Source organism: uncultured Fibrobacter sp. (assembly GCF_900316465.1).
In the GTDB taxonomy this organism is placed as follows: Bacteria; Fibrobacterota; Fibrobacteria; order Fibrobacterales; family Fibrobacteraceae; genus Fibrobacter.
This window is the reverse complement of the sequence record NZ_ONDD01000039.1, coordinates 1-41,970: the sequence shown is the minus strand read 5'-3', so window position 1 is coordinate 41,970 and position 41,970 is coordinate 1. Positions and strand designations below refer to the sequence as shown.

The window sequence follows — 41,970 nt, the reverse complement described above, 5'->3', positions numbered from 1 at the left end:
GCCACCAGCGTTCGTTCTGAGCCAGGATCAAACTCTTCATTAATTTTTTAAAGTCTTGGTCCCGTTAATCACGTTCGTATAATTGACTATTCCAAGAAATCTCTTGGACCCGTCACTAAGCACATCTCCGATTCCTTCAATCTTCCCGGTGGCCTCGCGGGCCTCCGTCTCGCGTTCGTTTGGGCTTGAACCCTCTCGTTCGCGGGTGAGGCCAATTATAGAACTTTACGCCGTGTCCGTCAAGGGGTTAAGGCGAAAAAATTCACTTTTTTTTTCGATTTTTTTGAAATAACGATATTCCGCCCATGCGCGACACAATCTATCAACACACTATAAACATAATTATGGAAGCGCCGCAAGCAAAAACCCGTTTTGCCCAGCAAAAAAGGCCTAAAGCCCCTAAATCTCTATAGACATACCGCAGCGCATTTGTTCGGCGCGGTCGCCCAGGACTTCGTGCAGGATTTCAAAAGCGCGGTTTCCGGTGCAATGCCCGGTATAAATCTTCTGGACATCGAGCTCGCGCAGGCGCTCCGCAAAGGCGCGTACCACTTCGTCTTTATAGCGGAACAAATGGAATCCGCCGAGAATCGCATAAATCTTTTTGCCGGGGAACGTAGCCTCAATCTCTTTTACGATATTATCTGCGCCGCCATGGCTGCAACTATTCATAACAAACAGGCCCTTAGGCGTATCGAACACGAGACTTTGTTCGTGATCGAAACTATCGTAGCGGTACTTGCCGTTTTCCTTGACCGAAAGATGGGCACGCTCGCCAATCGCAGAAAGGCCCGGCGTCTTGTGCGGCACCAGGTACACATTCGGCGCTATCTGCATGTCGCCTTCGGCAAAGCGGATACGGTCTGCAAAGCGCTTTAAAAAGCCCTTATGGATTCCAATGTATTCATGGTAAGTAAAGTGGCCAAGCAATTTATGCGTATGATAGCAGTTTTCGCCCGCACCCTTGCGCAAATAAAAGGGAGCAGTCTTGTTCAGCGCAAAGAACCTGGCCATGCCATCGCTGTGGTCAAAATGCGCGTGACTCAAAACGCCCATGTCAATCTTCGAAAGGTCCACGCCCATCACGCCAGCGTTTTTCGCGAACAGGTGCGACGCTCCCGTATCGAGCAAGTAACGCTTGCCTTCGAATTCCACGTACACCGACAGGCCCCACTCGCCAAAGAGCTTGCGGGAGCCACAGCAACTAGCGATGTTATCAATAAGGACCAGAATCTTCATATTACAAAAGCCGGATTATTCGCAGTCAAGGCAAGTCCATTCAATTACGCCATCGCAGCCGTCCTTGGTGCCGGAAAGGCGCTCGCAGGTATAGCTTTCGATGTCAATCAAGAACCCGAGTTCGCCCGCGTTCTGGGTACAACACCCGTCGCAATCGCTGTCGGCGCACTTGTCGTAAACGGTAGCGTCTATGGTGCGGCCATTCTGACGCAGCCTGAAAGTTTTCAGTTTGTACTTGCCCCAATCCTTTTCGTGGATGGAGATGATGTTATGTTCGCTGACCCACTCTTCGGTCTGCTGGTCCGGTAGGCCAGCAAAGTAGCCCGCCCATTCGCAGCCGTTGTACACCACGCATTCTTCGCTGCTCGGATCCGGCCAAGAAATATACCACGTAAGGTTCGCCTTGTTCCATACCGTGTCGGCAGCGGGCTCAGTGGCCGTAGACTCAATGGCTGAACTTGACTCCGGAGCAACCGCTTCGGAGCTGCTGGATTCCACTATTTCTACAGAGCTGCTGGATTCTACAGGTTCGTGCGATGTGCTAGAGGTACCACCGCAAGCGCCCAGCAAGGCAACCACCGCAACACACAAAACATAATGAAGACTCTTCATACTCCCCCTCAAACTAACCCAATAACTTTCCGTCGCTAAAGGCGTTACCTACACGGCGTTCCATCACGTAGTAGCCGTGGCCCGCAGAATCGTAGCACACCGGAGCGAGCTTTTCGACCGAGAGCTTTCCGGATTCATCTAGCGCAGAATCATCGACAGACACATTCACGATTTCGCCGAGCAAAAGTTCCGAATCTTCGTCGTAGCTGACGAGCTTGCATTCCAGCGCGAGCGGGAGTTCCGCAATCAGCGGGGCGTCCACATGAGCGCTCTTGACAGAGGTCAAGCCGGAATGAGCAAACTTGTCGGCAACCTTGTTACCCGAAGTCACGCCCAGGTAATCAATCGCCTTGATGTTCTTGGCCGTCGCCATGCTGACGGTAAAAGCCTTGCGCGCAAGAATGTTCGGCATGGTCTTATGGCTGTGAGCCACGTAAATGGCGACCTGGTTCGTGTCGCTAATGGAGCCCCAAGCGGCCACCATGGCATTCGTAGAACCATCTTCGTTATACGTCGCAATCACCAATGTAGGCTGCGGGTACAAGTAAGCTTTAACACCGAGATCTTTGCGCATTATTTGCTCCTTTTAAGTTCTTGATTTACAAGATATAAAAATTTTCCAATTTAGCATAATAAAAATATTGACTAATTCAAGTGTAAAATCTAGTTTAGAGATATAAAGTCAAAGGAGTAGGTCATGCTTAGCCTTAAACAGAATTTCTACTACACAGCGAGCACAATTGCCCTTATTGCACTGGCAGCCTGCTCCTCGGACAGCCCTACCACGGCTGGCTCCACGACCATTCCGAATGCGACCGACGAAATTAGCAGTTCTTCGGAAAATACGATTTCCAGTTCCGCAGACAATATAATTGAAAACCTCCTCGCCCCCTTTACAGCCAACAACGAAAAGGTTCTCCAATTTGACAATCACGTAATCGCGTATAATACCGCACTTTCTCCCAGTTGCGAAAACGCCATGGTTTCATACGACGAAAACGAAATGATTGTACCCTTGAAGCCAATCTCCGGCGAAGCCATTGCCAAATGTTTCCCCAAAACGGCTCCGATTTTAGAAGAGAGTCATCTGGCTGAAGACGGAAAGACAAAATTTTACGCCGTAATCATCTATATGGCAGAATCTCCACAAGTTCTAGTTTTGAACAAATTTACAGGCGAAGAAATAAACATCTATGCGGTGTACCCCGGAAACAACTGTTTACTTGACGCAACCGGCCCCATTGTCATGTTCCTAGTCGCCGACACCGAAAATATTGCCATAAACGAAAACATAACTATAACCGGCAACGTACTCCATAGCGAATCATGGAATTGCGACGAAAAGGGAAATTTCCCCGACAATGTCAAGCCTTACGGCGAATGGTACCGAACGGATTTAGCCATTTACAGCAGTTCCACTAGCAACGACTCCACAATCAACACAGGCAGAAAATTCATCATTGCACCCAACACCGAAAACCTAGAGGTCTCCGATGAAGAGCGAGCAATCTTGGACAGCCTTGCAAAAGCTTTTCCGCAAAAATCTACGACAGACCAAATTGATGGAATGACGCGTTTCATCAATTACGACGCGCAGTATCATTTTACGACACAAAAAGAACGATACACTATCCCCGAAGAAGACAATCCGTATTTCTGCATAGTTGATGTGTATCAAGAAGAATCAGGATTGATTCGTTCATTCACTCCCAATTCACGTGGAACGCTTCAAGCAACGATTCTTCTTACCCCAAACAATTCTATCGCTTACTTGGCCTATGGCGAAGTCTATTCTTCAGTAGGACCAGCCAAGAGCCTATTCAAGGAAGAATGCGAAGCGACTAACGGATCTTTCTATGACTACTACCCCAACGACGGTAAAGTAGCCGTAGCATGCGCGGTAAAGAATTTTACAGGCTTTCCTTTCGAGACGATTGTCAGCGAACAGCAAAGCCTGTGCGATAATGATTACAAAAGCTTTTAAAGCAAAAAATCCTTTAACTACCTAGAGCCTTCACGCAGTCTGAACGCCACGCAGGCGATGTCGACGACACGCGGGAGGCTCATTTCGCGGCTCATGCCCTGCGGCAAGTTGCGGAAGCCCACGTTCTGAATTTTTTCGAGAAGTTTCTGGATGGTCGCGGCGACAGAATCGCCGGCGCAAGCATCCGATTCCGAATTGCTGGCAGCGTTCTGCAGCAGGTTCAAAAGTACAAAGCCCGCACCTAAGCGCTGCTGCTTGTCGACAAGCGTGTTGAGGCGCGAGGTGTCGGACACCAGGAACCCGATTTGCAACAAAGTATCGCCTGAAAGTTTTACCTTGACTTGGCGCTCGACCGCAGAGGTGGGGCGCACCGATTTTTGCAAGGGTTGCATGTAGCCTACAAACGGGCGCGCGCTCGAGACCGCGGCTGTAGACTGTTGCGATTCCGGCGACTGCGAAGACTTTGCACATTCAGCCTTGTAGTTTGCCATGATGACGATGTTGTCGGCAAGGTCGAGGTAGTCGCCGCAAGCACCTGCCACCAGAATAAAGCTGTAGCCCTGTGCCGAAATTTCACGAATGCGATCCGTCAGCGGAATCAGCGGTTCGCGGTCATCGCCCAAGAGCTTGCGCACGCGAATGTCGCGAATCAAGAAGTTCACCGCCGAAGAATCCTCGTCGATCAAGAAGGTGCTGGCCCCCGCTTCCATGGCTTCGAGCAAGTTTGCGGCTTCGCTGGTAGAACCCGACGCCGAAAGCGTATTGAAATTCTTGGTCGAAACGCCGCCCGGCAAGTCGCGCACGAACTGCGACAAGTCTGTGCCGCGCACGCTGCGGCCGTCTTCGACGCCCACGCGGAGTGCAGATTCGTCAATCACGATTCCTTCACGACCGTCGCCCGGAATATGCGGGTAGACCGCGCGGGTCAAGGCCTGCAGCAAAGTCGACTTTCCATGGAAGGCGCCCCCCGTAATCACGGTGATTCCCTTCGGGATTCCCATGCCGCGAATTTCGCGACCGCACACATTCAAAGTCACCGCCATCTGTTCGGGAGCGGTAAACGGCACCGCGCCTTCCAGCGGCAATTCGCTCAAGCCCGATGCTCGCGGAAGCACTGCACCGTCAGGCACGAATGCACACAGCCCGCGACTTTCAAACTCAGCCAAAATCTCCTTGCGTTCGGCGAGCACGCGGAAATGTTCCTGCAAGGCGGCCTCGTCGGACTTGCTGTAATAAAGCCCTGCCGACACCAAGTCCGGCAAAACCTCAATCCACAGGGAATTTCGCACCAGCATCTCGGGTCCAGCCGTATCGAATACGATGGCGGCGTCCTTATCAGGGTACTTTTCCTTAACCAGTCGCGAAAGCTTGCGGTGCAAGAAATCGCTCAGCGCCAAGCGACGCTCAAAAGAGCCGCCCCATTCGCCCGAATAACCGAGCATCGAAAGATTCGCCTTGATCACGACCCTGGAGGCCGGCGCATACGGGTCGCCCTGCACATGCAGGAATTCCAGCGCGAAATCGCCAAAATCCCATGGTTTGTCTGCCAAGGACTTGTAGAGACCGTAATTTTTGCCATTTAAAGTGCGAATTTTCTGGTAAAGGGCTTTCATGTAGTGAAAAGTAGTTTTTTAGGGGCGCTTTTTTAGCACGCGTTTCTAAACTTTTGCACAAAAAAAAATTAAATTCCATAAAAACTTTATATTTTTAGAACAAACAAACAGGAGAAATCCATGAAAAAGCTTTACATTTTTGCGCTTTTGGTCGCATTCCTCTTTACCGCCGCCGTCGCTGACGACGATCCACCTCCGCGCGGTAAGGCCGCAACCATCACCATCATCACCAACCCGCCTAACAGCGACGTGTTCCTCGGTGGCGAACCCTTGGGCAAGAGCCCGATTGAAAACGTCAGCGTCAAGTCTGGCCGTCAGACCCTCGTGGTGATCGACCAGGGTTACGAACTGGTGAACCAGCGCGTGAACATTTGGCCGGGTAACGACAAGCGTAACGTGTTTGACTTCGGCACCAAGATTCCTAAGGGTGCTATCAAGGTGACCACCATTCCGGGCAAGTGCCTCATCTACATCGACGGCGACAATGCCGACAAGACCGACGGTGCCGCACTCACCATCAACAACCTCGACGCCGGTGACCACGTGATTCGCGCAGAATGCTCCAACCGCAAGTCTGCCGAAGCTCTCGTGACCGTGAAGGGCGAAGAAACTGTCGAAGTGACCCTCGACGCTTCCGGCAAGAAGAAGAAGTAATTTCTCTCTCAGTGGTTTATGCCATTAGGCCTCCGACTCTAAGTCGGAGGCTATTTTATTTATATTTAACGTAAATTCATTACCGGAGTTTTCATGAAACGCCTTTTATTGCTCGCAATATCTGCACTGTTTTTGTGTTCTTGCGCAAACAAGTCCATGACTCGTTATGAAACGTTGGCCCCCGTACTCAAGAAAGAAGGTTTCGAGGGCACTATCGAAAAAATCGAAAAGAAGAAAGACGACCTTTACGGCGAAAAGAGCGCCTTCCTTTACCACTTCGACGAAGGCATGCTCTACCATTACGCCGGCAAAAACAAGGAAAGCATCAAGCACTTTGCACAGGCCGAACAGATTTACGAAGACCTGTACACCAAGTCGGTGACCAACGAAGCCGCAGCCCTTGTTACCAACGACAATATTCGTCCTTACCGAGCACGCCCCTTTGAAGTGCTGATGATGTACCAGTACCAGATTCTGAACTACCTCGCCATCGGTGATTTAGACGGGGCACTGGTCGAAGTCCGCAGGGCGCAAATCGCCTCCGAAGCGCTTTACCAGAAAGACAAGGAAAAGGTGAACGACAACGGCTGGCTACGTTACCTGAGCGCCATCGTTTACGACATGGCCGGCGAAGAAGACGATGCCGCCATCGCCTACCTGAAGGCAGCCAAGGCGTTCGAAGAGGGCAACGTGAAGATGCCCAAAGAAGTCTGGGAATACATCAACGAAAGCCTCACCAAAATGGACCGCGCAGACGACCTGAAGGGACTCAAGACCGAAGCACTCACGAGCACGCCCAAGGCAACGGCCGCCCGCACCAAGGGCCAAGAAATCATCGTGGTGGGTTACGCTGGCCACAGCCCAATCCTTGGCGAAATGTACCTGTCAGGCACCTACGTGAGCGGCACCGCCATGAACCTCACCTACAAAGACGGCAAGACCGGAAAAATCAACTCGTTTACCGTTTTCGCGCCCCCTGTTGCAGGCGCGGGTAGCAATACATTCCATGTCGGATTCGCTCTTCCCGAAAAGAAGGAATTGCCCCAGCGCACAAGCATGTTCAGCGTAAATCTGGACGGAACCATGCGCGTCTCGCCCGAAAAAGTGGCCAATATTGATTCCGAACTCGAGCAGAACATGAAAGACGAGAACGCGACCACCGCGGTCCGTACCATTACCCGTGTAGTGCTCCGCACAATCGCCGCCCAAAAGGCCAAGAAGGCGACCAACACGGGCAACGGGATCTTCGACCTCGTGAAAAACATCGCCGTAGACGTGGGCCAGAGCCAGTTGGAACAGGCAGACCTACGTATCGGTCTATTCATGCCCAACACCATCAACGTGACCCGCATTCCGGTCGATGCCGGGGACCACGACGTGACCATTTCTGCTCTGGACGGTCAGGGAAGAGTCATCGGGGACTACAAGTTGGGCAAAATTAAGGTCGGTAAAGGGCAGAAAAAAATTGTCGTCGTTCCCTCGATTGACTGATTTTAGTATTTTATGAAAAAATAACATCCGCTTTTTGAAATAATAATGTAGTTTCAAAGGCAAAGTTTAAGGAGCAAATATGAACTTAAAAGCTTTAGTCGCTGCTGGCGCTTTGCTCGCCACCCAGTCCTTCGCCATTGTGGGCGTCGGCTTCCACTATGCCCCTGGTTTTGGCACCAAGATGAAGTCTGCCGAACCGGCTCCTATCGCCAACAACATTAATCTGAGCCACGACGGCTTCGACGGCATGATGCAGGGCTTCGGCTTCAAGGCATGGATTGACCTCCTCCCGGTGATCGACATCGAAGCTACCTTGAATATCCAGTTCGGCTCCTACGACGCATCTCTTTGGGTCGATAATCCGGCAGACGGAACCGTCAACGAAATCCCTCTTGAAATTGAACTGGGCGGCACCCCGTTCGGCAAGGCAAACCCGAAGTTTGTCGCCATGACCGGTGACCTCTCCATCACCTACCCCATTACAACTTTGCCGATCATTCGCCCCTACATCGGTGGCGGTCTTTCTTACCACCTGAACAGCTTTGTCTTGAACCAGAAGTTCGCTTCTAGCTTTATTCAGCCGAGCACCTTCGACGAAGTCGCAGCAATTGTGCTTGACCAGACTATGGACAACGACGCCAAGTCCCAGGCTCTCCAGGCCAAGGGTCAGGAAATGAAAGCCCAAATCCAGGACAAGGCTCTTGACGAAGGCCTGAACACCAGCATCGGTGGCCACATCTTGGTGGGCCTCCGTGCCAAGCTCCCGATTATCCCGATTGCCGCTTACGGCAACTTCAAGTACTACATCGGCGGTGACTATCCGAGTGAAGTGGATCCCGGTAACATGACCGTTGAATTGGGTGTCGGACTCGCAATTTAATCATAATCCCAGGTAAAATAAATGACGACTGAAAACACAAGCACGACCAAGATTCTTATCATCGAAGACGAAATCGCCATTGCCGAAGGCCTGATCGACCTTTGCAAGCTGAATGGCTACAACGTTAAGCACTGCGCCGACGGCGAAAGCGGCCTTGCCGAAGCCCTCACCAAGCAGTACAACCTGGTTCTTCTGGACTTGATGCTCCCTGGCATGGACGGCTTTACCGTTTGTGACAAGATCCGCGAACAGGACAAGAGCCTCCCGATTATCATTCTTTCTGCAAAGAACGCCGACGACGATATCATCAACGGCCTCAAGTACGGTGCAGACGACTACATTCCGAAGCCGTTCTCCGTTCCGATGCTCCTGGCCCGTATTGACGCCGTGCTCCGTCGCAGCCGTCAGACCATGGAAAACGAAGGCAAGCTCGTCGCTGGCAGCCTGCGCGTGAACTTCCGCGAATACACCGGCACCCGCGGTACCGAAGAGCTCGCCTTCACCCGTAAGGAAATCGAAATCCTCGAATACCTGTGGCGCAACCGTGACCACGCCGTTCCGCGTTCCGAACTGCTCCGCAAGGTCTGGGGTTACGAAAACGCTGATTCTGTGGACACCCGTACCGTGGACATCCACATTACCAAGCTCCGCAAGAAAATCGAAGACGATCCTTCGCATCCGAAACTCTTGGTCACCTTCCGTGGAGAAGGCTACCAGATGCGTTCTGCACCTGAATGCGACAAGTAAAAGCTAAAGTAGCTGCGGCTCTAACGTATCTTAAGAAACACCAGGCAATCATCATGGAACGCCTGGTGTTTATTTCCATTTTCCTGGTCATCGCAATTCCTCTGACCATCTTGTTCATCAAGACTTACGAGCAGTCCACGGCGCTCGAAGAAAAGAAAGTCGAGGAACGCATTGACTCTGCATACGAGAGCCTCCGCCTTAGACTGTCTTCGGACTTCAACCTGGAAAACAGCCGCTCCTACAAGGACTACGGCATTCTGAACTCGATTACCGTGATTGGCGGCAACAGCCGACTCTTCTCGGAATTCTTCTCGTTCCCGGATTCCAGCGGTCCGTACTGCGACTTCGACTCCTTGTACCGCCAGTGCCGCAAGGGCTTGCTCGGGCATTTCCAGATTTCGCATAGCGGCGAACTCTTGACGCCCTTCTACCCCGACACCAGCACCGGTATCGGAAAGTCCATGTGGGACAACTTCTCGTTCGACGACCAGGAGCAGCGCAAAAAGACCCGCGACCTGATCCAGTACTTGCTCATCAAGCTCGACATTCGAAACGGGCTCCCCAAGCGCACCGTGCAGACGGTTGACTCCACCGAAGCGATCGACCAACTTTACGACGAGATTCCGGACTTGCAGATTCCCACCCGCGTGGAACTCACCTCCGAAGAAGAAGCTCTGACTTACATGGCCGAAACCGCCAAGAACGACACGACTGTCGCACCCGACATTCCGATTTTCACCGGTAACAACACGAACGTCAACATCAGCGATTTGAAGATTCGCATGACGACAGACTACATCGTGTTCTTCCGTACGATTTATATCGGCATGCTCCCGATTGTGCAGGGCTTTGTCGTCGACAAGAATATCTACCTGAACTACATGACTCAGGAAGAACAGATTGCGTACGCCAAGTTGCCTTACGCGATCGAGCTTGTTTACGAAGACAACGTGCTCTTGACCATTGGCAAGAAGAACGCCGAATACGAGCTGAGAACCAAGCGCCCGCTGCCGCCGCCCTACGACAAGATCATCTTCAAGATGTATTCTGCCGAAGTCAGCGGATCGGCCGACCTGACCATTCTCTTTAGCGGACTCATTCTCTTGATCGTGATTGCGGTGTGTCTGATTACCATTTACCGTTTTACGCAAAGCAAGGTGGCTCTTGCCGCCAAGCGTCAGGATTTTGTATCTGCCATTACGCACGAACTCAAGACTCCGCTGACCGCTATCAAGATGTATGCCGAACTGTTGCAGAATTCCTGGGTGGCAAGCGAAGAAAAGAAGCAGCGTTACTACGGCCAGATTGCAAGCGAAGCGGACAGACTTTCGCGTTTGATTCAGAACGTGCTTAATTTGTCTAAACTCGATGGCAACCGCTGGAACGTGCAGCTCCGCAAGGAACGCCCGAAGGCCGTGCTCGACGACTTTGTGGCAACGTACAGCAGGAACATCGAAAAGCAGGGATTCGAGCTCACCGTATCGACCGACACCGATGCCGACAACGTGGCTCTGCTGATCGACCGCGACGCCGTGATGCAGATTCTGATGAACCTGGTCGACAACTCGCTCAAGTTCTCGAAGAACGCAAGCTACAAGATGATCAGCATCGAGCTGCGCGTGAACAACGGCGACATGTACCTTGCCGTGCGTGACTACGGTCCGGGCATTCCGGCTTCTGAAATGAAGAAGGTGTTCCAGGAATTCTACCGTGTCGAAAACGAAATGACTCGTTCTACAAGCGGAACGGGTATCGGTCTTTCGATGGTGAAGAAGCTTTGCACGCTCACCAACATGAAGATCGAAATCGAAAATGCAGGCCCTGGTCTGAGAACCAAGATTCACTTCCCGCCGCTCGACATTTACTAATTACGGAATTTGACAAATCCAAATAATATTTAACAAGCTTTGTAAAATTCGCCCCGGATTTAAGTCCGAGGCGTTTTAAGTAATATTTATCTAAAGAAAATATTTCATCGCGGTGGTCCAATTTTTAGTATTTTTAGGACGCCAAAATGTATTATAATGGCAATACGAGGAGCATGTCATGACTCAAGAAGACATTCTAAATAATCCGGAAAAGTATGACCTTTCCATCGAAACCGTTGGCAAGGGAACTTTGAAATCGCCCATGAAGGGTGTGCCGTTTGTTTCGGAGTCTGACCGAGTAAGCCTTACGGCAGACATTGGCCGAATCCAGAAATTCTGCGAAAGCGGAAAAGCGATTCCCTCGCTCGAAGCGGCCGGCCCTCGCGAAACGATTTTCCACGACCCCGCCTGGACTCGCGCAGGCATTGTGACTTGCGGCGGACTCTGCCCCGGTCTTAACAACGTGATCAAGGGTCTTGTTCAGGTGCTGTGGTTCGACTACGGCGTGCGCAACATTTTCGGTATTCCGTACGGCTACCGCGGTTTGAACCCGGCCTACGGTTATTCCCCGATGATCCTGAACCCCGACGTGGTGGACGCCATCCAGGAAGACGGCGGTACCATTCTCGGAAGCTCCCGCGGAAACCAGGACGCCAAGGTGATGGTCGATACCCTGATGCGCCTGAACATTAATGTGCTGTTCTGCATTGGCGGTGACGGTACGCTCCGCGGCGCCCACGATATTGCCGAAGAAATCAAGAAGCGTCACCAGCCCATTTCGGTGATCGGCATTCCGAAGACTATCGACAACGACTTGAATTTGATTGACCGAACCTTCGGTTTCGAAACCGCCGTGCTCAGCGCCACCGACGTGATTACCAGCGCCCACAACGAAGCGAACGGCGCCTTTAACGGTCTTGGCCTTGTAAAGCTCATGGGTCGCGATTCCGGCTTTATTGCAGCTTACGCAGCACTCGCTACAACGGTCGTAAACATTTGCCTGGTACCCGAAGTACCCTTTACGCTCGACGGACTCTTCAAGGCCCTGGAAAGCCGCTACAGCAGCGGCAAGACGCATGCCGTGATCGTTGTCGCCGAAGGTGCCGGCCAGGAACTCTTCAAGGACCAGCCCGAACGCAAGGACGCCAGCGGAAACATCTTGAAAAACGATATTGGTGAATTCCTGACGCGCAAAATCAAGGAACATTTCGACAAGGTCGGCAAGGAAATCAACATCAAGTACTTTGACCCGAGCTACATGGTTCGTAGCATTCCGGCCCAAGGTACCGACGCCATTTTCTGCTTCCAACTCGCCGAAGCCGCCGTGCACGCAGGCATGGCCGGCAAGACCGACATGGTCGTGGGCAGCATGAACAATGCATTCTCGCACGTGCCTATCGAATACGCCGTCAGCGAACGCAAGAAGATTAACCCGAACGGAGCCTTGTGGCACGCCGTTCTCGGCATCACGCGTCAGCAGGACTACTTCTCCGGTAAGGGGAAGGGGAAGTAACCCTTCGCGCATTCCTGACTCCGGCGCCATACGCCGAAACCATGGAATTAGATGTTTGGACAAAAAAGAGGAAACAAAAAGCAATGCTAAAACAAGAAGATAAGGTGTTAATTCGCACTGCACTCATGGAATATCGCTATCTTTTATTCAAGACTTACCACGGCACCGACGACGAAAAGGTACGTATCGCACAGCTGAATAAAGTCTTGCAGAACTGGAAAGTGTAGTTTGGCAAAAAGGGGAAAATGAATCGATTCTTGGCAACATTGTTTGCGTTTACGCTGTGTGGGGCAAGCCTCGCAAATGAAGACTTGCGCATTGCAGATTCCTGCTACACCGCACGTGCAGAACACGCCGTTGGCGACAAGGCGAACGCCAAGAATGCCAAGCTCATGATCGACAGCTACCACAAGGCCATGAAGGACCCCTCTGTCGAAGAGAAGGCCACCGAAGGCTACGTGAAGAGCTTGTTCTTTTCTTTCCGCTTTGTGCACTTTGAAAAGCACCAGCGCAAGGCCAAGCTAGACAGCTTAAAGACCATTAGCGAAGCCGCCTACCAGAAGTTCCCGAAGAACCGGGAAATTGCGCATGTGTACGCAAGCGCCCTTTCGATGTGGGGTAACGAGCGTGGAGCCCTAGCCTCGGTCAAGGATGGCGTTGCCACCACCGTGCGCGACGTGGCGATTATGGCCGAAGACTACCAGGTGCTTGGCCGCGCCCACTTTGTGCTGCCCTACGTGCCACTGGTACTTTCGTGGCCCGACAAAAAACTTGCCGACAAGTACTTGAGTCTTGCGCTCGAAAAGAACCCGCGCGACCTTTACAACTATTACTTTTTGGCAGAACTGCGCTTCGACCAGAAACGTTACGCAGACGCCCTGAACCTCATTGACCGCGGCCTTTCGCGCGGCATTCGCACGAACAACTTCCTCGAAGACAAGCGTGGCCGCTGGCACCTGAAAGAGCTTCAAAAACAAATCAACGCCAAGCTCGACAAAAAGAAATAACCTTCCCTAAAAAATTTTGGGATATAAAAAAGCACCGCGGTTAAGCGGTGCCTTTCATTAGAAGGTTTTGTGGGTTGATGGATTAGCCTTCATAATCCGGATCAACCGCATCATCATTAACTTCGCAACCACTGCAATCCAAAAGGCTTGTACAGTAATCCATTTCGACTACTTCCATCAGGGGCTTGCTGTATACTTTCTTTTCGCTGTTCATTTTAAATTCCTGCTGCATCATTTTGCAATCCCCTTCTTGTTAAAGAATGCTCCCTTGGTGGTGGGCTTGTGGTTTGTGCTGCGGCCCTTGAGGTCGAACCAACGATCGATCTTGATTGCACCCGTGACGGTGTTCATACGGCCAATGGCTGTTGTCTTTTCTTCTTCGTCAATGAATTCGACATCAATCGATTCGGGCAAGTTCTCAATGGAGCTTACTTCGCCCTTGGCAAGCGGACGACCAAGACGTACATCCGCATTTTTCTTGCACATATAGGCACGCATCGGAATGGCATAGGTGCCTTCACCTACCTTGCCATACTGACCTGCTACGTATTTGCCATCGGGGTCATTTGCAGCAGCAAGGGCATAAGCAAGTCCAAATTCCGGATCAGTTGAGCTCCATGTCTTGTATTCATAAGTACCCTTGAAAATCCACTTGTTAGTATTATCATATTGTTCCGCAATATCATCAGTCAAGAAAGTAGCCTGACCGCCATTCAGATTGAACTGGAGTTTCGTTGCATTAGGAACGATAACTGCATACGGAGTATTTGCAGCCGGAAGTGCATTTGCATTATCCAATGCAATATTCCTGAAAGAAGCCTTCCATTTGCAATCAACCGAAGCAACTTCCCTAAGGTAATAGAACTTGGCATTTGTCGTGGCACCAGCAGGCAAGCTAAACGGCAACACAATAGTACCAGCCGTCCCTGCTGTAAAAGTACGATTGTACACAATAGAGTCTACATTAATAGCAGTTGAAATGCTCACCTCATCACTTCCATTATAGTCACCGTTAATCTTGGCAATTCCATAGCCATCGTTATCTTGTTTGTAAATGTCAATTGCAGCGGTAGAAGTCTTCTTTAAAACCTGTATAGTCATATCTAAGCCATCTGAGGCCAAGGAACCGGAAATAGGTCCCGACCAAAATCTCATATACAAACTATTACCTGAACTCAACTTTGTCGGCAAAGCCAAAACAACATCAGATGAAATATCGTATTCCTGTACTTTTGCATTAATTATTACAGTCGTATTAGAGGAACTAGCTCCATCCCATACTTCAATATTAGGCTGAGCCCCATACGAAGAACCGCTTTTGGCCGAGCGAGTTATTGTTCCAGATACTCGAAGAAAAGAGCCTTCTGGAGCATTCAATACGACAAAACCGGAGCAACCTTGTTCAAATTTTCCTGTCGCTCCACCATAATCATACACTTTAAAAGCAGTTACTCCATCTGCAATAGTTACAATATCCGTCCCTGTTTGCGGAATATTGACAAAGCCGCCATCTGTTGAAAGCGTGACTTCAGCAGCCCACGCGGTTGTTGTTGCCACCATGCCTAACGCGAGCACGGCGGAAAGGCTCAAAAATTGGTTTTTGAGTTTCATAGTATTTTCCCTTCTAATTATAAGGTTACTTTAACCATATAGTAAACTTACAATTTACATTTATTTTTGTCAAGTAAACAGGAATATACTTTAGAAGGATTTTTATGCCATTTTAGGGGCCAAACCGACGGGTTTGGTCCGTCAAACAGGATTTTGCTATTTGACAAGCACTTTTTTATTAAAGAAGGCGCCCTTGGTGGCCGGTTTGCTGTTGGTGCGGCGGCCCTTCAGGTCATACCAGTGGTCAAGCTTGATTTGCCCCGTCACGGGGTTCATACGGCCAATTGCCATCGGTTTTTCGTCCTTATCCACGAAATCGACATCGATAGACTCTATTTCGGCGCCTACGCCGGCAAAATCAATGTAATAGGCTTCGCCAGCCATTCGCGGGCGATCCATCTGGAACTGCACGCTACCGTCCTTTTTCTTGAGGTAGGCACGCATCGGGTAGGCCTTCGCCCCGTTTCCAATTTTGCCAAACTGGCCCTTCGAAATTCCGGCTTCATTCGTACCGGCAAAAGCGTATACAAGTCCTAATTCGTCATCATTCTTGTCGTAATCCCATTCCTTGTACGCATAGGTTCCAACAATGCTCCAGTTCTTGCTCGTATCGTAATCGACTTCGATTTCACCCGTCTGGACGATTGCCTTTTTATCTTCAAAATCAAACTTCAACTTGTCTTCACCTTCATCCAAAATCACTATATAAGGCGTATTCGCCTTGGGCAGTTTGCCATCGCCAATCCACCTCATGGTAGCCTTCCATGCAGTATCTTCCTGGACAACACTTTCGAGCTGGAAGAATGTGGCGTTAAGGTACGTTCCCTTCGGCAAGGTGAACGGGAGCACAACGGTCACAGGCTCACCCGGAGTGATTTTGCGATCAAAGTCAATGTAGTCCACTTCGATCGGTTCCGGAATATCGATAGCGCCCTCGCCTTCGTAATCGCCGTTGATACGGGCAAGCTTCATGACTGAATTTTCATACAAAGTAAATGCAGTGCTTTCCGTTTTTTCAAATATTTGTGCCTCCACAGACACACCGTAAGAGACATCCTTGTCATCTGACTTGAGTTGGAGCGTCACCGAATTTCCAGAGGTATAAAGTCCATCAAGGCCAGGCCCTTCCGACCTCTTGAGAATCGTATCGGCCTCCGTATTGTCACCGTCATAAATAAAAAGCGAGTCGCCTTCTATAAGAGTAACCATACCGCGAATCCAGAAGACGCGATCTTTGTATGCCGTAAGCGTAACGGAACCATCGGCATTGTTGCAGTACGGGTCGTAAAAAGCCCCATTGGGTTCATCGTTAATCAACACATGAGGAATACCCTTAGTCACATTTGCCTTGAGCGAACCTGTTTTAGGAATAAAAATATCGCGTTCGATATCCGCTTCTGCGGGGTTAATAACTGCCTTGTAATAGACATCCGTATAGGGCATTTCAAACTTGGTGTTAAAATTATACCACGTGCCGCCAACAATATTCAAGTAATGAGAATCTTCGTCATTCCAATACACATACATGGAATCGGCTACATAGCCTTCTTCGAAAGTTGTAGTCAAGGTGACGGTATCTCCCATAAGAGATTTACCCGATTTCGGATTGACAGAAACTTTGCCATGGTCAAAATCCAGAGCAACAATATTATGTTCTTTATTCGGGTGAACGCTTATACGCAAATCTGGATAACAATAATCTCCGGCGTAAACAACCGTCATCAACTTGCTCCACAGCGTCGTTTTCAAATTGGCATTCGCTGCGACATGATCTTCTACATCACCTTCAAACACATTGAAACCAGAGCCAAAGAAATACTTGTATAAGGAATAGCCCTCATCTATTTGGAGAACATACCCTTCTGGGGCCGTCAAGATAAGCGGAGCCGACTCATCATATTCTCCTAAATACAACTGGGAAGGATCAATATTAAAAGACTCAACGCCTTCTGGAATATTGACTCGAAGCGGTTCGTTCTTTGGCATGGGTATACTCAGCCCATTGTCCGCCGTTAAGCGGTCGACAAAATAGGCATCGACACGGGCTTTTTCACCCGGCATCAAGAATGTGGCCTTGTTACCCGAATACCATGTACCACCGGAAACTTCACATTCTTCACGCGATGTTTTACCAAACACCTGAATCTTGTTAAAGAAATACCCTTCTTCGGGAGTTGCGGTCACGTGAACGGGAGTCCAGAGTTTTGCCGCGTTTGCATCGATGTCGACATCACCATTCATCATTTCGATGTCTTTTGAAACTTCAAACGACTGTTTCGGGTTAATAACCCTCACCTTTAAATCTAAGCCAACCTTATTAACCGTTCTGTTCCAATCTCTTTCTCTATAGGAGATTGTGAGCGATTCGCCCGAGCTGACAACCTGTCTATCTAATTCTCTCCCCCCTTCTCCCGACTCCATTTTTAAAAGCATCGGAGAACTGGTTGTAGAGCCATCATAGACAAACAATGAATCCCACAGGCTTCGTCCTTTAAGCTTACCGTAGACCTGAAGATGCATTCCATTAGGTGCCGTTATTGAAAGGTCGCCGTGATACACTCCTTTTTCGCCATATGTCGAAGAAACATCAAAAAACAAGATGCTGTCCGGAACGGTTACCGTATATGTTCCACTTACCGGCAAAGGTACATAATCTTCACCTTCGTGAGAATAAACCGAAACTTCTGTAGCCCATGCCATTGTTGACATTAGGCAAAATACAAGCATTGTCAAAATGCTTTTGGATTTCATTGTCTTCTTCCTTCTTAAGAAAAGAATCTTGTCATTTTTGCGAGCAATCAAACCATCGGGTTTGAATTATCGAACGGAGCCTCGCCAATGGGCCCGTGAATTACCGGCGTCTTGTCGCCATCGCTGCTCTGCAAAAGATTAGAATGTCGTTCCAAACGGAACACCTTCATTTCGGGAACGGTATATTCTTTTTTCATCTGATTAACCCTCACATCTCCATCTTTTGTCTGATGGATTCTATCAGCAAATTCGCTTTTAATATAGTTTTTTTAAAAGCAAGAAGGCCGCACCCCCAAAGGTGCGGTCTTCTTTTTGCCGAGAGAGACTCTTTGTTCTAGCGCTTGGGCCTAGAAGCCCAAGTCAAGTGCGTTAGCCTTGCCGCGACGCACGCCCCACAGGAAGTCCTGCGTGCGGTCAACCACGGTCTTGCTGCCGACCTTGATGCGGTATTCAAGTCTTGCGATGTACACGCCGGTCGAGACCAGGCGGCCATTCTTGGCGCGCATGTTCCAGGCGAGGAACAGCTTGCCATTGTTTTCGAGGCAGGTGCCCTGGCCATGATCCTTGAATACGTTGTCGCTGCAAGTGATCACGTTAGCATAGCTGTTCACGAATTCACCGAGGCTAGAGTAGTAGGTAGCCTTGTAGTAAAGTTCCGTACTCTGTGCTACAGCTTCTACGATGTCTTGAATGTCTCTTTCGCTTCCGCTGTTGTACTTGCTGACATTCTTGGAATCGAGCATGTGATTCTTGTAGGCGTCGACAATGACCGGGTCAAGATCGAATTTCTTCTTGGCGTCGTCAATCGACATCTGGCCATTATCTACGGCAGCTATAATCTGTTCAATCGAGTAAGACTGCTTTGTACCGGTAGCCTCGTCGACAACGATCACCTTGTCTTCGAAATTCTGAACGGCATTCTTGATGCTTTCGATTTCGTTCTCAACCAGTTCGGCCATATTCAAGTCACCCAGGAAGTGACCCTGCGTGCCGTATGCGGCAGCGGCCTGTTCTGCATTGAGAATCGAGGGATCCTGAATGATTTTCGGCACGGTAGCGCTTTCGCTGGTGATAATCGTCTTTGCGCTGTCGTAAGAGGCTGAACCCGGATCCACCTTCACGACACCAGGGCTCGTTACATTCACCTTCTGTTCACCGGTAATGCGTACCCACGGGTTGTTTGCGTGCGGGCCCACATTCACCATGTCCAGAGCGAATGCCGCGCTCATTGTCGGAGCAAAGCGCACGGAGTCACCCACGGCCGGAATAAAGTCGTTATCGTTACCCTTCGGGAAGATCAACGTCCACTTGTTCGGAGCGGTTGCAGAGATGTCGCTTGCAGACTTGACGGTGGTACCCAAGATACCGTTTTTCCACACATGGAAATTAAAGATGTCAGAAGTCCTTTCCTTGTTCTGGATGGCTTCACTGAAGCTGATTTCAAGCTGCGTGTTACCGTCCTTCATGTAAGAGACTTCAGCCTTGGTAACAATGGGGCCAATCTGGTCTTGCAGTGCACCGTCTGCCGGGTACACGGATTTATTGCCGTTATCGATATAGGTGTACCAGACCTTCACAAGGCCAGTGTATACCTTACCGGTAGAGTCGCCCGTAAAGATAGCGCTATTAAAGCCGCTACCTTCGGAAACGATATAGGCCGTGTTGGAACCGTCTCTGTAGTGAGCCTTGTAGGCGGCACTGAGTCTTGCGTTCTTGGCAGAATTGAAGATGAACTTGACGGAGTCGAGAGTATTCTTTCCGCCGAGTGATCCATCGAACTGAATCCAGATACTGTCGCCTCGGCCATCGCCGTCGCGGTCAAAGATTTGAGCAAGTTCGATTTGCGGTACCGGCGGCAACGCGAAGTTGATGCTGTTCCAGGTGGCGGTGTTACCCGATGCCTGGCCCTTCACGTACAGAATACCGCCCCAAAGTTCACCCACAGCCTTCACGTAGAACGAACCCGCGCCGTTCACGAGCTTGACTTCGGTAATCGGGTTACCCAGGGAGTCGCAAGGAACCAGGGCTTCGTCGTTTGTCGTGGGATAAACGACTTCGTCATTGGCCCAGTCTTCGGCGTACTGCACATAGACCTTGTAAGACTGACCCACCCACATGGTAACATTCTTATTCATGTTGAGCGGCAAGGTATCGCTACGAATGGTAGAACCGAGGCTCCTGCCAGTGGAATCGGCAAACACGATGTTCGGCAAGGCGTAGGCGCCCACCACAAAGTACACGTCCTTGTACTGGGAGTTGTCGGAGCGGAGCGTTACACGCAGGTAGTACACGCCCGGAGCAAGGCCACGGTTGTCCTTGATGGATTCCTTATCGATTCTGAAGGCGTCAAAGTCATTGTTCACGGTAATGCCGCCGAACCACATGCCGGCCGTATCGAGTACCACACCGTTAGAGGGCAGGTTGCCACCGAACAGCGTAAAGATCGAAGGACCGCGTTCAAGCGAAAGTTCCTTTTCGCCTTCGCTGAAGTCGCAAGCGAGCTTGTTCTTACGGATCTTCTGCCAGACTTCTCTGTCAATCATGTTCGGATCGTTATTCGGGTTCTTGAGCATGATGCTTGCTTCGGTCTTAAGGTCGATCGAAGTATGCATACGGAAGTTCGAAGAACTGGTATGACGTTCGGCGTAGAAGATATGGAACGGATAGGTTTCACCCGGAGTAAGGCCAAGGGTATCCAGGTTCACGGCGCCCGATACCTGAGCATGCTGACCGCCGATGTCCACCACCAGTCTGTTGTTGATGAACACCCACACGTCGTCGTCACCCTTGAAGTCGAAGTACTGGCCCGGGATATATTCGAACGTGGCCTGAATCTTCATGGTAAAGCCGAAGTTATGGCGCTTGTTGTCGCTACCGCCAGTCAACTGGTCGTAATAGGGGTTCGGAACTGTCTTGGCATCATCGAGGTACTGGAAGTCATCGAGCAGGAACATACCGCCGCGGTTGGCTTCGTTACCCTTAGAAATAGCATCCTTCGAAATTTCGGCCAGCCAGAAACCAGCGCTATCCATAGAGATGTACAGGTCGCGGCAAGTCATGTTGGTGAGCTTGTTGCCCTGGGCATCGACTGCCAAGGATTCCGGAAGGAACCAGTAGGCCAAGTGATCGGTAATCTCACACCTTTCGGGGAACGGAGTTGCCGGAACCGGGACGCCGTTGGGGCCAAGCTGGGTGTCGACCATGCCGAGCATGGGGCTAGCGCTACATCCGCCAGAACCGAAGTCTGCGCTAACGCCGTATTCAGGATTACCGTTACCACGAACACCATCGCCCTTATTGCCGTGCAGCCAGTCGAACATCATGACCGGGAGTTTTTTCAGGGGGCAATCACCCAAAACGCCAGCAGGGTGTTCTGCGTAAACGCCGGGTTCGCCTTCCTGGTTGCCCTTGACCCAAAGGGTATCGCTGAGGGCGGCCACAGAGTCGAGCTTGATTTCGGTAGTAATGTCGGGCTGAGCAGTGGTAAGACCTTGTGCGCCCACAAAGTTTTCGCCAATGGTCTGCTTAAAGTAAACGGTGAAATTTTCAGTGGGGGCCTTGACTGCAGCAATAAACCATCCGCAGTAGTTGTCCAGCGGAATCATGGCTGTGGGTACGCCATCGACATATACCTGTGCGTTGGTATTGGTCCAAGGAGTAAAGAAGCTGATAATCTTCATGCCCTCGGCAACGCCACCGGGATTGCCACCCGGATTGCCAGCACCCGGGCCATCTTGGCCGGGGTCATCGTTACCAGCACCCGGACCGCCCGGATTTGCGCCTGGGCCAGTGGGAGTGGTCTGAGACGTGAATTTCCACGTACCATCGTTAGAAATGGTGATTCTTGCCTGCTGCGAAGTCGGATACAAATCGCTAAACGAAATGCCCTCCGGAGCCAGGAGGTTCTGGCAGCTTGCGTCACTAAAGACGTACAAGTCGTAATTGGGCAAGACCCTACGACTTTCGATGTTGAAACTCAAGCTACGGTTCGGAATGCTAGAGCAGCCCGTAGCCCATTCATCTTTGGCATTGTTGTAAATAGCGTAGTAGAGTTCGCCTTCGTGAGTAGCTGTAAGCGTAAACGTCGCCGCGAAAGCCGCGGGGACAAGCAAAGCGAGCAAACTGGTTGCTCTCTTAAAAATATCGCACCTCATCCACATCTCCTAGGGCCATAGGCCTAACTGTACGTACTTTTTACAATATTGTATTGTAGAAATAAATTTTTTTTTCAAAAAAATCAACTGGACGAGAACGGAAAAGGGTTAATTCTGATTAACAATCGTGTAAACGGCATGTTTTGGGGGTAAAATTCCCGAAAAAGACGGCGATTTTTTTTGAGAACAAAAAACGCCCTTCCGGGCGCCGTGCAAAAAAACGTGTTTTTTGGCTTAAATTCCGAGGTCGATGGCGTTCACCTGGCCGCGGCGCACACCCCACAGGAAGTCCTGGGTGCGGTCGGTAATGACCTTGGTGTTCACCTTGATACGGAACTTGAGGCGGGCAATGTAGACACCCGTGGCAGCCAGTCGACCGCTATCCGAGCGCATGTTCCAGGCCAAGAAGAGTCTGCCACCGTTTTCGAGGCAGTTCTGCTTGCCGCCTTCCTTGAAGATGTCGTCGTTACAGGTAATGACGCCCGAATGACTGTTCACGTAATGACCCAGGCTAGAGTAGTAGATTGATTCGTAACGCAGTTCGGTCTTGTCGGCGACAGAGCTTACAATCTTCTGGATATCGGCCGGAGTGCCGCTCTGGTAGTTCTTCAAGTTTTCCTTGTTCAACAGGCCGTTTTCGTAGGCGTCTACGATGACCGGGTTCAGGTCGAACTTCTTTTGGGCATCCTTGATGGACATTTCGCCGGTTGCCACCTTGGCAATGACTTCTTCGATGGTGTAGGTGCGCGGGATGACACCTTCCTTTTCGGCGGCCTTGGCTTCGTCCTTGTCGACGAGCTTGCCGTTGTCCGGATTCTGGACGGCCTTCACGATTTCGGCGATTTCGTTTTCGACGAGTTCAGCCATGTCGAGGTCGCCCAGGTAATGGCCCTGCGTGCCGTATTCGGCGGCCACCTGTTCGGCGGTCAGCACGGTTTCGCCACCCACCAGCTTGGGCACGGTAGCCTCTTCGCTTTGGATAATGGCGCGGGCGCTATCGAAGGTTTCGGATTCCGTCGAGAGGCTTACCACCTTCGGGCTAGTCACCGTGACCTTCTGTTCACCGGTAATGCGAATCCAGGGGTTCAGTTCGTGCGGGCCGACGTCTACGAGGTCAAGCGCCATGCCAAGCTGAGACGGCGGCATAAAGCGCACGGAGTCGCCCACGGCAGGCACGATATCGGTATCAAGGCCCTTCGGGAAAATCAGCTTCCATGTGTTTTCGGGAGTGGTCAAGATATCGCTTGCGCTCTTGACGGCACTGTCCTGCACGCTGTTTTTCCAGCAGTGGAAGCGGAAGAATTCGGTGTTCGCGTCGGTGCCGTTAATGCCTTCGCTGAATTCAAGAGCAAGCTGGGTGTTGCCATCCTTCAGGTACTTGACTTCGGCAGCGATAATGACAGGGCCAACCTTGTCGGTGAGCGAGCCGTCTACCGGGAATATGGCGGGCTTGCCATCGTCGCCGGTATAGGTGTACCAGATGTTGACCAGGCTGAACAAGTCGCTAGAGTTCGTTCTGCGGCCGGTAAAGATGGACGGTTCGAAGCTCGTTCCTTCGGCGGCGAGCGAAATGGAAATGTCGCCGACATTGTAATTGCTGACCTTGTAGGCAACCTTGGTCTTCTTGTAATCTTCGTTTTCTTCTTGGAAGATATACTTGACAGAGTCGATGACCGTGCGGTTGTCGATAGCCTTGTTCAACTTGATCCAAATGCTATCGGCGCGGCCGTCACCGGTGCGGTCGTAAATGTAGGCGGCTTCGATCTGCGGTACCGGCGGCACTGCGATATTGATCTTGGTCCAATGAATTTCTTTATTCTTGGCGCCAACCGTGCTCAAGGTAAGCACGCCGTCGACCACCTCGTCGGTTGCCTTCACGTAGAAACTTGCGCGGCCTTCCATCAACACAATTTCACTAATGGGCTTGCCGGTTGAATCGCAAATGGTCAGGTTCGGAGTCGAGGCCTTGACTTGCACTGCAACACCGCTGTAAATGGAGGCCCATTCTTCGGCGTACATAATGTGCACAGGGTAAGAGCGGCCGGCCCACATCTTTTCGGTCTTGTCCAGATTGATGGGCAAGGAATCGCTCGACACGTCGCGGCTAAGTTCGTTACCGAAGGCGCTCCAGTATTCCGTAAAGTTAATCGTGTCCTGCGTGTCGAAATCTACGATAAAGTAGGTGGAATCCTTGACGCTTGCAAACGCGAGGTTCGGCAATTCGTAAGGTTCGATGGTGAACGGAATATCCTTGTAGTCATCCGGGTTGCTCTTGAGGCGCACGCGGACATAGTAGTTACCGGGCGGCAGAGCTTGAGCCTTCGTAATCGCCTTGGTGTCGATGGTGATCATGGTGTAGTCGTTGCTTACCGTAATGCCACTATAGTAAGCGGAATCAAGCGTCTTGAGGGCGATTCCGTTCTTGTCAAGGCTCTTTCCGTAAAGGGTGAAATTAGACGGACCGGGTTCGGTGTGCTGCTTTTCGGGGCTCGTGGAGAAGTCGCAAGCGAGAACCGTTTCGCGCACGATCTGCCACACTTCCTTGATAATCAACTTCGGGTCGTCCGAAAGGTCGGTGAGGAACATGCTGGCTTCGGCCTTCAAGTCCATGGAAGTGCGCATCTTGAAATTCGATTCGTTGCGGTGACGTTCGGCGTAGAAGATGTGGAAGGAATAGGTTTCGCCCGGAATTAACTTGTCTGCAGGATTGTTCTTGCCGATGGTGTCTAGCTTGACCTTGCCTTCGATCTGCGTATGCTGACCGCCGATGTCCACCACCAGCTTGTTGTTGATGAACACCCAGACGTCGTCGTCGCCCAAGAATTCGAAGTACTGACCAGGCACGTATTCGAAGGTGGCCTGGATCTTCATGGTAAAGCCGTAGTTGTGGCGACCGATAGTCGAATCGCCCAGAATGCTGTCGTACATGGGGTTCGGGATAGTGCCAGCTTCATCGAGATACTGGAAGTCGTCCAAGAAGAACAGACCCTTTTCTTCGCTATCCTTGTTCTTCTGGCCGAACCAGAAACCGTCGTCGGTGAGAGAAAGTTCGAGGTCGCGGCAGGTGGCGTTGGTATAGCTATTGCCGGCGGCATCGGTTGCGACGACTTCGGGCAAGAACCAGTTGCCGAGGTGTTCGGTGGTTTTGCAGTTGCTCGGGAAGTTTGCAGCGGGAACAGGAACACCGTTCGGGCCAAGTTCACGTTCGACCATGTTCCTCATGACCTGATGGCCGTTGTCGTTTTTGCAGCCGCCCGTACCGAAGTCCTGGCTGGTAGTGTTGGCTTGTGCAATGGTGTTTTCTTCGTCGCTACCATCGCCATGCAACCAGTCAAACATCATGACCGGGAGCTTTTTGATGGGGCAGTCGCCGAGTTCGCCCGGGAGCTTTTTGATGGGGCAGTCGCCGAGTTCGCCCGGGAATTCGGTAGAAAGTTCCGGTTCGCTGTACTTGGAGCCCAGAATCCAGACGGTGTCGGAAATCTGCAGCAAGGAATCCAACTTGATTTCTTGTTCTACAGGGATTTCTTCTTTAGAAGCACCTTCGGCACCGATATGCAGGTCACCGATAGTTTGCTTGAAAGACACGTAGGCGTCTTTGGGTGTCAGTACGGCGCGATATTCGAACCAACCGCAATAGTTTCCACCGACAGGTTTCATGTAGTCGGCCTTGCCGTTCAGCATAACGACCACACCCGTGTTGCTCCACGGAGCAAGGAAGCGGATGGTCTTTTTAGCCGGTTCCACAATGACCGGTTTGGTCGTCGTCTTGGTCAACGTGCCGTCGGGGTTGATCTGGAGCCAGACCTGGAAAACCTCCTGGCTATCGACGCCGTTCTGGTATTCGGGGAACAGCTCGGCGAGGAAGGGTTCATTGCCTTCGTTCAGGTACGAGGCACAGGAGTCCTTGCCTTCGGCGCAGAAAGAACCGAAACGCAGCTGGCGCACGTCTTCGCGACCCTGTCGGTCGGAACCTTCAAGACGTTCCTGAGTGAAGCAGACTTTAAACGTACCGTCGTCTTCTTTGCTCAGTTGCTTGTACTTGAAATTGGCTTCATTATCAGCGTAGAAAAGGTTATTGCCATCGTATATAACATGGGCTATGGCTACACAGTCCTGCGCAAATGTGTTAACAACTAAAAGGGTCAAGCATAATGCCAAACCCCGGAAAAAGTTTTTGCACTTCATCCGTTCTCTCCATGAATGTCCCACACACAAGACACAACCGGAGTAAATAATAGTTTATTTTGCGCTATCTTAAAGCAAACAATACTTTACTATGTAGGGTTTTTATAAGAAAAAGGAGACTTATGGAGAGAATTTCAATAAAAACCCCTAAATAAATACAAAAAGCGAGGCCTGCGGGGTATCAAAATCCTAATTTTTAGGAGGAATTTACAAATCAACAGGAGTTTTTTATGAATCGAGTGTATTTGGTTGCCTCCGCCAATATGGAAGCCAAAGTCAAGGAAGTCATGGACGCTGTAGCTGCCGCCGGCCTGATTGGCGCAACCTACAAGCCCTGCGTGAACGGTGCCGAAGCCGCTAAGGAACTGAAGGCCCACAATTCCGCCGTGCTCATGGAAAAGATTGCGGCCGACTTCCTTTCTCAGGACTTTGATTCTGTAGACGCCGTGGTGGTCGAAGGTGCACAGGGCATGAGCGACGTGATGGCCCAGAAGTACAACGACTCTCTGGCTACCGCCCTCGATGCAAAGATTTATTCTGACAGCGAAGACGCTGACCTGTTCTGCCCGAACCGCTTGCTCGCTTGCTGCAAGTGCCTCGCCAAGGACTTGGCTGCCGAACCGGCCGAACGCAAGACCAGCCAGGCCATGTTCCGCGCAGGCTTACTCTTGAAAGCTTCCAAGGCCAAGAAGCGCATCGTGCTGCCTGAAGGTTCTGAACCGCGTACCGTGCAGGCTGCCAAGCTCGTGATTGACCGCAAGATTGCAGTGCCCGTGCTCATTGGCAAGAAGGACGAAATCCTTGCCGTGGCCAAGGAACAGGGCGTTGCTCTCCCAGCCGATATCGAAATCATCGAACCGTCTGCAGAACTTGCTGAAAAGTATGTGCCGACTCTCGTGGAACTCCGCAAGTCCAAGGGCATGACTGAAGACCAGGCCCGCGCAGCACTCGCCGACAACGTGATGCTCGGTACCATGATGCTTAAGATGGGCGAAGTCGATGGCCTCGTTTCTGGCGCCATCCACTCTACCGCCGACACCTTGCGCCCTGCCCTGCAGGTGATCAAGTGCGCTCCGGGCGTGAAGTCCGTGAGCTCCGTGTTCTTTATGTGCATGCCGGACAAGACTTACATTTACGGCGACTGCGCCATTAACCTGAACCCGACCGCCGAAGAACTCGCCGGCATTGCTCAGCAGTGCGACGACACCGCGAAGGCCTTCGGCCTCCCCAGCCGTGTCGCCTTGCTCAGCTACAGCACCATGAACAGCGGCAAGGGCCCGGATGCAGACCTGGTTCGCGAAGCGACCAAGATTGTGAAGGAAGCCCGTCCCGAAATGCTGGTGGATGGACCGCTTCAGTACGATGCGGCGACCGTGCCGAGCGTTGGTTCCCTGAAGGCCCCGGGCAGCACCGTCGCCGGTAAGGCTACCGTGTTCGTGTTCCCGAGCCTTTCTGCCGGTAACATTGGTTACAAGGCTGTGCAGCGCAGTGCCCATGGCACGATTGCCATCGGCCCGATGTTGCAGGGCTTGGCTAAGCCGGTGAACGACCTTAGCCGCGGCGCCCTCGTTGAAGACATCGTGTACACGATTGCTTTGACTGCTGTGCAGGCTAATTAGACCGTTCGGCTCTATCGCATTAACAAGAATGTGATATCGCCTCACTCTCGCAATCGCGACCCGTTAACACCGGGTCGCTTTTTGCTCACGGTAATCTTAATTCCGGTCCAAATTCATTAATTTATACAAAATAGGGTCGCACCTTGAAGGTGCGGCCCTATTTTAATTTCGCGACACGCAGAATTACACGAACTTGTAGAGGTCGGTAATGTCTTCGTTGTTCTTGTCGTAGAACCAGAACTGGTTGATGTGGGCGTGTTCGTCTTCGACCAGGCTGATGCTCATGCCATGCTTGTATTCCAAGTAGTTGAACATGCGGTTGTGGTCCTTGCAGAGCACGTCGATCACCTGGGCGCTTACCACGAGGGTCACTTCGCGGAGCTTGCCCTTGGCCTTGGCGCGTGCCATCCAGCGGTCGATCATGCCGAGCGTGGATTCGAGCGTTGCAATGCGGCCGTCGCCGTCGCAAACCGGGCAGCGTTCGGTCTTTTCGGTCATCAGGTTCACGCGGACGCGCTTACGGGTGACTTCCATAAGGCCAAACTGGCTGATGGGAGCGGGGCTGATCGGTGCCTTGTCGCGGCGGATTGCCTTGCGGAATTCCTGGTAGACCTTTTCGTTGTCTTCTTCGGATTCCATATCGATGAAGTCGATAATGATCAGGCCACCCACGTCGCGCAGACGAAGCTGCTTTGCAATTTCGTAGCAGGCGTCAATGTTGGTTTCGAGAATGATCTTGCCCTGGTCCTTGCCGTGCACCTTGGGACCGGTGTTCACGTCGATAGAAACAAGAGCTTCGGTCTGTTCGATGACGAGGTTACCACCACGCGGAAGCGGTACCTGACGCTGCAGGGAACGTGCGTAGTCGTTTTCGATCTTGAAGTATTCGAACAGGCTTTCGTTGGAACTCCAGAGCTTCACCTTGTCGAGCTTGTCCGGCGAGAGTACCTTGAGGTATTCACGCAGGGCGAAGTATTCGTCGCGGTTGTCGATATACACGTAGTCGGTGTTATCGCTGAAGTATTCGCGGACTGTCTGTTCAATCGAATCGGATTCTTCGTAGATGCAGGTTTCGGCAGGCTGGTTTTCGAAGTTGTACTTCGTCTGTTCCCACTTGCTTTCGAGTTCGCGCATCTGCTTGTTGATTTCGAATTCGGATTCGTTCAGACCGTTGGTACGAACGATATAGCCCACGTCGCGACCCTTGAGGCGGCGGACCACCTTCTTGAATTCGCGGCGCTTGGCCGGGTCGCGTTCACGCTTGGAGACACCAATGAAGTTGGTGCCCGGCATGCACACGAGGAAACGACCTGCAAAGCTCAGGTGAGTGGTCAGACGAGCACCCTTGGTGCTAATCGGTTCCTTGACCACCTGAACCATGATTTCCTGGCCTTCTTGCAGGATTTCATCAATCGAGACTTCCTTGGAAGAACCGCCCTCGTCATCATCGTCGCCATATTCGCGGCGGAGGAGTTCGTTTCGGTCCATGGCGTCTTCTTGATGCAAAAAGCCTGCCTTTTCAAGGCCAATATCAATGAACGCAGCCTTGAGTGCCGGAAGCACCTTCTGGACCACGCCCTTATAAATATTGCCCAGAACTCGGTTAGAAGAAACACCCTCGACGACAAGTTCAACGAGTTCGCCGTCTTCCATGATGGCGATACGTTTTTCGTAAGGGGTCTTACTAATCAAAATTCCGCGCTTGCACTTATTTGCCATTAAAGCTCCTAAAAGTAAGCAAAACTTGTTGGACGTCCCTAAGAAGCATTCCAAAAGTATGGACGCTTCCGAACCCACGTGCTTCTCTTACGGAAAGTACCGCATTTCCACAGCGTAAAGTCTAGGGAACATAAATATAATAAGTCAATATTCCAATTCTGGATTTCAAAAAATGAAATAAGGCGTAATTTGAAGAAAAAAAGGCAAAAAAGACAAATAATTACATATATTTAAAATCAATAAGAAGAGAGGAATATATGGGATTTAATCTCCGCGGACTTGCCTTTAAGCAGTCTATGATGATTCTAGCGGCTATTACGGTCGTCTTTGGCCTGATTTTTGGCATCATGAGCTACAAGACTCAGGACATGCTAAACAAGATGACAGTCGAAAACGGCGAAGAAACCAGCCGCGCCAACGTGAACTACATCGACAAGCTCTTTAACGCGGGCAAAGTCATTGGCGAAGACTTATCCAAAAAGGTGAGCGAGCACCCCATGAACAAGGCGGACATGGACGACTTTTTGATGCAGTCGCTCTTTAACGCCCGCAACCTGATTCCCCAGGTGGTTGCCGTGGTAGTCGCCTACGAACCGGGAAAGGGCCCCGAAAACACAGAAGGCGAATACATGCGACTCGCCCGCTTTGACCACGTCGATACCAAGCTTGTATCTGGCGCGAGCTACCAGGACAAGGAATGGTACTACAGCGTAAGGGACGGCAAAACGAGCCGCTGGCAGGAACCCTTCATTGGCGAATTCGTCCCGGAACCGATTGCCGTCTATACAGCTCCTATTTTCGGAAAAGACAAGAACGGCGAAGACGAGCTGATTGGTGTGCTTGCCGTAGACATGTCGATTGAATTCCTTAAAGAAGAAGTCGGGTCGATTCCTGTTTCGAACTCGGGATTCGCCCTGATCACCACAACCAAGAACGTGGCCGTCGCCTACCCGAAAAGCCTTGCCGAAGGAAAAAGAAACCGCGACATCATTGTCAGAGAAAAGCGCGGACAAAAGCAAGTTGAATTCGACCGCAAGGGCCGCGATAGCAGCGGGCTGTTTATCGGTACGGTTGCAGGCGGCGAAGAATCTGCCATTTACTACACCACGATCCATTCGACCAACTGGACGTTCATGGTCGTGTGGCCCATTCAGAAATACCTGGAAGACCAGAGCGCCATGCGCAGGCTGTTCTTGATGATGGCTCTCGGCGGATACGGCGTAATACTCGTAATTATCTTGCTGATTTCGTTCCGCGTGGCAAAGCCGCTCAAGGACTTGACCATTGCGGCCCGCAAGCTCGGGCGCGGAAACTTCGACGTGGCGATTCCGAAAATCACGGGTCATGACGAAGTGGCCGAATTCGCGTGGGCGTTCTCGCACATGCTCACCGAAATCAAGGAAAACATCGAAAAGCAGAAGGACATGAAGCGTATCGAGCGCGAACTCGACCTTGCCCGAAACATTCAGCTTTCGATGCTGCCCGGCGAAGAACGCGACGAAAATTCTGACGATGACCGCCACGAACTCGCACCGTTCCTGCTGCCCGCCAAGGAAGTGGGTGGCGACTTCTACGACTTCTTCAAGATCGACAACGATCATTTGTGTGTAGTGATCGGCGACGTGTCCGGCAAGGGCGTTGCCGCCGCCTTGTTCATGATGGTTGCCCGCATTATCTTGCGCACCATGACCAAGAACCTGAAGTCTATCAGCGAAGCGTTCAGCAAGACCAACTACGCTCTTGCCAAGCGCAACCGCCTGAACATGTTCGTAACCGTGTGGGCAGGCATTATCGACCTGCGCACGGGCCATATCGACTTTGCCTCGGCTGGCCACAACCCGCCCGTGGTACGACACAAAGACGGCTCTACCGAATTTATCCCGAGCAAGTCGAGCGTAGTCATGGCCGCCATGGAAAATACGGTTTACAAGCAGCAGACTTACGACCTCAAGCCGGGCGACACGCTGTTCCTTTACACCGACGGCGTCACCGAAGCGACCAACTCCAACAACGTATTGTTCGGCGACAACAGGCTCCTCGCAGTCATTCGTAAAGGTGGCGAACTGAGCCCCGCCGACACCTGCGACCTGGTCAAGAAAGAAATTGACAACTTTGTACAAGACGTTCCGCAATTCGACGACATCACCATGCTTGCCGTCAGGTTCAACGGAATCGACGAACCCGTATGGGAACGCTACGAAAAGACTATCGATGTTTCCGATAACGGCAAGAGCCACGCACTCAAGTCGTTTGTCGAAGACATCCTTACACCAATGGATGGAGCAAAGAAGATGCAGATGCAAGACGCTTGGGAGCGTTATGAAAAGATTGTGGACGTGATTCCTGAAAACCAAGACATCTTGACGGCATTCGTCGAAGGTATCTTGGCCCCGATGGAAGGTTCCATGAAGTCGCAGATGCAGATCAACATCGCGATTGACGAAATCTACAGCAATATCGTGAAGTTCTCGGGAGCAACCGAAGTGACATTGATTGTAGAAATCCGCAAGGCGACGCTTTCGGCAAGACTCACCTTTATCGACAATGGTAAACCTTACGACCCGATCAAGCAGGCCGACCCGGACATTACGCTACCTGCCGAAGAACGCGAAGTCGGCGGCCTTGGAATATTCATTGTGAAAAAGACCATGGACAGCGTATGCTACCGTAGAAACGGAGACAAAAACGAACTGGCTATTACCAAGACCTTGTAAAGTCTTGTAAACTTTTATAAATTTAAGAGAAAGAGGGAAAAATATGCAGATCAACAAGACAATCGAAAACGATAAATTGACCGTCGCACTCGAAGGTCGCTTGGATACTCTGACCGCCCCGCAGCTCGATGCCGAAATCCAGGGCAAGCTCGACGGCGTAAAGACGTTGGTGTTTGATTTCAAGAATCTTGACTACATCTCTTCTGCAGGCCTGCGCATTCTGCTGATGGCCCAGAAGGTCATGAACAAGCAAGGTTCCATGGTCGTCAAGAACGCAAGCTCCGAAATCAAGGAAATTTTCGAAGTGACCGGTTTCTGCGACATTCTGACTGTCGAATAGCCTATTTGAGCGTTCAAGCGCGTCCAAGTGCCCACGAAATTTATCCCCTGACCTCGGTCGGGGATTTTTTTATTGCCGGGTGGGGTTGACGCCTTTTATGCATATAACTATATTTATGCATAAAAGAAACTGCATGGAGCAAACGGCTATATAGACCGCCGCAAGAACCGTGCCAAAAAAGGATATAACATGGAATACAAAATTAAGGACATTAACCTTGCGATTGAAGGCCGCAAGGAACTCGACTTGGCCGAAACTGAAATGCCGGGCCTGATGGCTCTCCGCAAGGAATACGCAGGCAAGAAGCCGCTCGCTGGCGCCCGCATTATGGGTAGCCTCCACATGACCGTGCAGACCGCTATCCTTATCGAAACGCTCGTGGACCTCGGTGCCGACGTGCGCTGGGTGAGCTGCAACATCTTCAGTACGCAGGACAACGCTGCCGCCGCCGTGGTGGTGGGCAAGAAGGGTACTGTGGAAAATCCGCAGGGCGTGCCTGTGTTCGCCTGGAAGGGTGAATCCTTGGAAGACTACTGGGAAAACACCGCCCGCGCCCTCGTATGGCCCGACGGCAAGACCCCTGACCTGATCGTGGACGACGGTGGCGACGCTACCATGCTCGTGACCTGCGGTGCTGAATTCGAAGACGCCGGCAAGGTGCCTGAATTCAACCCGGCCACCGACAGCGAAGAATGGGGCGTGTTCCTCGCCACCTGCCGTAAGATTTTCGAAAAGGATCCGAAGCAGTGGACCCGCGCTCGCGAAGCTTTGAAGGGCGTTTCCGAAGAAACGACTACCGGCGTGCATCGCCTTTACCAGATGGCCCAGGCTGGCCGTCTGAAGTTCCCGGCAATCAACGTGAACGATTCCGTGACCAAGTCCAAGTTCGACAACCTCTACGGCTGCCGCCACTCCTTGATTGACGGCATCAACCGCGCCACCGACGTGATGATGGCCGGTAAGATTGCTGTGGTTTGCGGTTACGGCGACGTGGGTAAGGGCTGCGCCCAGTCTCTGCGTGGTCAGGGCGCTCGCGTGATCATCACCGAAATCGACCCGATTTGCGCCCTGCAGGCTGCCATGGAAGGCTACGAAGTCAAGACGCTCGACGAAGTGGTTAGCTACGCCGATATCTTCGTGACCACCACCGGTAACACCGGCATCATCAGCGCCGCCCAGATGGAAAAGATGAAGAACCGCGCTATCGTCGGTAACATCGGTCACTTCGACAACGAAATCGACATGGCCGGCCTCAAGAAGATTCCGGGCATCAAGCGCAACGAAATCAAGCCGCAGTACGACGAATGGATTTTCGCCGACGGTCACAGCATCCTTATCCTCGCTGAAGGCCGCTTGCTGAACCTCGGCTGCGCTACTGGTCACCCGAGCTTCGTGATGAGCGCAAGCTTCACGAACCAGACCATCGCTCAGATTGACCTGTGGCTCAACGCTCAGGGCAAGCAGACTGTCGCTGGCATCAAGTACGAAAGCGGTGTCGTGTACACCTTGCCGAAGATCCTCGACGAAAAGGTTGCTCGTCTGCACCTCGAAAAGCTCGGCGTTCACCTGACGACCCTCACCAAGGCCCAGGCCGACTACATCGGCGTGCCCGTGGAAGGCCCGTACAAGGCTGATCACTACCGCTATTAATCGGTATCGCGCGCAAGCAGGCTGCAAGCGCCGCGCCCTATTTGTCATACCGGCCCCAGTGCCGGGATCTCCTTTTACAAAAAGTCCCCGGCACTTGCCGAGGGATTTTTTCATTTAAACATTAGCGGTTCCAGCCGGAATGCCCTTCGCCGTAATAGAGGGCGGCATCTTCGGGCCCAAAGTCGTCGGCTACGATATCGCGCGGAGAAAGCCACCCGCGCATCTTCTTGATGCGTGCCTTGCGAGCCTCGGCAGCGGTGTCTGCTGAAGTTCGGGCAGCAGGTGCCGCGGCAACGGGAGTCGCGCCCACTTCATTGTGTTTTTCGTCAAGTAATTCGGCCATACATTAAAAAGATAGTTTAATACCAGCCAAAAAAGATTATTTTAAAAGCATGAACGCAAAAAATCGTAACACCTTTTCTGTGGCGATGTTCGCTGTCGCGGCTACCACCTCCGCCGCGCTTGCTCCGGCTGCATTCGCACAGACGGCATCCGACACCGTCTCGTTCGTGAACTTCGAGAACCGCGAAGTCGGCGTGTACGGCAATGCCGAAGCCAAAGAAGACTTCAAGCGCAACGACTACGATAAAAGCTGGTGGTACGCCATGGACAAGAACAATGGCGAAAATTCCAAAATCGTGTACGACGGCGAAGAACACGGCAACGTACTGCAGCTCAAGTACCCCAAAGGCTGCGTAGGCCCGAATGACAACGACACGCCTGCCTGCGCCGGGCAAATCATCCAGCCCCTTGTGAAAACCGCAGACACCATGTGGAGCGCCTACGACATATTCTTCGAAGACGGATTCGAGTTCCAGCTCGGCGGCAAACTCCCCGGCCTATGCGGCGGCAAGTGCTACACCGGCAACGCCATGCCCGAAACCGGCGACGGCTGGAGCGCGCGCATCATGTGGCGCAAAGACGGCAACGCCGTGCAGCTCATCTACTTCATGGGGCAAGAGTCCGTATATGGCGACGACTTCACGTGGGACTTGAACGGCACCATCCCGCAAAAACAATTCACCACCGGCACCTGGCACCGCATTGTGAACAAAGTAAGTATGAATACCATCGCCTCTTCCGGCAACGGCGACAAGAACGGACGCGTGCAGACCTGGTTTGACGGCAAACTCGCACTCGATGTAGATACGCTCAGGCTCCGCGACTACGACACCGTGAAAGTCGACAAGTTCTACCTCTCTACATTCCACGGCGGAAGCAGCGCCGAATGGGCCCCCACCCACGACTGCTTTATCCGCTATGACAACTTCACCGTATCGACGGATTCCATCGCCGTGACGGCAAACGCGACCACTGCGGACTCAAGCGCCCGCGATACCAGCGGCGTCGAGCGAATTTGGACGCGGGCACAAAACCGCGCCACAGTCGCCCCCGTTGAAACCTACCGCATCGACGGCACCTTTGTCGGCCGCAAGGAAACTCGCCCCAACGCCACCACGCACCAGCTCAAGAACGGGAAAAGAGTTAAGGTTGTGAGGTAGTTTTTTTTTTCACCGAATTTTTCACCGAACTCCCCATTCAACTTGTTGGGTTCAACAGGTCTAAGACTTTTCCTTTTCTTCATTAACTATCCATGATCCCTGTTTATTATTGCCAACACGGCTAACGGCCCCCATTTTTTGCAAAGCTCTCATATTCTTATTTATATGTACAAGAGAAATGGATATGCACTTGGACATTTCCCTTTGCGTTATTGCTGGTTTTTCACGCAATACATTAATAATTCTTTGCTGAATCTCACTGAATTTACTGTTAACCCTATTGTTAACCCTATTGTTAACCCTATTGTTAACCTCTTCATTTTGAGGCTCTCCCACATAATCATTCAGCGATACTGTTATTCTAAACACATCGTCTTCCGAAAAAGTCGGATCGGCACCGCCGTAAGGCTTGGAATAAAGGAACATTTTGCGGACACCCGAGCCAAGCTGGTCGGCATAGCCGATATTCCTGAAAAACGACGCAATGGTTGGGTTCTTGGGCTTCGGTTCCAAATTCTCAGGCGTGATTATCTTTTGGGCTGGTGCACGGTTCGCATTTTCGACAAGCATGCGGTTTCGTTCTATAATGAACTTCGCCTGGTACGAACTCGTAAACTCACGGTGCATCAGAGTGTTCGAAATCATTTCGCGGACAATGATGTTGCGAAGGCTCTTGCGGAACGAATCCTCGACAAAGAACTTGTCCGGCAAATGCTTTTGGGCAAAAGCAAAAAGACGCTCGTAACTATTGATAAGGTTCGTATCTACGACATCACGGTCATCGTAACGATCAACATTTTCACGACGAAGCAAGGCATCTGTCCTATACGCCGGACAAATGCTATGGATCACCTCGTCACGGCCAAGCAGGAGTGCCGCCGCTAGGTTGAATCCCGGTTTATCCGAGTCGTAGTCCATGGTATAAAGTCCAGCACTCTTCAACAATGTCTCATCATCCATGTTTTTCCACGGATGGTCGCCTCCAGCATTGTTGACCGCCAAAAGGCGCACCCTGTCAAGCAATTCCAGGTGCAAGTCCTCTTTTTTCAGATACGGATAAATGCGCAGTTCGGTAAATATACCCTGTTTACGAATGAACATCTGCGCAATTTGTGAAGTTGCGGAAACCTTGACATCAGCGTCATTCACGCGGTCATAAACGACCCGCTTAAAACTATGCACCTCGGAACTCTGTGGCACATGAATACGGATTAACGTCTTGCCGTTGTGTCGTATGATTTCTGGATCAAGATATGTTGTCGGCTGGAATAGAGTCGGATTATTCGCAACATTGATGATGTTCTTGATCATATCGATAGCCGCATTTTCTGGAACGCCCTCAACTTTACCATTATCAAGGACCCCGAGATAAATATCGCCACCGAAACGATTTAAGAAAGCACACACAGACTCATAAACATCGTCGCCAACACGACCGCCAGCGCGCTTGAATTCTACAGCCACAGTTTCCCCAATCATTAGGGCTTTCTCAAATTTTGCAAGATCCATTACGCACCCTCCCTAACTTTCTAAATCCCTAAATCTTTCACTTCAAACACAAGACACTCACAATATGGGGACCCGCCATTTATCATGTTAAACTTTCCAAAGGGAATGTCCGTCTTGTACGTCCACGGGATTCTTACGCCGTTATCGTCAATCGCATTACTATCATACCACAGCGCGGTAATGTTATTGTGCTTACCAATTCCATCAACGAGTTTCCATTTCCCCTCATCCCATTTCAAATGAAAATTACCGTCTTTAAAGCAATATCCCCCTAAACGAATTGCGCCGTCAAGTTCCATTAAATCATCCGAATAGCCATAAACAATAGTTAAGCCATTTCTTTCGGCACATTCTCTTTCTACATCATAAATACCCTCCAAAAAATCGCGAGGAACTAGAGCCTCAGCAAATTGTTTTGCAGAAAACTTTTGAAATTTCATCATCAAAATGTACCGCACAACTCGCTTATACTCGTTCCCAAAGTGGGCCAGAGTCTTTTCTTCAATAATGGCAGAATCCTTGCATACACTCGTAATGCCATTGATGAAAACATTTACATCGTGAAATGATTGTTTTACCATGAGTTTTAAGCCTCCATTTGGCCATAAATTGTGGCCGGTTGATGTTAGAGGCGTTCTTGCAAAACCGAAAACCGGTTAAAACAAAAACGCACCTCGCCTTAAAACAGCGAGATGCGTCGGGCATTAATGTACCTAATATCAAAAAAGCTGGCAAGGGGTTCCGAAAAATTTTACAAAGCAGACCATTTTGCCGACGTTGGCAAAATGGTCTTTTCTTAAACAAGTTTCAGCTGTTTTGCAATATCTTGTTTCATTTTAGTTAGAGGCCTCTTATGAACATCTTCTAATCCAGGATAAAAACCAAAAATAAAGCGGAATAAATCTTTTTCAGAATTATTCGTAAACTTGTTTTTGAACCAATTTTGCAACTGTCCAATAAAAGAGTTGCTATATATCTTTGCTTTCCAAATAATTTCTTCTGCCTCATCATTCAAAAGTTTATATATATCATCAATACAAAAAATTTCTTCATGATTTTCCCTCAAACCCCGTTCTTTACTATGCAATTCAACATGAAGTAGTTTTGAATTCGATTTTAGCAAATACGTCAAAAGAGCCTTCTTATCCAAAACAAAAAGAAATGGGTTTATTTTTTGATAAAAATCTGTATATAAATTAAATTTTCCAATTTTATCCTTCTTCCACAAATTACAGAAGCCACATGACGGCTGAAGATTAAAGAAAGAAATGGACAAAAAAGGGTACTTTGATTTTGCCCAAAAATGATCTAACTGAAAACGCCCTTTTATCTCAACACCATATTTTCCAGTACTTAAACGAACTCTTTTTTCAGTAGATAACACATAATCGCTATTACAATTTACGCATACACGAATATTTAATCGCTGTATATATGGCGCTATTATTTCACTCCTAACTGTTTTATACCCCATAGCAGACACAACCATCTCATGAAATTTTTGTTTTGTTCCCGCTTTCCAAGACTCACTATCTAAATCAGTATCCTTCAAAAAAAAGAAATAACGCATCCAATAGTATTTGAAAAACCTAGGATGTAAAACTATTAGTTCATCATAATGCTTGATTATTTTTTTTAAGTACTTTACATACAGTTTCCAATTTGGCGATTGAGGAATAGAATTTTGAATTTCGCTTATTCTTTGGGTTAACTTTGAAATCGTTTTTTGTTTTTCTTTTGCAATAATCTCATCGTAATATTCATCAGCAATGGCTTGAACTTGAGGCGTAATAAGAATTCTTTTCATTTTAAGCACCCCACTACTTACGATTCTTTTATTTGTCGTAATACATTTCTTATCATTTCATCCCCAATAATTTTTTCAAGAAAAGAATCAGCCCAATCATCAGACCATTCAAAAATATTACTATTGGGATATCGTTCATTTTGTTTATTTGTAAAATAATTTCCTAATGATTCTATTTTATGTTGAGCAAACTCTCCAACGAATCCTTTTGACTTCAAGAAGAAACTATGATACAAAGCATCACTTACATTTGCACCAAAAGTATTTAAATCAACCTTATCGCTGACATCAATTCCGTCTTGTAAATACAAAATATTACTCTTTGGCATATCAGAAAGAATGAAAGGCGAATGCGTGAGTATCATTATATTCATGCAACAACCTCCCTCTCCATACAAATTTTGTTTCATCGAAGTAACCAAATTGAGCAATCTATTTAAAAATTGTCTTTGAAAATCCGGATGGAAACACATTTCCACTTCATCAAAAACTAAATTAACACATTCATATTTTGGATGATATTTTATAGATCCATCAAAATCCTGATATTCTCTGTTTATAGAAAGAATATTTTCAATGTGATAACAATGAATTGAAAGCGTTTCCAAGAGTTGCAATTCCCCTGAACTCAAATCATAAAAACTTATATCATCATCCCCCTTTTTCAAAATCAATTCATAATCAAAAATGGACGGAGGGAGAAGTCGGTCGATTCTAACAGGATCTACAAAAAAACGCTTGCCTTTTTCGTTTGACACTACAAAAGGACCAAAAAAAGGGTTTTCCCTCATAAGCACCTTTGAAAGCTCGTCAAAGTACACTTCGCCATTATATGATAATGCGGGGTTAAATATTCTTTCTATAGCCTCTTTCGATAACTTCATGAACGACGTAACTCGTTTTATCTTTTTTGTCACATGCCATTCGGGAGCCTTTAGCATCTCTATTAAGCGATCAGTCTTTTTACTTTCTTCAAAAATAATTCTGGGATTATCACTATCCTTATCGAAGGAAACGACATTTTTATATTCTAACAGTACATCGTATTTATTTACAATAGTCAATATTTTAAGCTGAAGATAAAGCATGGCTTTTTTCTTATATTCATCACAACCTTCATATAACATTTCTGCATTTAGGCTAAATTCATGTACTAATTTTTTTGCAAATTTTTCATCTATAAATTTCAAACAATGGCGATCTGACGGATATCTTTTGTCGAAATCTGCACTAGCAGAACCCTTTAGTTTCCAAATATTCTTGATTTTATTTTTTAAAAAATTCTTTTTTAAATTTATTTTTAAATCATGATATAAATATGGGTCAAAGTAGAATTTCCCCTGTTCTTTGGCCCAAAGAAACAGCGTGCAAACACGATCTTTGGAAAGATTCAATTCATTTGTAATATTAATATGCCCATTATCTCTGTATGGATTTAAAACTATTGAACGAATATACCCATCGTTTTTATGAAAAATACTATTTATCCATATTTTTTCCCCAACATTGTCTTTCTTAATTTTTCTATCTCTGCCAGATTCAAAGACATAAATATTATGAATATAGTTTGTTGGAATAAATGATTGAATGGAATAGTTCGATACAATTGTATAAAAAAAGTTGTCTATTAATTCTGCAATTTTTTTGCTTGGCAATATTTCCACATTACCATATTCATTGATTTCAAAATGAGCTATTTTACTTCCGTTACATATCAAATCCAAAATAAGACCTTTCGACTCTAACTCATATATTTTTTCTCCTACAGAAAAATAAATTTTAACGAACAAACCTGGAACATAATAAAGAGATTCTGCTCCAGGACGCTCTTCATCATGTCCCCTTTCATACATGTACGAAAAATTATTGATGGCCATATAAATAAGTTCCATCAATGTACTTTTCCCACTACCATTTTGGCCAACTACAGCCTGAACATTTATATTGGGACCAAAAAAGTTCTCATCAAGCACTCGCACTCTTTTTTTGAGTTTTTTTGCATTTTGATCATGTTCATAAAAATCATTAAAAAAATATCTTTTTGACTTCAATCCTTTATACAATCGTTTATCACACGGGCCAAACAGAAACTGCTCTTCATCAGGAAAATCTTTCTTTGATATTTTTTCAACGCAGTTAATACTAAAAAGCATATTTATCCTTTATTAATTAGTTGATTAAATAATTAAACAACATTTAATTTGATATTTATATAAAAAAGTTTCTAATTTAACTTAAATATTTCTTACAAATTCAAAAAGGTAGCATTTCAGCAACAAACTAACACTCGATTCTATCATTTTTTCAGATATATCCTACATTTGTAGGGCTTATAGTCCAAATCATCCCTAAAACCGTCTATTTAGGTGTAACTAGCTCACGCCGTAATTCTATTGCAGCAGTCCCCTCTCTTCTTTTATTATTTTTCCTACATGGACCAGACCCCCGACAACATTGAATTTGCCCCCGGCATGCGCGTCATCATCCGCGACGAAGAATGGATGGTGAAAAAGATCGAAATCAACAACCTTGGCAACAAGGCCTTGCATTGCGTTGGAGTCTCGCCCCTCGTGAAAGACAGGGAATCCATCTTCCTGACAGACCTCGAACGGATTACCGTCGTTGACCCAGCAAAGATTACGCTTTGCACCGACGACTCCCTGCATTACAACCGCACCAAGCTTTATCTCGAAAGCCAGTGGCGGCAATTGATTCCGACAGACACGAACCTGCACATCGGGCATCGCGCGGCAATGGATATGATGCCTTACCAGCTTGACCCGACAAAGCTTTCGTTA

The 41,970-nt window shown here is 49.5% G+C and carries 30 protein-coding genes and 1 pseudogene; 15 read left to right on the top strand and 16 right to left on the bottom strand.

The window, feature by feature from the left end; translation table 11 throughout:
* Positions 1–399: 399 nt before the first annotated feature.
* From QZN53_RS11895 to QZN53_RS11885, 3 genes are read right to left on the bottom strand one after another with little or no spacing between them, the layout of a single operon-like run.
* Positions 400–1,239 carry an MBL fold metallo-hydrolase gene (locus QZN53_RS11895; RefSeq protein ID WP_163439150.1) on the bottom strand — a complete coding sequence of 280 codons (840 nt, stop codon included), beginning with the start codon at positions 1,237–1,239 and terminating at the stop codon, positions 400–402.
* 15 nt (positions 1,240–1,254) lie between these two features.
* The gene (locus tag QZN53_RS11890) at positions 1,255–1,851 is read right to left on the bottom strand and encodes a hypothetical protein (RefSeq protein ID WP_294653303.1); all 597 of its coding nucleotides are present in this window, start codon (positions 1,849–1,851) and stop codon (positions 1,255–1,257) included.
* 13 nt (positions 1,852–1,864) lie between these two features.
* Positions 1,865–2,425: a flavin reductase family protein gene (locus QZN53_RS11885; RefSeq protein ID WP_163439149.1), complete on the bottom strand. Its 561-nt coding sequence runs from the start codon at positions 2,423–2,425 to the stop codon at positions 1,865–1,867.
* A 123-nt stretch (positions 2,426–2,548) separates the two neighbouring features.
* Here QZN53_RS11885 and QZN53_RS11880 point away from each other — a divergent pair, with 123 nt between their 5' ends.
* On the top strand, positions 2,549–3,835 hold the full coding sequence (locus QZN53_RS11880; RefSeq protein WP_163439148.1) for a hypothetical protein: 1,287 nt from the start codon (positions 2,549–2,551) through the stop codon (positions 3,833–3,835).
* Positions 3,836–3,852: 17 nt separating this feature from the next.
* Here the strand turns inward: QZN53_RS11880 and QZN53_RS11875 are convergent, their stop codons facing one another.
* Positions 3,853–5,448 carry an ABC-ATPase domain-containing protein gene (locus QZN53_RS11875; protein ID WP_163439147.1) on the bottom strand — a complete coding sequence of 532 codons (1,596 nt, stop codon included), beginning with the start codon at positions 5,446–5,448 and terminating at the stop codon, positions 3,853–3,855.
* Positions 5,449–5,568: 120 nt separating this feature from the next.
* On the opposite strand from QZN53_RS11875, the gene QZN53_RS11870 reads away from it, so the two are divergent.
* The 8 genes from QZN53_RS11870 (at position 5,569) to QZN53_RS11835 (ending at position 13,608) form a co-directional block, all read left to right on the top strand.
* Positions 5,569–6,102 carry a PEGA domain-containing protein gene (locus QZN53_RS11870; RefSeq protein WP_163439146.1) on the top strand — a complete coding sequence of 178 codons (534 nt, stop codon included), beginning with the start codon at positions 5,569–5,571 and terminating at the stop codon, positions 6,100–6,102.
* A gap of 93 nt (positions 6,103–6,195) precedes the next feature.
* Entirely contained in the window at positions 6,196–7,593 is a 1,398-nt protein-coding gene (locus QZN53_RS11865; protein ID WP_163439145.1) for a hypothetical protein, read from the top strand.
* A gap of 79 nt (positions 7,594–7,672) precedes the next feature.
* Positions 7,673–8,473, top strand: a complete 801-nt coding sequence (locus tag QZN53_RS11860) for a hypothetical protein (protein ID WP_073323652.1) — start codon at positions 7,673–7,675, stop codon at positions 8,471–8,473.
* Positions 8,474–8,494: 21 nt separating this feature from the next.
* Positions 8,495–9,220, top strand: a complete 726-nt coding sequence (locus QZN53_RS11855; RefSeq protein ID WP_088629015.1) for a response regulator transcription factor — start codon at positions 8,495–8,497, stop codon at positions 9,218–9,220.
* Entirely contained in the window at positions 9,208–11,088 is a 1,881-nt protein-coding gene (locus QZN53_RS11850; RefSeq protein WP_163439144.1) for a sensor histidine kinase KdpD, read from the top strand. Before QZN53_RS11855 ends, QZN53_RS11850 begins: the two co-directional genes overlap by 13 nt.
* 178 nt (positions 11,089–11,266) lie before the next feature.
* A complete protein-coding gene (locus QZN53_RS11845) occupies positions 11,267–12,601 on the top strand; it encodes an ATP-dependent 6-phosphofructokinase (RefSeq protein ID WP_163439143.1) in 1,335 nt (444 codons plus the stop codon).
* A gap of 83 nt (positions 12,602–12,684) precedes the next feature.
* A complete protein-coding gene (locus QZN53_RS11840; protein WP_163439142.1) occupies positions 12,685–12,828 on the top strand; it encodes a hypothetical protein in 144 nt (47 codons plus the stop codon).
* Positions 12,829–12,846: 18 nt separating this feature from the next.
* Positions 12,847–13,608, top strand: a complete 762-nt coding sequence (locus QZN53_RS11835) for a hypothetical protein (RefSeq protein ID WP_163439141.1) — start codon at positions 12,847–12,849, stop codon at positions 13,606–13,608.
* Positions 13,609–13,690: 82 nt separating this feature from the next.
* Here the strand turns inward: QZN53_RS11835 and QZN53_RS11830 are convergent, their stop codons facing one another.
* The 6 genes from QZN53_RS11830 to QZN53_RS11805 all read right to left on the bottom strand — a co-directional run bounded on the left by QZN53_RS11830 (position 13,691) and on the right by QZN53_RS11805 (position 26,273).
* On the bottom strand, positions 13,691–13,843 hold the full coding sequence (locus QZN53_RS11830) for a hypothetical protein (protein ID WP_163439140.1): 153 nt from the start codon (positions 13,841–13,843) through the stop codon (positions 13,691–13,693).
* Positions 13,840–14,709 carry a hypothetical protein gene (locus QZN53_RS11825; protein ID WP_163439139.1) on the bottom strand — a complete coding sequence of 290 codons (870 nt, stop codon included), beginning with the start codon at positions 14,707–14,709 and terminating at the stop codon, positions 13,840–13,842. The genes QZN53_RS11830 and QZN53_RS11825 overlap by 4 nt, the downstream gene beginning before the upstream one ends.
* Positions 14,710–15,375: 666 nt before the next feature.
* Positions 15,376–17,928, bottom strand: coding sequence for a hypothetical protein (locus tag QZN53_RS11820; protein WP_163439138.1), 2,553 nt, complete (start codon positions 17,926–17,928; stop codon positions 15,376–15,378).
* A gap of 89 nt (positions 17,929–18,017) precedes the next feature.
* Positions 18,018–18,167 carry a hypothetical protein gene (locus QZN53_RS11815; RefSeq protein WP_163439137.1) on the bottom strand — a complete coding sequence of 50 codons (150 nt, stop codon included), beginning with the start codon at positions 18,165–18,167 and terminating at the stop codon, positions 18,018–18,020.
* A gap of 150 nt (positions 18,168–18,317) precedes the next feature.
* Positions 18,318–22,124, bottom strand: a complete 3,807-nt coding sequence (locus QZN53_RS11810) for a fibro-slime domain-containing protein (protein ID WP_294653292.1) — start codon at positions 22,122–22,124, stop codon at positions 18,318–18,320.
* Positions 22,125–22,358: 234 nt separating this feature from the next.
* Entirely contained in the window at positions 22,359–26,273 is a 3,915-nt protein-coding gene (locus tag QZN53_RS11805) for a fibro-slime domain-containing protein (RefSeq protein ID WP_163439136.1), read from the bottom strand.
* Positions 26,274–26,542: 269 nt separating this feature from the next.
* On the opposite strand from QZN53_RS11805, the gene pta reads away from it, so the two are divergent.
* Positions 26,543–27,931: a phosphate acetyltransferase gene (pta, locus tag QZN53_RS11800; RefSeq protein WP_163439135.1), complete on the top strand. Its 1,389-nt coding sequence runs from the start codon at positions 26,543–26,545 to the stop codon at positions 27,929–27,931.
* A 183-nt stretch (positions 27,932–28,114) separates the two neighbouring features.
* Here pta and QZN53_RS11795 read toward each other — a convergent pair whose 3' ends face one another.
* Complete coding sequence (locus tag QZN53_RS11795; protein ID WP_088629009.1) at positions 28,115–29,650, bottom strand: Rne/Rng family ribonuclease; 1,536 nt, start codon at positions 29,648–29,650, stop codon at positions 28,115–28,117.
* 257 nt (positions 29,651–29,907) lie between these two features.
* Between QZN53_RS11795 and QZN53_RS11790 the strand changes: the two genes are divergently transcribed.
* From QZN53_RS11790 to ahcY, 3 genes are all read left to right on the top strand, one after another.
* Positions 29,908–32,364 carry a SpoIIE family protein phosphatase gene (locus QZN53_RS11790; RefSeq protein WP_163439134.1) on the top strand — a complete coding sequence of 819 codons (2,457 nt, stop codon included), beginning with the start codon at positions 29,908–29,910 and terminating at the stop codon, positions 32,362–32,364.
* A gap of 43 nt (positions 32,365–32,407) precedes the next feature.
* Positions 32,408–32,704, top strand: a complete 297-nt coding sequence (locus QZN53_RS11785) for an STAS domain-containing protein (RefSeq protein ID WP_163439133.1) — start codon at positions 32,408–32,410, stop codon at positions 32,702–32,704.
* 189 nt (positions 32,705–32,893) lie between these two features.
* Positions 32,894–34,354 carry an adenosylhomocysteinase gene (ahcY, locus tag QZN53_RS11780; protein ID WP_163439132.1) on the top strand — a complete coding sequence of 487 codons (1,461 nt, stop codon included), beginning with the start codon at positions 32,894–32,896 and terminating at the stop codon, positions 34,352–34,354.
* Positions 34,355–34,475: 121 nt separating this feature from the next.
* On the opposite strand, the gene QZN53_RS11775 is transcribed toward ahcY, so the two are convergent.
* Positions 34,476–34,697 (bottom strand): hypothetical protein, encoded by a 222-nt coding sequence (locus QZN53_RS11775; protein ID WP_163439131.1) that lies wholly within the window; start codon positions 34,695–34,697, stop codon positions 34,476–34,478.
* Between the two features lie 49 nt (positions 34,698–34,746).
* On the opposite strand from QZN53_RS11775, the gene QZN53_RS11770 reads away from it, so the two are divergent.
* Entirely contained in the window at positions 34,747–35,856 is a 1,110-nt protein-coding gene (locus tag QZN53_RS11770) for a polysaccharide lyase (protein WP_294653283.1), read from the top strand.
* 60 nt (positions 35,857–35,916) lie between these two features.
* Here the strand turns inward: QZN53_RS11770 and QZN53_RS11765 are convergent, their stop codons facing one another.
* The 4 genes from QZN53_RS11765 to QZN53_RS11750 all read right to left on the bottom strand — a co-directional run bounded on the left by QZN53_RS11765 (position 35,917) and on the right by QZN53_RS11750 (position 41,325).
* On the bottom strand, positions 35,917–37,365 hold the full coding sequence (locus QZN53_RS11765) for an RNA-binding domain-containing protein (protein ID WP_163439130.1): 1,449 nt from the start codon (positions 37,363–37,365) through the stop codon (positions 35,917–35,919).
* Between the two features lie 20 nt (positions 37,366–37,385).
* On the bottom strand, positions 37,386–37,946 hold the full coding sequence (locus tag QZN53_RS11760; RefSeq protein WP_163439129.1) for a hypothetical protein: 561 nt from the start codon (positions 37,944–37,946) through the stop codon (positions 37,386–37,388).
* A gap of 215 nt (positions 37,947–38,161) precedes the next feature.
* A complete protein-coding gene (locus QZN53_RS11755; RefSeq protein WP_163439128.1) occupies positions 38,162–39,172 on the bottom strand; it encodes a hypothetical protein in 1,011 nt (336 codons plus the stop codon).
* Positions 39,173–39,189: 17 nt separating this feature from the next.
* Positions 39,190–41,325 (bottom strand): AAA family ATPase, encoded by a 2,136-nt coding sequence (locus tag QZN53_RS11750; RefSeq protein ID WP_163439127.1) that lies wholly within the window; start codon positions 41,323–41,325, stop codon positions 39,190–39,192.
* 279 nt (positions 41,326–41,604) lie between these two features.
* Here QZN53_RS11750 and QZN53_RS11745 point away from each other — a divergent pair.
* A pseudogene (locus QZN53_RS11745) lies at positions 41,605–41,970 on the top strand (ATP-dependent helicase); the annotation flags it as partial.

Bases quoted from the DNA above. Each gene is read 5' to 3' on its own strand.
- QZN53_RS11895 (WP_163439150.1), bottom strand. From the start codon at position 1,239: ATGAAGATTCTGGTCCTTATTGATAACATCGCTAGTTGCTGTGGCTCC.
- QZN53_RS11890 (WP_294653303.1), bottom strand. From the start codon at position 1,851: ATGAAGAGTCTTCATTATGTTTTGTGTGTTGCGGTGGTTGCCTTGCTG.
- QZN53_RS11885 (WP_163439149.1), bottom strand. From the start codon at position 2,425: ATGCGCAAAGATCTCGGTGTTAAAGCTTACTTGTACCCGCAGCCTACA.
- QZN53_RS11880 (WP_163439148.1), top strand. From the start codon at position 2,549: ATGCTTAGCCTTAAACAGAATTTCTACTACACAGCGAGCACAATTGCC.
- QZN53_RS11875 (WP_163439147.1), bottom strand. From the start codon at position 5,448: ATGAAAGCCCTTTACCAGAAAATTCGCACTTTAAATGGCAAAAATTAC.
- QZN53_RS11870 (WP_163439146.1), top strand. From the start codon at position 5,569: ATGAAAAAGCTTTACATTTTTGCGCTTTTGGTCGCATTCCTCTTTACC.
- QZN53_RS11865 (WP_163439145.1), top strand. From the start codon at position 6,196: ATGAAACGCCTTTTATTGCTCGCAATATCTGCACTGTTTTTGTGTTCT.
- QZN53_RS11860 (WP_073323652.1), top strand. From the start codon at position 7,673: ATGAACTTAAAAGCTTTAGTCGCTGCTGGCGCTTTGCTCGCCACCCAG.
- QZN53_RS11855 (WP_088629015.1), top strand. From the start codon at position 8,495: ATGACGACTGAAAACACAAGCACGACCAAGATTCTTATCATCGAAGAC.
- QZN53_RS11850 (WP_163439144.1), top strand. From the start codon at position 9,208: ATGCGACAAGTAAAAGCTAAAGTAGCTGCGGCTCTAACGTATCTTAAG.
- QZN53_RS11845 (WP_163439143.1), top strand. From the start codon at position 11,267: ATGACTCAAGAAGACATTCTAAATAATCCGGAAAAGTATGACCTTTCC.
- QZN53_RS11840 (WP_163439142.1), top strand. From the start codon at position 12,685: ATGCTAAAACAAGAAGATAAGGTGTTAATTCGCACTGCACTCATGGAA.
- QZN53_RS11835 (WP_163439141.1), top strand. From the start codon at position 12,847: ATGAATCGATTCTTGGCAACATTGTTTGCGTTTACGCTGTGTGGGGCA.
- QZN53_RS11830 (WP_163439140.1), bottom strand. From the start codon at position 13,843: ATGATGCAGCAGGAATTTAAAATGAACAGCGAAAAGAAAGTATACAGC.
- QZN53_RS11825 (WP_163439139.1), bottom strand. From the start codon at position 14,709: ATGACTATACAGGTTTTAAAGAAGACTTCTACCGCTGCAATTGACATT.
- QZN53_RS11820 (WP_163439138.1), bottom strand. From the start codon at position 17,928: ATGTCAACAATGGCATGGGCTACAGAAGTTTCGGTTTATTCTCACGAA.
- QZN53_RS11815 (WP_163439137.1), bottom strand. From the start codon at position 18,167: ATGAAAAAAGAATATACCGTTCCCGAAATGAAGGTGTTCCGTTTGGAA.
- QZN53_RS11810 (WP_294653292.1), bottom strand. From the start codon at position 22,124: ATGAGGTGCGATATTTTTAAGAGAGCAACCAGTTTGCTCGCTTTGCTT.
- pta (WP_163439135.1), top strand. From the start codon at position 26,543: ATGAATCGAGTGTATTTGGTTGCCTCCGCCAATATGGAAGCCAAAGTC.
- QZN53_RS11795 (WP_088629009.1), bottom strand. From the start codon at position 29,650: ATGGCAAATAAGTGCAAGCGCGGAATTTTGATTAGTAAGACCCCTTAC.
- QZN53_RS11790 (WP_163439134.1), top strand. From the start codon at position 29,908: ATGGGATTTAATCTCCGCGGACTTGCCTTTAAGCAGTCTATGATGATT.
- QZN53_RS11785 (WP_163439133.1), top strand. From the start codon at position 32,408: ATGCAGATCAACAAGACAATCGAAAACGATAAATTGACCGTCGCACTC.
- ahcY (WP_163439132.1), top strand. From the start codon at position 32,894: ATGGAATACAAAATTAAGGACATTAACCTTGCGATTGAAGGCCGCAAG.
- QZN53_RS11775 (WP_163439131.1), bottom strand. From the start codon at position 34,697: ATGGCCGAATTACTTGACGAAAAACACAATGAAGTGGGCGCGACTCCC.
- QZN53_RS11770 (WP_294653283.1), top strand. From the start codon at position 34,747: ATGAACGCAAAAAATCGTAACACCTTTTCTGTGGCGATGTTCGCTGTC.
- QZN53_RS11765 (WP_163439130.1), bottom strand. From the start codon at position 37,365: ATGGATCTTGCAAAATTTGAGAAAGCCCTAATGATTGGGGAAACTGTG.
- QZN53_RS11760 (WP_163439129.1), bottom strand. From the start codon at position 37,946: ATGGTAAAACAATCATTTCACGATGTAAATGTTTTCATCAATGGCATT.
- QZN53_RS11755 (WP_163439128.1), bottom strand. From the start codon at position 39,172: ATGAAAAGAATTCTTATTACGCCTCAAGTTCAAGCCATTGCTGATGAA.
- QZN53_RS11750 (WP_163439127.1), bottom strand. From the start codon at position 41,325: ATGCTTTTTAGTATTAACTGCGTTGAAAAAATATCAAAGAAAGATTTT.